60 protein-coding genes and 3 pseudogenes (2 of these 63 only partly in view) are annotated in these 56028 nt (G+C 56.2%); 31 read left to right on the forward strand and 32 right to left on the reverse strand.

Going from position 1 to position 56028, the window contains the following annotated elements; genetic code table 11:
* From ACR3EL_RS10740 to ACR3EL_RS10760, 5 genes and pseudogenes are all read right to left on the reverse strand, one after another.
* On the reverse strand, positions 1-1158 hold the 5' portion of the coding sequence (locus ACR3EL_RS10740; RefSeq protein WP_170339360.1) for an ABC transporter substrate-binding protein. 417 nt of this gene lie to the left of the window's left edge; only the first 1158 of its 1575 coding nucleotides appear in the window; its start codon is at positions 1156-1158; its stop codon lies beyond the left edge, outside the window.
* A gap of 305 nt (positions 1159-1463) precedes the next feature.
* Positions 1464-1673, reverse strand: a pseudogene (locus ACR3EL_RS10745) (integrase core domain-containing protein); the annotation flags it as partial.
* A 394-nt stretch (positions 1674-2067) separates the two neighbouring features.
* Complete coding sequence (locus ACR3EL_RS10750) at positions 2068-2775, reverse strand: IS6 family transposase (RefSeq protein WP_480721554.1); 708 nt, start codon at positions 2773-2775, stop codon at positions 2068-2070.
* 108 nt (positions 2776-2883) lie between these two features.
* Positions 2884-3291, reverse strand: coding sequence for a universal stress protein (locus ACR3EL_RS10755; protein WP_093964967.1), 408 nt, complete (start codon positions 3289-3291; stop codon positions 2884-2886).
* 57 nt (positions 3292-3348) lie between these two features.
* Complete coding sequence (locus tag ACR3EL_RS10760; protein WP_170343047.1) at positions 3349-3798, reverse strand: phasin family protein; 450 nt, start codon at positions 3796-3798, stop codon at positions 3349-3351.
* A gap of 201 nt (positions 3799-3999) precedes the next feature.
* On the opposite strand from ACR3EL_RS10760, the gene ACR3EL_RS10765 reads away from it, so the two are divergent.
* Complete coding sequence (locus ACR3EL_RS10765) at positions 4000-5172, forward strand: cation:proton antiporter (RefSeq protein ID WP_480721557.1); 1173 nt, start codon at positions 4000-4002, stop codon at positions 5170-5172.
* On the opposite strand, the gene ACR3EL_RS10770 is transcribed toward ACR3EL_RS10765, so the two are convergent.
* Positions 5173-5580, reverse strand: a complete 408-nt coding sequence (locus tag ACR3EL_RS10770) for a c-type cytochrome (RefSeq protein WP_141138522.1) — start codon at positions 5578-5580, stop codon at positions 5173-5175.
* A 755-nt stretch (positions 5581-6335) separates the two neighbouring features.
* Between ACR3EL_RS10770 and ACR3EL_RS10775 the strand changes: the two genes are divergently transcribed.
* Both ACR3EL_RS10775 and ACR3EL_RS10780 read left to right on the forward strand, forming a co-directional pair.
* The gene (locus ACR3EL_RS10775; protein ID WP_170343043.1) at positions 6336-7556 is read left to right on the forward strand and encodes an APC family permease; all 1221 of its coding nucleotides are present in this window, start codon (positions 6336-6338) and stop codon (positions 7554-7556) included.
* 42 nt (positions 7557-7598) lie between these two features.
* A complete protein-coding gene (locus tag ACR3EL_RS10780; RefSeq protein WP_480721559.1) occupies positions 7599-9215 on the forward strand; it encodes an MFS transporter in 1617 nt (538 codons plus the stop codon).
* On the opposite strand, the gene ACR3EL_RS10785 is transcribed toward ACR3EL_RS10780, so the two are convergent.
* A complete protein-coding gene (locus ACR3EL_RS10785) occupies positions 9216-10805 on the reverse strand; it encodes a trypsin-like peptidase domain-containing protein (RefSeq protein ID WP_170343041.1) in 1590 nt (529 codons plus the stop codon). It abuts the gene before it with no gap.
* 219 nt (positions 10806-11024) lie between these two features.
* Positions 11025-11609, reverse strand: a complete 585-nt coding sequence (locus ACR3EL_RS10790) for an Hsp20/alpha crystallin family protein (RefSeq protein ID WP_480721562.1) — start codon at positions 11607-11609, stop codon at positions 11025-11027.
* 197 nt (positions 11610-11806) lie between these two features.
* On the opposite strand from ACR3EL_RS10790, the gene ACR3EL_RS10795 reads away from it, so the two are divergent.
* Together ACR3EL_RS10795 and ACR3EL_RS10800 are read left to right on the forward strand one after the other, a co-directional pair.
* Positions 11807-13111, forward strand: coding sequence for a ferredoxin reductase family protein (locus tag ACR3EL_RS10795; protein ID WP_093964960.1), 1305 nt, complete (start codon positions 11807-11809; stop codon positions 13109-13111).
* Positions 13112-13447: 336 nt separating this feature from the next.
* Positions 13448-14014 carry a flavodoxin domain-containing protein gene (locus ACR3EL_RS10800; protein ID WP_170343037.1) on the forward strand — a complete coding sequence of 189 codons (567 nt, stop codon included), beginning with the start codon at positions 13448-13450 and terminating at the stop codon, positions 14012-14014.
* 78 nt (positions 14015-14092) lie between these two features.
* On the opposite strand, the gene ACR3EL_RS10805 is transcribed toward ACR3EL_RS10800, so the two are convergent.
* The 3 genes and pseudogenes from ACR3EL_RS10805 to ACR3EL_RS10815 form a co-directional block, all read right to left on the reverse strand.
* Positions 14093-14938, reverse strand: a complete 846-nt coding sequence (locus ACR3EL_RS10805) for a universal stress protein (protein ID WP_170343035.1) — start codon at positions 14936-14938, stop codon at positions 14093-14095.
* A gap of 88 nt (positions 14939-15026) precedes the next feature.
* Positions 15027-15404, reverse strand: coding sequence for a SnoaL-like domain-containing protein (locus tag ACR3EL_RS10810; protein ID WP_170343033.1), 378 nt, complete (start codon positions 15402-15404; stop codon positions 15027-15029).
* A gap of 133 nt (positions 15405-15537) precedes the next feature.
* Positions 15538-15700, reverse strand: a pseudogene (locus ACR3EL_RS10815) (IS6 family transposase); the annotation flags it as partial.
* Positions 15701-15988: 288 nt separating this feature from the next.
* On the opposite strand from ACR3EL_RS10815, the gene ACR3EL_RS10820 reads away from it, so the two are divergent.
* The 4 genes from ACR3EL_RS10820 (at position 15989) to ACR3EL_RS10835 (ending at position 18230) form a co-directional block, all read left to right on the forward strand.
* The gene (locus tag ACR3EL_RS10820; RefSeq protein ID WP_093964957.1) at positions 15989-16504 is read left to right on the forward strand and encodes a DUF805 domain-containing protein; all 516 of its coding nucleotides are present in this window, start codon (positions 15989-15991) and stop codon (positions 16502-16504) included.
* A 73-nt stretch (positions 16505-16577) separates the two neighbouring features.
* Complete coding sequence (locus tag ACR3EL_RS10825; RefSeq protein ID WP_480721566.1) at positions 16578-17348, forward strand: hypothetical protein; 771 nt, start codon at positions 16578-16580, stop codon at positions 17346-17348.
* A gap of 28 nt (positions 17349-17376) precedes the next feature.
* Entirely contained in the window at positions 17377-17898 is a 522-nt protein-coding gene (locus ACR3EL_RS10830) for a hypothetical protein (RefSeq protein ID WP_480721567.1), read from the forward strand.
* Positions 17899-17903: 5 nt separating this feature from the next.
* Entirely contained in the window at positions 17904-18230 is a 327-nt protein-coding gene (locus ACR3EL_RS10835; RefSeq protein WP_141138521.1) for a hypothetical protein, read from the forward strand.
* Positions 18231-18294: 64 nt separating this feature from the next.
* Here ACR3EL_RS10835 and ACR3EL_RS10840 read toward each other — a convergent pair whose 3' ends face one another.
* From ACR3EL_RS10840 to ACR3EL_RS10865, 6 genes and pseudogenes are all read right to left on the reverse strand, one after another.
* Positions 18295-18756, reverse strand: a complete 462-nt coding sequence (locus ACR3EL_RS10840) for a hypothetical protein (protein WP_170343031.1) — start codon at positions 18754-18756, stop codon at positions 18295-18297.
* Between the two features lie 765 nt (positions 18757-19521).
* Positions 19522-20145: a hypothetical protein gene (locus tag ACR3EL_RS10845; protein ID WP_093964952.1), complete on the reverse strand. Its 624-nt coding sequence runs from the start codon at positions 20143-20145 to the stop codon at positions 19522-19524.
* 18 nt (positions 20146-20163) lie between these two features.
* The gene (locus ACR3EL_RS10850) at positions 20164-20478 is read right to left on the reverse strand and encodes a hypothetical protein (RefSeq protein ID WP_093964951.1); all 315 of its coding nucleotides are present in this window, start codon (positions 20476-20478) and stop codon (positions 20164-20166) included.
* Between the two features lie 1192 nt (positions 20479-21670).
* Positions 21671-22378, reverse strand: a complete 708-nt coding sequence (locus ACR3EL_RS10855) for an IS6 family transposase (RefSeq protein WP_170343030.1) — start codon at positions 22376-22378, stop codon at positions 21671-21673.
* A gap of 57 nt (positions 22379-22435) precedes the next feature.
* Positions 22436-22867, reverse strand: a pseudogene (locus ACR3EL_RS10860) (IS6 family transposase); the annotation flags it as partial.
* A gap of 109 nt (positions 22868-22976) precedes the next feature.
* Positions 22977-23744 carry a helix-turn-helix transcriptional regulator gene (locus ACR3EL_RS10865; protein ID WP_093962973.1) on the reverse strand — a complete coding sequence of 256 codons (768 nt, stop codon included), beginning with the start codon at positions 23742-23744 and terminating at the stop codon, positions 22977-22979.
* Between the two features lie 153 nt (positions 23745-23897).
* Between ACR3EL_RS10865 and ACR3EL_RS10870 the strand changes: the two genes are divergently transcribed.
* The 5 genes from ACR3EL_RS10870 to ACR3EL_RS10890 are packed head-to-tail and all read left to right on the forward strand — an operon-like array spanning position 23898 to position 28692.
* Entirely contained in the window at positions 23898-24998 is a 1101-nt protein-coding gene (locus ACR3EL_RS10870) for an ABC transporter ATP-binding protein (RefSeq protein WP_254432852.1), read from the forward strand.
* A 34-nt stretch (positions 24999-25032) separates the two neighbouring features.
* Positions 25033-26196, forward strand: a complete 1164-nt coding sequence (locus ACR3EL_RS10875) for an ABC transporter substrate-binding protein (protein WP_093962198.1) — start codon at positions 25033-25035, stop codon at positions 26194-26196.
* A gap of 38 nt (positions 26197-26234) precedes the next feature.
* The gene (locus ACR3EL_RS10880) at positions 26235-27086 is read left to right on the forward strand and encodes an ABC transporter permease (protein WP_093962199.1); all 852 of its coding nucleotides are present in this window, start codon (positions 26235-26237) and stop codon (positions 27084-27086) included.
* Positions 27087-27093: 7 nt separating this feature from the next.
* Positions 27094-27915: an ABC transporter permease gene (locus ACR3EL_RS10885; RefSeq protein WP_170343057.1), complete on the forward strand. Its 822-nt coding sequence runs from the start codon at positions 27094-27096 to the stop codon at positions 27913-27915.
* 18 nt (positions 27916-27933) lie between these two features.
* A complete protein-coding gene (locus tag ACR3EL_RS10890) occupies positions 27934-28692 on the forward strand; it encodes an SDR family NAD(P)-dependent oxidoreductase (RefSeq protein WP_170343055.1) in 759 nt (252 codons plus the stop codon).
* A gap of 167 nt (positions 28693-28859) precedes the next feature.
* Here the strand turns inward: ACR3EL_RS10890 and ACR3EL_RS10895 are convergent, their stop codons facing one another.
* Entirely contained in the window at positions 28860-29276 is a 417-nt protein-coding gene (locus ACR3EL_RS10895) for a MerR family transcriptional regulator (protein ID WP_170343053.1), read from the reverse strand.
* 73 nt (positions 29277-29349) lie between these two features.
* On the opposite strand from ACR3EL_RS10895, the gene ACR3EL_RS10900 reads away from it, so the two are divergent.
* Both ACR3EL_RS10900 and ACR3EL_RS10905 read left to right on the forward strand, forming a co-directional pair.
* Positions 29350-29988, forward strand: coding sequence for a cation efflux transmembrane domain-containing protein (locus ACR3EL_RS10900; protein WP_170343051.1), 639 nt, complete (start codon positions 29350-29352; stop codon positions 29986-29988).
* A 65-nt stretch (positions 29989-30053) separates the two neighbouring features.
* Positions 30054-30521, forward strand: coding sequence for a DUF411 domain-containing protein (locus tag ACR3EL_RS10905; RefSeq protein WP_170343049.1), 468 nt, complete (start codon positions 30054-30056; stop codon positions 30519-30521).
* 104 nt (positions 30522-30625) lie between these two features.
* Here ACR3EL_RS10905 and ACR3EL_RS10910 read toward each other — a convergent pair whose 3' ends face one another.
* On the reverse strand, positions 30626-31333 hold the full coding sequence (locus ACR3EL_RS10910) for an IS6 family transposase (RefSeq protein ID WP_480721573.1): 708 nt from the start codon (positions 31331-31333) through the stop codon (positions 30626-30628).
* A 138-nt stretch (positions 31334-31471) separates the two neighbouring features.
* Between ACR3EL_RS10910 and ACR3EL_RS10915 the strand changes: the two genes are divergently transcribed.
* Entirely contained in the window at positions 31472-31981 is a 510-nt protein-coding gene (locus ACR3EL_RS10915) for a MaoC family dehydratase (protein ID WP_217354834.1), read from the forward strand.
* A 163-nt stretch (positions 31982-32144) separates the two neighbouring features.
* Here the strand turns inward: ACR3EL_RS10915 and ACR3EL_RS10920 are convergent, their stop codons facing one another.
* The 3 genes from ACR3EL_RS10920 to ACR3EL_RS10930 form a co-directional block, all read right to left on the reverse strand.
* Positions 32145-33158 carry a LysR family transcriptional regulator gene (locus tag ACR3EL_RS10920; RefSeq protein ID WP_217358614.1) on the reverse strand — a complete coding sequence of 338 codons (1014 nt, stop codon included), beginning with the start codon at positions 33156-33158 and terminating at the stop codon, positions 32145-32147.
* 357 nt (positions 33159-33515) lie between these two features.
* The gene (locus tag ACR3EL_RS10925) at positions 33516-34175 is read right to left on the reverse strand and encodes a methyltransferase domain-containing protein (protein WP_302476845.1); all 660 of its coding nucleotides are present in this window, start codon (positions 34173-34175) and stop codon (positions 33516-33518) included.
* A 517-nt stretch (positions 34176-34692) separates the two neighbouring features.
* Positions 34693-35397 carry an IS6 family transposase gene (locus tag ACR3EL_RS10930; RefSeq protein WP_170340517.1) on the reverse strand — a complete coding sequence of 235 codons (705 nt, stop codon included), beginning with the start codon at positions 35395-35397 and terminating at the stop codon, positions 34693-34695.
* A gap of 159 nt (positions 35398-35556) precedes the next feature.
* Between ACR3EL_RS10930 and gltS the strand changes: the two genes are divergently transcribed.
* Positions 35557-36786 carry a sodium/glutamate symporter gene (gene gltS / locus ACR3EL_RS10935; RefSeq protein WP_170340515.1) on the forward strand — a complete coding sequence of 410 codons (1230 nt, stop codon included), beginning with the start codon at positions 35557-35559 and terminating at the stop codon, positions 36784-36786.
* Between the two features lie 71 nt (positions 36787-36857).
* Here gltS and ACR3EL_RS10940 read toward each other — a convergent pair whose 3' ends face one another.
* From ACR3EL_RS10940 to ACR3EL_RS10980, 9 genes are all read right to left on the reverse strand, one after another.
* Positions 36858-38525, reverse strand: coding sequence for a complex I subunit 5 family protein (locus tag ACR3EL_RS10940; protein ID WP_480721576.1), 1668 nt, complete (start codon positions 38523-38525; stop codon positions 36858-36860).
* Positions 38526-38553: 28 nt separating this feature from the next.
* Positions 38554-40026 (reverse strand): complex I subunit 5 family protein, encoded by a 1473-nt coding sequence (locus ACR3EL_RS10945; protein WP_170340511.1) that lies wholly within the window; start codon positions 40024-40026, stop codon positions 38554-38556.
* 2 nt (positions 40027-40028) lie between these two features.
* On the reverse strand, positions 40029-40349 hold the full coding sequence (locus tag ACR3EL_RS10950; RefSeq protein ID WP_217355050.1) for an NADH-quinone oxidoreductase subunit K: 321 nt from the start codon (positions 40347-40349) through the stop codon (positions 40029-40031).
* Positions 40349-41038: an MnhB domain-containing protein gene (locus ACR3EL_RS10955; RefSeq protein WP_480721579.1), complete on the reverse strand. Its 690-nt coding sequence runs from the start codon at positions 41036-41038 to the stop codon at positions 40349-40351. Before ACR3EL_RS10955 ends, ACR3EL_RS10950 begins: the two co-directional genes overlap by 1 nt.
* The gene (locus ACR3EL_RS10960; protein ID WP_170340506.1) at positions 41031-41306 is read right to left on the reverse strand and encodes a Na(+)/H(+) antiporter subunit B; all 276 of its coding nucleotides are present in this window, start codon (positions 41304-41306) and stop codon (positions 41031-41033) included. Before ACR3EL_RS10960 ends, ACR3EL_RS10955 begins: the two co-directional genes overlap by 8 nt.
* Positions 41294-41593, reverse strand: a complete 300-nt coding sequence (mnhG, locus tag ACR3EL_RS10965) for a monovalent cation/H(+) antiporter subunit G (protein WP_170340504.1) — start codon at positions 41591-41593, stop codon at positions 41294-41296. Before mnhG ends, ACR3EL_RS10960 begins: the two co-directional genes overlap by 13 nt.
* A complete protein-coding gene (locus ACR3EL_RS10970) occupies positions 41583-41855 on the reverse strand; it encodes an MrpF/PhaF family protein (RefSeq protein WP_170340502.1) in 273 nt (90 codons plus the stop codon). The genes mnhG and ACR3EL_RS10970 overlap by 11 nt, the downstream gene beginning before the upstream one ends.
* Positions 41856-41859: 4 nt before the next feature.
* A complete protein-coding gene (locus ACR3EL_RS10975; protein WP_170368208.1) occupies positions 41860-42378 on the reverse strand; it encodes a Na+/H+ antiporter subunit E in 519 nt (172 codons plus the stop codon).
* A gap of 298 nt (positions 42379-42676) precedes the next feature.
* Positions 42677-43099 carry an ion channel gene (locus ACR3EL_RS10980; RefSeq protein WP_480721583.1) on the reverse strand — a complete coding sequence of 141 codons (423 nt, stop codon included), beginning with the start codon at positions 43097-43099 and terminating at the stop codon, positions 42677-42679.
* A gap of 399 nt (positions 43100-43498) precedes the next feature.
* On the opposite strand from ACR3EL_RS10980, the gene ACR3EL_RS10985 reads away from it, so the two are divergent.
* The 13 genes from ACR3EL_RS10985 (at position 43499) to ACR3EL_RS11045 (ending at position 55886) form a co-directional block, all read left to right on the forward strand.
* Positions 43499-44857, forward strand: a complete 1359-nt coding sequence (locus tag ACR3EL_RS10985; protein WP_170340497.1) for a Na(+)-translocating NADH-quinone reductase subunit A — start codon at positions 43499-43501, stop codon at positions 44855-44857.
* 5 nt (positions 44858-44862) lie between these two features.
* On the forward strand, positions 44863-46077 hold the full coding sequence (locus ACR3EL_RS10990) for an RnfABCDGE type electron transport complex subunit D (protein ID WP_170340495.1): 1215 nt from the start codon (positions 44863-44865) through the stop codon (positions 46075-46077).
* Positions 46074-46856, forward strand: a complete 783-nt coding sequence (locus ACR3EL_RS10995) for a Na(+)-translocating NADH-quinone reductase subunit C (RefSeq protein WP_170340493.1) — start codon at positions 46074-46076, stop codon at positions 46854-46856. The genes ACR3EL_RS10990 and ACR3EL_RS10995 overlap by 4 nt, the downstream gene beginning before the upstream one ends.
* A 25-nt stretch (positions 46857-46881) precedes the next feature.
* Positions 46882-47562 (forward strand): NADH:ubiquinone reductase (Na(+)-transporting) subunit D, encoded by a 681-nt coding sequence (locus ACR3EL_RS11000; RefSeq protein WP_170340491.1) that lies wholly within the window; start codon positions 46882-46884, stop codon positions 47560-47562.
* A complete protein-coding gene (nqrE, locus tag ACR3EL_RS11005; protein WP_170340489.1) occupies positions 47559-48167 on the forward strand; it encodes an NADH:ubiquinone reductase (Na(+)-transporting) subunit E in 609 nt (202 codons plus the stop codon). The genes ACR3EL_RS11000 and nqrE overlap by 4 nt, the downstream gene beginning before the upstream one ends.
* A gap of 1 nt (position 48168) precedes the next feature.
* Positions 48169-49395, forward strand: a complete 1227-nt coding sequence (gene nqrF, locus ACR3EL_RS11010; RefSeq protein ID WP_170340487.1) for an NADH:ubiquinone reductase (Na(+)-transporting) subunit F — start codon at positions 48169-48171, stop codon at positions 49393-49395.
* A gap of 4 nt (positions 49396-49399) precedes the next feature.
* On the forward strand, positions 49400-49582 hold the full coding sequence (locus ACR3EL_RS11015; RefSeq protein WP_170340486.1) for a hypothetical protein: 183 nt from the start codon (positions 49400-49402) through the stop codon (positions 49580-49582).
* A gap of 2 nt (positions 49583-49584) precedes the next feature.
* Positions 49585-49980, forward strand: coding sequence for a CBS domain-containing protein (locus tag ACR3EL_RS11020; RefSeq protein WP_170340485.1), 396 nt, complete (start codon positions 49585-49587; stop codon positions 49978-49980).
* A 10-nt stretch (positions 49981-49990) separates the two neighbouring features.
* Positions 49991-50641: a cytochrome c3 family protein gene (locus ACR3EL_RS11025; RefSeq protein ID WP_170340483.1), complete on the forward strand. Its 651-nt coding sequence runs from the start codon at positions 49991-49993 to the stop codon at positions 50639-50641.
* 94 nt (positions 50642-50735) lie between these two features.
* Positions 50736-52535 (forward strand): ammonia-forming cytochrome c nitrite reductase subunit c552, encoded by a 1800-nt coding sequence (locus ACR3EL_RS11030; protein WP_170340481.1) that lies wholly within the window; start codon positions 50736-50738, stop codon positions 52533-52535.
* A gap of 94 nt (positions 52536-52629) precedes the next feature.
* A complete protein-coding gene (locus tag ACR3EL_RS11035) occupies positions 52630-53958 on the forward strand; it encodes an ethylbenzene dehydrogenase-related protein (protein ID WP_170340479.1) in 1329 nt (442 codons plus the stop codon).
* 43 nt (positions 53959-54001) lie between these two features.
* Entirely contained in the window at positions 54002-55033 is a 1032-nt protein-coding gene (locus ACR3EL_RS11040) for an FAD:protein FMN transferase (RefSeq protein WP_217358613.1), read from the forward strand.
* Positions 55034-55439: 406 nt separating this feature from the next.
* Positions 55440-55886, forward strand: coding sequence for a hypothetical protein (locus ACR3EL_RS11045; protein WP_170340475.1), 447 nt, complete (start codon positions 55440-55442; stop codon positions 55884-55886).
* Between the two features lie 103 nt (positions 55887-55989).
* On the opposite strand, the gene ACR3EL_RS11050 is transcribed toward ACR3EL_RS11045, so the two are convergent.
* Positions 55990-56028 carry the 3' portion of an SDR family NAD(P)-dependent oxidoreductase gene (locus tag ACR3EL_RS11050; protein ID WP_170340473.1) on the reverse strand. Its footprint extends 822 nt past the window's final position, so 39 of the gene's 861 nt are visible here — the last part of the coding sequence; the start codon falls outside the window, past its right edge; the stop codon is at positions 55990-55992.

Genomic DNA, 56028 nt, shown 5'->3' on the forward strand with positions numbered 1-56028 from the left:
GACAGCGGCCTGACAGATCCCTTCGTCATTGATGTACCGGTCGTTGGGACAATCCAGCCGGATTGAGAAACCGTCCGGATAACCCGCTTCGGCCAAAAGCGCCTTTGCACCTTCAATGTCCGTGCCGCTTTCACTGTCCATCTCGGCAGTCCAGCCGTTCACGAACGGCGGGGCGATCATCCCGGCGGGTTGCGACTGACCGCGCATGACCACCTGTTGGATGGCATCTCGATTGATCGCTTTGGACATGGCCCGACGAACGCGGACGTCGGCAAGTGGGTTCTTGCCATCGACGTTATCCGCCTCGATGTCGTCCGCGCCCTGGTTCATGCCAAAGAAGATCACCCGGTTTTGCGGCGCTTGTTTGACGACCAAACCGTCGACGGCATTCACCCGGTCCAGGTCCTGCACCGGCATATCCTGAAGGAAGTTCACCTCGCCCGACAGCATCGCCGCAACGCGGGTCGCGTCATTCTGGATCGGGGTATAGATGATTTCGCTGATCGCCATCGGGAACTGATCACGCCCCCAATAATCTTCGTTCCGCTCCATCACCGTTTTGACGTCCGGTTCGCGGCTGACCAGTTTGTAGGGGCCGGTTCCATTCACATTGACGGTCGCAAAGGTGATCTCACCGCCTTCAAAATCCTGAACGTTGACCGCGTTATTCGCCTCGGTCCAGCCTTTGTCCATGATGAACAGGTCGGTGAGGTTCGCAGGCAGAATGGGGTTCGGACCGTCCGTCTCGATCTCGATCGTGTGGTCGTCGACAGCGCGTACCTCGACAATCGAATTGATCAGTTCTTTCATGTCCGAGTTAGGCTGCTTCGCACGGTTGATGCTGAACACCACGTCTTCTGCGGTGAAATCGGCGCCGTCATGGAATTTCACGCCCTGACGCAGGTTGAACACCCAGACATTCGGATCGCTCTCGCTGGGGGCCCAATCAGTCGCAAGCGCAGGCTCAAATGCACCGCTCGTATCGCGAATGATCAGAGGTTCATACATCTGGTGGCGCACGGTATGCGTTGGCCCTTCGTTCTGCGAATGCGGGTCAAGCGTCAGCGCATCCCCCGAGCGCGCCCAACGCAGAGTTTCGGCACTGGCCAAAGACGTCGTCGTCATCAACAGCGTCAGTACGAGTATTGGATTTTTCATTATTTTCTCCCATGTTGCAGTCGTTTAACCGCATTGAATTCACGATACTGTGTCGCAAATTTCTGTTAACGTTATGGTTGCGGATAGCATACCAACTGCGAATGCATGTCAATCGTTCAACTCGGTGCTGATTTGCTAAACGTAAGCGACCCGGGATTTTAGAAGGACAGCCACTCTCCCAAAAAACACCGCATCAAGTGTCTATTACTCAGACGAGAGGAACACAAACCGCAATAATCAAGCAGAGGTGGTTCTACTTTTTTGACCATTTTGCAGCCTAGATTAAGGTGTATCTTGGTTTCGTTTCAGGCTGCCGTTTTCTTGGATTCAGGTTTGGTCACATAAGCCTCGTTCGGGGTCAAGATGCCGTGGGTCGAGTGGGGCCGATCAGCGTTGCAATAGTCGATCCAGCGCCCGTTTCCCTCCCGTGCCTCTGAGCCGGTCTCAAACGCGTTCAGGAAAACGCATTCGTATTTCAGCGACCGCCACAGCCGTTCGATCATCCGGTTGTCGACCCGGCTCCGGCGCAGAGCTTCCCTGTTACCGTGAAAAAGTTTCCCGGTTCCACAGTTTAGGGAGTTTTGGGGCGTAACTTATTGATATCATAACATTACCACAAAGGCGCAATCAGGAATTTCCGCCAAAGATGCCGAAATTCACTGTAAACTCCCAGCAATCAGGGAAAACCCGCGCAAAGCAACCCCGCGAAAATACGGAACCGAGACTGGCGTCAGAACCGTGCCATAGTTGTACTTTTTGGAATCTTCCCTGATCGAGGCAGAGCGGCACAGCCCACGGCAATACACACAGAAACCCGTGCCGAAAAAATCAGTGGAGAAAGGCGGGAGTGAGTGGCGGTGCTGTCAGACGAATTCGAACCAGTCTCAGTTTACCGCGAAAACCGCGAACCTATCCGGAACAAAGTTGACGCCACTCGCTAAGAGCGGCGGTGCGTGTCTGCTTGAAGGAGTCTCGGCTGGCTAGCGATCTTTCCTGGTTGAAGTGGTTGTACACGGAGGAATGGACGGAGGCGAATTTCTGTAGACTTCGCATGCGCCTGAAACGCTGCATCGCGCGTTCACGTCGTCGAAACGGCAGGTGCGAATTCTCGACGCGGTTGTTTAGCCACCTGCCCGTCTGTTGTTTTTTGAGAGCACCCAAATCTCTAAGGGCAGCCTTGTAGGAAGCGAAGCGATCTGTGACGATCTCTTCGGCGCAGCCGTGCCGCTTCATCAATTTCTTGAGAAATTTCAGTGCTGCAGCCTTGTTTCGGTGCTTGGTGACAACTGCTTCCAGCACTTCACCTTCGTGATCTACTGCACGCCACAGATAATGTCGCTTGCCATTCACCTTTACGAAAACCTCGTCCACGTGCCACTTCCATTTCGAGAACGCGCGCAGCTGCTGCACACGCTTCCGTCGGATCTCAGCTGCAAACATTGGACCAAACCTGTTCCACCAATATCGGACGGTTTCGTGGCTCACGTCGATGCCTCGCTCGTGCAACAGATCTTCGACATTTCGAAGCGAGAGCGGGAAACGGATGTACAGCATCACCGCAAGGCGGATGACCTCGGGACTGGTTTTGAAGTACTTGAAAGAGGCAGGTTTGGTCATGGGCAAAAGCTACGCAACCGTCCTGCCTGCCTCAAGACAAGTTCTTCTGACAAGACCCCAAGTTCTTCTGACAAGACCCCACAGAGATCTCGCATCGCTAGCTTTGGATCACCGAATTACGTGAACCGAACACTTGGCATGATGCACGACTCTGTTCGCAGTGGAACCTAGAAATATGTCCTCGAATCCGGGCTTATGCGAAGCTAAGACGATGCAATCGGCGTCGCTCTGGTTTGCGAATTCGACAATTGCCCTACCCGCATGCCCGGAGATGAGCTGTACCTTCGCGTCTGAGATTTCAGAGGCAGTGTTATGCAGATTCTCCAATATCTCATGCCGCGTATGTGCAAGCACTTCACTTGGAATCTGAGAACCCACATATGCCGGAATAGGTTCTTGGACGTGCACAACGGTGAAAACAGCGTCGGCATCAGCCAATTGGCGCGCAGCCTTAAACGACGCTTGAGTGTCGTGTTCTTTGTCCAGAGCAACCGGGATCAGGATGTTTTTGTACATTTGACCTCCTATCTACTGCTCCGATGATTTCAGTTTGGTTTTTCGGCGGCACGAACCCTAAACAGGCTCAGACTTTGAAGATTTCCCCGCGCTGTTTGTAGCGGCTACGACATCATCAACTGTTTTCTCAACAGCTTCAGCTTCGGTTTCAGCGACATAAGATGCACAACGAGACACGGTTTCGAACCATTCCTGCGCGTCAGCAACCAACCGCTCAGCCGAATGGCGCTGCCACTCCGTCATACTCTGAAGGGCTTTCGATGGATCGGACGGGTTCGCAGAAGACACTTTGCGTGCAGCTTGTAGAGCCGTCCGAACCGCCTCATGACGCCGTTCGAACCAATGCTGCGCAAAGGCCTCTGTTTCTTCGAGCATTTTTTCTTGTGCGTCCCAAAATTGTTCGATCTGGGCACCGAAGGCTGGATTGCCAGACATGGGCGGCTGCATTTGCTTGAAAACATCCACAAGTGAGGTCGGGCTATTTGTGCTAGATTTCTTTGTCGGCATCGAAAGTTCCTCCTCATTTCCTTAATGAGCTATTGTGCCACCTGCGGCGCGCTTTCGCCTTAATACAGATCAATATCCCCCATTTTTTAGGATCTTCGGCTTAGGCTGCCACGGGACATTGGCATTCTCTCCGACATCGGTTCCAAGATGGCAGGGGTGGAGTTAAAGTAGTTTAGACAAGAACTTAACGCTTGGATCTCTATGCACATTGCCGGCTTTCTGATTACCCTAGGTGTCCTCTTCCTTGCCGGATTGGCGGCCGACCAACTTGGCCGGGTAACGCATCTTCCTCGTGTTACAACCTTGCTTTTCCTCGGTCTGATCGCCGGGAACGCCCGAATGGGTTTGATCCCACTCGACGTTGCAATGTGGTTCGACGAGATTTCCATTGTGGCTTTAACGATGGTCGCGTTTCTTCTTGGAGGTTCCTTAACCCGCGAGAACCTGGTTCGGCATGGCAGAGCCATTCTGACGATTTCGATTTCAATCGTGGTTGCAACCCTTGTTATCGTGTCTGCTGGATTGACCGCAATCGGCGTACCCTTCGGGTTGGCACTGGTGCTGGCGGCAATTGCTACGGCTACGGCTCCGGCCGCCATGACAGACGTGATCAAGCAATCTGGGGTGTCCAACAGCTTCACAGAGACATTAAAGGGCGTCGTCGCAATTGATGACGCTTGGGGTCTGATCGTTTTCAGCATCGCCTTGGTTCTGGCCGGTCATTCGGATGGTTGGGCCACCGTCACGACCACAGCGATGTGGGATTTCGGAGGGGCTATTTTGTTGGGTTCCGCGCTAGGCGTGCCATCCGCTTACCTCACAGGTCGCTTGAAGCCGGGAGAGCCAATGCAAGCCGAAGCGGTGGGAATCGTGTTTCTGACAGCAGGCTTTTCGTTGTGGCTAGAAGTTTCGTTCCTTGTCGCAAGCATGGTTGCTGGCGCAGTTATTGGGAATCTTGCCCGCCATCACGACCGTGCTTTTCATGAGATTGAGCACATTCAGTGGCCGTTCATGATTTTGTTCTTCCTACTGGCTGGCGCCACGCTGGATATTGAAGCCTTCGGCTTGATGGGCTGGGCTGGTGGTCTTTTCCTATTCTTGCGCGCCGTAGCCCGCCTCGTCGGGGGTTATTGTGGAGCGAGACTTGGCGGCCTGCCTAGCCGTCAGACCCGCTGGTACGGCCCAGCTTTGTTACCACAGGCCGGTGTCGCGGTAGGAATGGCCCTCGTCGCCGGAGAGCAATTTCCACATTGGGCCGCGTCGATCATGGCCTTTACTCTAGCCAGCGCTGTGGCCTTCGAGGTGTTGGGGCCGCCGTTGACTCTCATGTCAATCAGACGAACGGCTGACACAGATGAGCAGATTGGTAAGTAACTATTCAGACTGGATCGATTCAAGAAAGGCGAGCAAATTCGCCAACGGCAGGCCTACCATCATAGGTTGCCCATTAGGCAGAGCCACCGCGATTTGTTGGTCTGTCTCAAACACCGCGCCAAAGATTGGCATTTCGCCCCCATGGGCGAGCAATTGTGAACGACCGTCAATCTGTTCAGCTATAAGATCTATCGGAAACACACCGCCGTTCTCGCCCGCCAATTTGGTAAGGTCAGGTGTTCGAATAGCCAGCATTTCCGCCATTGGCCCGTCTCCGGTTGCTTCGAAACCGTGACATTGCCAGCAATACGTCCGGTACAAATCACTTCCCTCATCAACGCTGACCTCCTGCGCTAGTACGGGCCCCGTGACGAACAGTGCCAGTAAAATCCCTCGAAAAATCTGCATATGCTCCTCCAATTTGCTGCCCCGGAAGAAGATCTAATTATAAGGCATCCTTAAGAAAGCACTTTGACCTTGCTCATTTTGGACGCTCCTGTACGAGGATTGGCGTTTCAGTCGAATAGCGTTTGGTGTACGCGCCTAATTTATTCCTGCCGGCCTACAACTACGCCACCTCATCGTTGACCTCACCACCCTTGCGCGCAGACGGTTCTCCTTCCAATATATTCATATACCTGAGAATTCGTCAGAGGTGATAAGGCACGCGATGCAACCATCTGAGCGCATCCATCCGAGCCCAAGACTGGTAACAGGTTCCAAAGCGTCACGAATTGCTTTCCACCCTAAATCTGAAACCATCGAACATGTTTGCTTTGCCTTTAAGTCCGACGACAAACGACAGTTGGGTTGCGTTCAGCCTCGCAGACCCGTCGCAGCGAGGTGATTGACATAGATCAAAGCACCAACATGAATTACATAGTGAAATTCGAATGTTTCAACATATTCTACGTTCACCGTCCTGTCCCCAAGTAAACACAAAGGTGAATGGAATTTTGAAGGAGTGGAAGTTCCACCCACGGGGGCTCGGCAGGAGTGATGGCGAGCCCCCAGTTAGTTGATTGGCGCCCAATGTGCCCAGGTTGAGACACACGGCATTCGGTGCAGCTTTGACCATAGGATTAAGCCGCTGCGCCAATCGAGACAAAAAGAGAAGGACGCCACTGACGACGTTCGGAGTGGGCAGTTGGCGGAAATCACTTATGAACTCTGTTGATCCAAACGAACAGAAACTCAGGCGGGCCCTTACAACCCCGTTGCTCACGCTTTATGGCCTTGGGGTAACGGTCGGAGCGGGCATTTATGTTTTAGTCGGCGCGACAGCAGACATTGCTGGACCGTTTGCAGCGTTTTCGTTCGTTTTAGCCGCGCTCGTCGTATCACTCACCGCGCTTTCGTATGCAGAACTCGCAACACGATTTCCCGTCAGCGCAGGTGAAGCGGCCTATGTTGAAGCGGGATTTCAGAAAAGATGGATGGCGGTTTTCGTCGGCCTCGCGGTCGCAGCTTCGGGGATTATCTCTGCCTCTGCAGTTGCAATTGGCGCAGCATCATACCTGCATGCTTTAACCGGTTTTGCGATCCCTGTTTTGACCATCAGCGTCGTTTTGATCATGGGTTTAATCGCACTTTGGGGGATCACTGAGTCGGTCTTTGTTGCGGCTGTCATTACGATCATCGAGATCGCAGGCCTTATCTTTGTGATTGGCTGGGGCATGTCGGTTCAGGATCCGCAGGGATACGGAATCAGTTCGATGCTTCCACCGCTTGAATTCGACGCGTGGAGAGGCATTTTCGCGGCATCACTTCTCGCCTTCTTTGCATTTGTTGGCTTCGAGGACATGGCCAACGTGGCAGAAGAGGTTAAAGACCCGGTCCGCACGATTCCAAAAGCGATTTTACTAACCCTCGTTTTGGCGACCGTGTTGTATCTAGGAACCTCAATGACGGTTCTACTTGTTGTTCCGATCGATGTTCTTTCGACATCCGCAGCCCCCCTCGCGCTTGTGTTTTCAAACGCGCCCGAGGTGATCAAACAGGGCTTTTCCGCAGTCGCGATTGTGGCGACAGTCAACGGAGTACTGATCCAGATGATCATGGCCTCGCGGGTGATCTACGGCCTAGCTGACCGTAACCGTTTACCGAAGGTTCTGGCGATTGTCCCAAAAGCAACTCAGACACCAGTTATCGCTACTTTGCTGGTCGTGGCGATCATCGTTTTGCTGACCCAAACTATACCGCTTGGTATTCTGGCAGAGCGCACGTCTCAGATCGTTCTCGGCGTCTTTGTACTGGTCAATATTTCGCTGATCCTGCTGAAGATGAAGCCGGACGAGTCCGCAAAGCACTTCCGCGTTCCTCTTGTGATACCGATCCTTGGGGTGATCACCAGTGCATTGCTTTTCGGATCTGGATTTCTCTAACTGTTACAACGACCCAAAGGCCTCAACGAGCTGCCACGGCATATGACGACTGACCAAACTTCCATAGGATCAAAACTTTCGGCCTGGTGGCATAGAACGTTTGTGGATCTGGTTCAGCAGCTGCAATGGTCCTATCTGCCACCACTGATGGTCTATTTTGCGGCCGGCGTGTCCGGCCTGACCTCGGTCGTTGGTGCTTTTTTCCTAAAAGACTACCTCGATTTATCCGCCTCTTTCGTTGCAGGGCTAGCATTTTGGGCTGGTATCCCGTGGATACTAAAAATGCCGCTTGGTCATGTCGTGGACCTGTTTTGGCGCTGGAAGTCCCTGCTGATCTTGTTCGGCGCGTCCTTGATCACGTTGTCTTTGCTCACCATGTACGGGCTCGTGACCGCACCTGCGCAGATGTCCAGTTTCATGCCGCTGGAAGACTGGTATGTTGTTGCCTTGCTCTTGGCGCCTTCGGGCTATGCCATTCAGGACGTTGTTGCCGACGCCATGACGGTTGAGGCGGTGCCGAAGGTTGACCGGCACGGCCTACCATTTTCGCCTGAAGAAACCCGTGCTCAGCACACGACGATGCAAACCTTGGGCAGAGTTTCCATTATTTCTGGGTTTGCCGCTGTTGCGGCTGTAAACATCTGGATTTTCTCTGGAACAGAGGATCTGCAAAAATCCGATCGCCTTGCGCTTTATGGCCAGGTGTACCTGATAGCTCTGGCCATCCCTGTGTTATCCGTCAGCGGTGTCGTTCTTCACAGCTTGATCCAGCGTCAGCGTATAAGATCGGGCGACCCGCCCTACGCGCCGGATGAAGTCACCGAAGTCAAATGGTCCATATTGCTGGGCGGCTTCGCATTCGTTGTGCTTAGCATCGTGTTGGGAACCGCCGATTTCGAGTTTGCGCAAGAAACAGTCTTTGCGGTTTCTCTAACGGTGATCCTGTACCTTATGTCGCGCCTGTTGAAAGAGCTGGAACCAGCACAAGCCAGAGCCCTGATCGGGACAGCGACAATCATTTTTGTGTTTCGCGCTGTGCCGCTATCAGGACCAGGCCTGACTTGGTTTGAAATCGATGAACTGGGGTTCGATGAGCAATTCTTGGCAATCCTGGCATTGTTGACCTCGCTGCTGGCCTTGCTCGGGTTAATTGTTCTGCGGCCATTCATGGCCAACCGTTCGATTGCGCACGTAGTGGTACTGTTGACTATTGCGGCGGGCGTGCTCGCGCTGCCCAACCTTGCCCTCTATTACGGTGTGCATGAATGGACGGCGGCGCATACCGGTGGTGTTGTCGACGCAAGATTTATTGCCATCCTCGACACTGCTGTTGAATCGCCGCTTGGACAGATTGCCATGGTCCCGATGTTGGCTTGGATTGCACGCAATGCCCCTGTTCAGTTGAAAGCGACCTTTTTTGCGGTGATGGCATCATTCACAAACATGGCTTTGTCGGCGAGCAGCCTCAGCACCAAATACCTCAACCAAATATACGTCGTCACACGCGCCGTCACATATCCAGAGACCGGTGAGGTCACGTCTGCCGCGGACTACAGTCAACTTGGATACTTGCTGATCTCCGTAGCCGTGATCTCGGTGATCGTTCCACTGGCCACAGTGTTTTTCGTTCAAAACTCGCGCTTCCGAACGAGTGAATGATCACTGGCTTTCAACCTCTCTCAGCAGAGCTCTGAGATGTGAAACCGGGACGCCGATGTTTGAGCCACCAAACTCGGGCAGGATCGCAGCATTGATCGCAACGACCTCGCCCCGCCGATTCAATGCTGGCCCCCCGCTCCCACCGGTCGTGGTCTCGGCGTCATAAACGATGGCGCTCTCACTTGTTCGTGCAACGATCCCCCGGCTTGCGAGTGGGTGAATCTTGCTTTGAGTAGAAAGCCGGGACGCGATCGACCAAAAGTTCAGCGTTCCTTCTGCCTCCAGTTCCTCTAGAAAGCCCGGACCGGCCTGCGCGATTAAAGCTTTCAAACCCGTTGGATATCCCAACAGAAAAAGCTCTTCACCGACGCGCGACGTGGCATCCGCCAACGGAATTCCGAGGTCTTGAACGCTTGGCTCAACTGCCAAAATCGCCAAGTCTGCTGCTTCGCTGAACCGAACCAAACGCGCCTCTATTGGTTCCGTTTGATCAGGCAAATAGGCCAACAGCCTCAACATTTCAGGCTCAAGGCCAGCGTCGCTCAACGCCTTCTCTCGGTTCCCCGAAGTCCAGGGCAAAGCGACATGGCGGTTGGTGGCCATCAACGGTACCCCAGCAATCAAAAAGCCGGTTCCGGTGAATTGAAATTCTGCAGGTTCGCCGGTCCCGTCCGGTTCGATCCAAGGTTGGCCGAATGGGGTTTTCAGGTTTTCTCCATTCGGTCCCAATACATGCCGCAATATCTTCCCGCTTTCCACGTGGCGCAGTCCATAAGCCCCCTGAAGGAAAGCGACGGACCGGGTCGAGGCAGCGATCACCCGCGTGGGGGCTCCGGCCCGCTGCTCCAAGGTTCCAAGACGCTGCTCGGTCGACAGAACCTGGTTCTTAAAAGCTTCACGCAAAGAAGCCAAGTCATCAGGCGTAAGTGCATCTTCTCGCGTCTGGGCGAGCATAATCGCGACCGCTTCGATCTTGCGGGACTCCTGTTCAATACTATCCGCCAAGCGCCGGTCGTTTTGGTAAAGCAGGTACCCAAACCCCGCGATCACAAGAAGCGTCGCAAGTACTGTGATCCTGAACAGTATCGTGGTCTGAGACGCAAGCCGCCGCCCGCTGTCGCGCAGGGCACCAGACATCTTTTTAGCGAAGGGTCGACGGCTCGTTCGGGTGTAAGCATAGGCGTCACTGAGGATATCTTCGACTGTGTGGTGCGCGGGAAATGAGTGATCGCACAACCTGTATCGAGACATTGGGCCCTTTTCGCCGAACTCGATCATATCGCCATGCCTCAGAAGCGCCGATGAGGCTTTTTGTCCGTTCACCCATACATTGCGCCCTGTTGACGCGGCTATCGTGTAACCGTCGTCAGCCCACTTTAAGGTGGCAATATCGTTGTCATGCGGAGGCAGGTCGTCTTTAGGTCGAAGGCTTAACACCCTGCCATCGTTAACAGAAACGGTCAGGGCTTTATCGACCAGCCAGTTCACGTAGCCGCGCGATGGTCCGGTCAGGCTCTCCAGAAAGGCCCGCACCTCACCTTCACCAGCATGTCCTGAGGGTGTCATGCCACTCTCTTCTGGTTTTCGCATTGTGGCCCCCTACCCAAACGCGTGAGGGCATTCTACCACGCTTAAACGCCAAACCCATGGCCTGGTACGAATGTACAAAAAACACATTTGTACAGGTGCTTGCGGTGCCTGCGCGGATTCAACCAAAGACACTTATCAGGCCGCAACTCTAAGAAGGTCGATCCACGATCGACCCTCTGCTTTGCTCTTTTCAAGCACGGTATCGAGCCACCAGACCGTCTATTTCGACGGTACCTTGATCTTACGGCTTGGGTCCTGAGGCTCAATCTTCGGCATTTCTATATGCAGAACGCCCTTGTCGAACGTCGCTGAAATCTTGTCGATTTCTACAGTATCTGGCAGCGACATGGCTCTTGAAAAGCTGCCATAGCTTCTTTCGCTGACACGAAGATCGCCCGTTTCATCATGCGCAATCTTCTTCTGACCGCGCAGGATTAGCCTGCGATTCTTGATTTCAATTTCCACATCATCTTCTTCGAGCCCCGGCAATTCAGCCGTCAGGACAATCGCAGAATCCGTTTCTTGGACATCGATTGCCGGTGAAATCGCACCCGTCATATCAAGGGACGGAAAACCCGTGCGTTGCGCAGCCGTTTCCATCGGCAGGAAGGGTGATCCTTCCCCAAGAAAACGCGACATCAGGGTTTCCATTTCACGCCGAAAGTTGTCAGAGAGCGGATGCATTCCAGTGAAAAGTTGCGGGGACTTTTTGTCTTCTAACATTTTGAGCCTCCTCCATTGGCCTGATTTCACGCGCGCAACATTATGACAGGAAAAGCGGTCAAGGACCTTGATCTTGCGCAAGCATGCAACCTCAGGATCAGCCAGACCGAACGCGGCGGCTGAACGAACAGAAACGGGAAACTTCGTTCACTAAACTTGCCTCGTCGTGGTGAAGTTAACACACTTCTCAGTAGTCTTGATCGGAATCCCAGGTCAGCTTAGCGTTTATTTTGAATGAGCCCGAGCTGCCTAGCTTTAGCACAGTGGAGCAAAACTGTATGAAATGGCCTTATCTGGCGCTGATTTACGTTTTGCTGATCTTGGCTCCCTTGGGTTTTTCTTGGTCCTTGGGGTGGCCACCACGATCATTTAATCAAGAGCTCGCGTCCGGGCTTGGGATGCTGGCTTTTTCAATAATCTTAGTCGAGTTCCTGCTGTCTGGGCGGTTCAGGTTCATCTCTTCCGGTCTGGGTATGGATGTAACCATGCGGGTGCATCAGTTGATGGCGCGTACAGCACTCGGCTTTGCGCTGATACACCCGCTTCTCTATCAGGGTACGCCTTCGGGCGGACGCCGCCCGTGGGATGAAACAAACCAACTTACGATTTCCACCGACTTTTCTACGCTGGTATCGGGCATCGGCGCATATCTATTTCTGTTCATTTTGGTCGCCTCGGCAATTGCCCGCAAATCCCTTGATTACAAATACGAAACATGGCGCCTCTTACACGGGCTGGGAGCCTTGGTGATCGCATGCCTGTTGTTGCATCACACGGTCTATGCTGGGCGCTACGGTGGGCATCCGCTACTAACCTATCTCTGGCTTGCCCTAACCAGTATTGCAGTTGGAACTTTGCTGTATGTCTATCTCGTTCGCCCTTTACGTCAGAGGAAGAGACAGTGGCGCGTCACGTCTGTGTCTCGACTAACACCGAAGCAATGGGAGTTGCGCGTCGTTCCAGATGGTCACAACGGACTAAACTTCGAAGCAGGGCAATTTGCTTGGCTAAACGTCGGCCACAGTGTTTTTTCGCTGCATGAGAACCCATTCTCGATTAGTTCGGCACCAGCCGAAGGCCCCGAAGTTTCATTCATGATAAAGGAGCTTGGGGATTTCACATGCGGCCTCAGACAGATCGCTCCGCAAACCACGGCCTATCTGGATGCCCCGCACGGAAATCTATCGATCAGCCACCGAACTGAGAAAGGCATTGTTCTGATCGCAGGTGGTGTCGGGATCGCGCCCATGTTGAGCATTGTGCGTCAGGTACGGTTGAGTGGAACACAGTACGAGCTCAAGCTTATCTATGGCAACCGGGTGGAGGAGCAGATTGCTTTTCGCCAGGAGTTGTCCAAAGAAGAAACAGTATTTGTTCTATCCGAGCCGCCAGAGGATTGGTCCGGAGAGACAGGCTTGATCGACGGTCATCTGTTGGACCGCAATTTGTCTTCTGAACAATTTGAAAGCTGGCTTTTTGTTCTCTGCGGCCCCCCTGCCATGATGGACACGGTCGAAGATCATCTGATTGAGCGGGGCACCGCGTCACACCGGATTTTGTCTGAAAGGTTTGACTATGATTAGACTGCTCAGAAACCTGCCCGCACGCCAACAAGTAAAACTCGCAGTTTGGTTGATCAGTATTTCAATCTTCGTCGCTGTCTTGGCCTTTTGCTTAAGGTAGAAAGCTAGACCGCCAGGGGTTGGCTAGCTTCAAGGCTGCCGGCCGAAAAGGCAGGTATTCTTGGAGATGGATGCCGTCACGAACTTCCTAATAAACATGCTCCGCGTGGACAGCATGAGCATACCGCAACGATCCAGATATGCCCCCATGAAACGCCTTTGATGGAGATCAAGGGCAACGCACGTCACTTATTCATAATAAGCAATCTATTCAGACCGATTTTTGGGAGGATCGGAATGACTTTACTCATCGCCTTCGCCACGGTCGAAGGCCAAACAGCAAAGATTGCGCGCTTCATCACCGATCTCGCGAAGAATGCCGGTTTCGATGCAAAGCTGATCAATACCGATGAAACGCCCGGCCACGTTTCACTTGACGAAGTGGTCAAGGTTATTCTCCTGGCCCCTGTCCACGAGCGTAAGCACCCCAAGTCATTCGAAGCATTTGTCGCTTCAAATAGAGATGCCTTAATGAAGCGAAAGTCTCTCGTGCTTTCCGTCGGTCTAAAAGCTGCTTTCGCGTCAGGTCGAGAAGAAGCACGCGACTATCTTGACGAAATGCTTCTTCGAACAGGTTTTGAACCAAATGCGACGGCTTTGATCGCAGGCGCGGTGAGGCCCGAAAACTACGGGTATTTTGAGAGGGAGATTCTTCAGCGCGTCGTCTTGCTCGGTCGAAAAATCGATCCACGAGAAGGGGCAAGGGAGTTTACTGACTGGGATGAACTCACGTTAATTGTGATAGAGTTCCTTGGCGAAAACGGGCGGGCAAACACGCTTCAACCTCAAGCGAGTACCCAATAACAACTGGCTGTTCCCGTATTAACCGATGAACGTATAGAGCTACCTATACCAGCAAATCACAGTCGCCAGTTCTCTTCATCAGTGCCCGAACAGCACTGGCAACCTTGTCTGCTCCAACATTGCTTGTGTCGTTCCCCCAAATACCGACTGACGCAAATGGGAATGCCCGTAAGCGCCCATAACAACGAGGTCGGCCCCCAATTCTCTTGCGCGTTCCTGAATGCAGTGTTCAATTGAATTCCCGCCGCACCGAAACTGCGACACGGTCACAGTGCAACCGTGATGGCTGAGCCATCCAGCTAGGTCGGTTCCGGGCGCTTGACCTTCTACGTCATCAGGCGACGGCAAATCAAAACACCCAATCACAACTTCGTTGGCCGCCAGAAGAATGGGTAAAGCTAAATGCGCAACCCTAGACGCAGGCAGGCTATCATTCCATGCCAAAAAAATGCAGTCGCGTTGGGCAAACGGATCTCCATTTATCATCAGGCCTACCGGCGAATGGAACAATACTCCGTACGCGATCTTATGAAACAAATCGGGGTCTTTTCGCAACTCAGCGTCTAGAAAGGCGATATCAGAGCGATTGGCTTGGCCAGCCACAAGATGCTTCAACTCTGCTCCAGATCCCATAAAGGCAATTACATTTGCAGATACGCCTTGCCCTACCAGAAGCGCTTCAACTTCTGTGGCGCGGGACTTCAAGGCGGCATTTTTTCCGTTAAGAACATCCAACCAGTTTGAGGGAAGACCCGCCTCAACGAACCTGTTTGATCCATACTTTAGGTACGGCAGGTTGGGTAAGTCCGCGATCAACACGCAATTCAAGTGAATGTTGTGGTTACAAGCAGTTTCAGCGCATTTCAAAATCGAAGCGTCGTCAGCATCAACTCCTACATAATATGCCACTGTTTTGTGTTGCATTCCCGACCTCCGTCCGGAATTTCAATTCGCCCAAAGGCCGTGCTCACGGATTAAACCTACGAAGAGACAGTGTTGTTGGTCGCTCTTCTTATTTCGGCAGCATGAAAAACTCTTCCAGCACAATCTTGCCTTCCGCCACCGAATACACCGCGATCTCGCACAGGGTCATACGCTCACCCGTGGCCTTCTGAACGACCTCGGCTCTGAAGCGCACTCCAAAGCGGTTGGGTGGGTGGACGTAGGGGCCATCCACTTCTAGTTCTTGGATTTCATGCGATGCCAACCAATCCTCTCTTTTTCCCTTGATGGCTTCTCGCCCCTTTGAAACGCGGAATTGTCGAACCGGAGGCACGACTGCCTCTATCGACTGTGCGTTTTCGGCATACATTTCATCAACACTTGCAAGGCCCCTGCGCTCACGCATGGCCTGGGCGAATGATCTTCCGATTTCGATCAACTCTTCCATGAGCCCCCCCCTGAATTACCATTGACAGTACCACGTCTTGCCCGCGCCAATCTTGACAAGGATCAATAAGAATATCGATGGATACTGTGAGGCCGGTTCGAACAAGTCTCAGCTAGGCCAACAGACATGTCGCTTATAGCGCGCCAAGTTCGCGCCACTCGGCAAGAGCGGCGGCGCCGTGACAACTTGAAGGTGTCTCGGTTGGGAAGGGATCGCCCCAGGCTGAAGTGATTGGAGACGGAGGAGTGAACGGCGACGAGCTTCTGCAAACTTCGCATCCGCCTTAACCGCTGCATCGTATGTCGCGAAAGGTTGTTTTGTCCGCAGACTAGCCGTTGGGGCACCGCGTAGCGGAGGTCTGCTAACCGCCCATAGAGACAGCTGCAGCGCCGTTCGCCAATGAGCTATACGGGCTCGATGCGGTCGCTCAGCCAAATTCATTGAACGACTGCATTGCGGACACTAGCTGCCGTTCGCCTCAGCGCAGCAATATTCCGACAGACACATGACCCATTGACCAATGCTTGTGTTACGTTTCCTCTTGGCAGAACATACGTGGCAACGTTTTCAGGGAATGAACAAACATGAGTTTTGTTGAAGCAATAAAGACGTGCCTCACAAAATACTTCGTTTTTTCCGGGCGCGCGGCGCGGTCAGAGTACTGGTGGTTTGTGTTGTTCGTGGTCCTCGTCAGCATTGTTTTGGCAATCATCGACGCCTCTCTATTCGGCGTGAACCCTGAAACTGGAGAGAGTAGCCAAGTCTTAACTCCGATCTTCCAACTTGCAGTTGTCGTGCCCATGCTGGCCGCCGGATGGCGGCGTTTGCATGACACTGGAAGACCAGGCTGGTACTTGCTCTTGCCTGCAGCGCTCAGCATCGCAACCATGTTCATGCTGTTCAGTGGCATCGCTGTATTTTCAGTCCTCGAGCAAGGGGCTGACGACCCTGAAGCATTGAGGGGCCCAGCGGCTCTACTTGGCGTCACAGGTTTGATGGTTGTGGGAGTTCTTCAACTGATACTCTCTGTGCTGATGATCTGGTGGCTAAGCCGACCGTCACAGGAAGGTGAAAATGAATATGGTGCACCCGCAGCTTGAACTTATGACGTGGATCATCAGTGCTTTCGCGGCAGAATGACGAAACATGGCTTAGTTGCCTAGGAGGTTACTTATGAAGAGACATCTAGTCGCCGGCACGGTCCTCACAATCATGATGTCATCACCTGCCATGGCTGAGTGGAACTTCAGTGGGCCGCCGAACGCCAACGCCTTCATTCAGACCGGCGACATGACTCTGGAGTTGCAGTGCGACCGTGTCCGTTTCGCGCCAGCAGGTTATGACGACTCGCAGGATATTGTCTACAGGCAGGGCCTGTCCTTTCGGTTCATGAAGGATGGTTCGACCGAGGTAGGTGCGTTTCAGGCAGGATCAGTGAATGCGGATATCTCGCTCGTCGACAACTATCCTGTTGAGGTCCGTTTCTTCGATCAGGGCGACTATGATTTCGTTTTGGATCAGATTGCGCAGAACGCCGTTCTGAACCTTTCGATGGCTGACCAGGATGTCTCTTATGGTATCTTCACGCTCAAAGGATCTTCCGCGGCGGTAAGATCCCTGCGCGCGGCCTGCGGCTCTAACGCGTCGACATCTCAGAGCATGGAGGCGCCAGAAGGCATTGTGTATTGCGGTGGCGGTGCCGTGCAGAGGGTCATCGAATACGCCATCGTGGGTCAACCCGGCGAGCAGTGGGATGCTATCGTGACCGTCAATGGTGAGACAGTTCGGGCGATGACTTCATATAGCTTCTTCGGAAATTCTGAACCACCAGCAGGCTTCCAGGTGGCGCTCCTGGGTGAAGATCGGTCAGAGTTCCTCGTCTTCAGCGATGGGGGCCGGAACTGGATCGAGTTTGGCGATTACACCTACGATCAGTGCAACTGAGGCACACGGAAGGGCTGGAGACACGAACATGGGTAGCCAACTGGTTGGAAATGGCAATCGCGCCGGCGCTGGGGTTTTGGCGGTTGCTGTTTGTGCTCTTTCCGTGGCCTTCTATACGGCCTCGGCGCACGCGCAGGATTTGTCCGGGCTGCCCACACAGCTTCTTGAAAGAGTAGAGGCCGCGCAGCAGGCATGTTCGGATATGGAGAACGGGCAGTTCGCCCTTGAATTGGGAGCCATCCACCGCGTCGATCTCGATGGAGACATCGAGCGGGACTGGGTTCTGGACGAGGCGGGTTTTGCCTGTTCCACCGCTGTGTCGCTCTATTGCGGGACAGGCGGTTGCATGTCTCACTTCTTGGTCGAGGAACATTTGTTCTCGCTTCTCAATCAGGGATGGGACATGGCGAACATCGGCCCATTTCGCGTGCTTTTGGCGGATGTGCATGGCTCGCAATGTGGTGGGATCAACCCAACGCCCTGCATCGTGGCCAGTGTTTGGGATTCAGATGAAACGGTCTGGCGCAGCACGGGTGCAGAGTGGGAGTAGAATATATGGAAAGGCGCCTCGAAAAGATCATGCGTGCCATATGTGCCTGCGCTTTGGCGCTGTCGGTGACGGGATGCGTCGAAACCGCTCAAGAGTTAGCGATCAGCGAACCCGACCCGGAACTGAACTTCGTTCGCGGTTACCGAAGTGTTGCGGACGAGTGCCAGCTTGTCGGCGAAACGGCGTTTACTGGCGATTTGCTCGACGATTCGGCCGATCTTGTGGCCTGTCCGACGGGAAGTGCAGCAATGGCAAGCCTAATGGCGGAAACGGGAGCGCCCGTAATCACCCAAACCAACAGCTTCTCGTTCTTCAGCATTCCCTACCGCTGAACCACATGCTTGCCCTGGACTTTGAATGGTCCTCTCTGTCGATGAGTTCAGGACAACTGCCGGACTACTCCGGAACATCCATCGAGAAGAAGTACGTCGCGCACAACGCTTGACCGGCAATGCCTGCAGGCGGTTCCATGCCAGTAAACATCGCTACGCCAAGGTAGGTAAACCCGGAGCTGTCCTCACTCCAGGTTGCCATATACGTGACTGGTTGGTCGCCACAAAGCGTGTTTCCCTGCCTTAGTGGGCCTGCATCGCCTGATACACGAAACACCTGAGCAACAGGCACGTCGCCAGACGCACCCCAATTGCCTGAACTCTTGGGGTCATGAACTTCGAGATCAAGAAACCTGCCGGTCTCGAAGACCATCCGCTTGGTAGACATGATTACTGGCCCGGTAATCGCCAATGCCGTTTCGCTGGAAGGATTGAAAGCGTTAGAATCCTCAAAAAGCGGCTGGGATGATGCTGGCCCCCCCAGTATCCCCATAGCCATTGACAGCATCAGGATCGATCGACGCATTTGAATCTCCATTGTGCGAAGTGGTCTGACAACCTTAAAGGTCCTTTTGCTTCGTCGTCGAATGCGGCCGCGAGTTCCTGTTCACTGTCTCGAATGCTGCGCAAGCGATCAAGGTCTGAGAAGGGCTCGGTGCGGTCATTGGCAGGTTTTTTTTAAGAATGTCTACTTTGCCGACTTTGCGGTCTGTCAGAAAAGGGAAAGAACCCGTGCGAGTTTTCCTGCCTTCGAACGTTAAGTGTCAGCGAGGTTCAAACGGCGCAGCGATCAGGCCGATGGCCAGATAAGGTTCAAGATCAAAACGACGATGAAAATGATCGGAAAGAAAATCAACGCTTGTTGAACTTTTGAACGGTTCTCAAACCAACCCATACTTCTTACAGCCCAATATGCGCCACCACACAAAAGACCCGTGACAATCGCGTGCAACCAATCCATTAGCAGTCCTCCGCAGGCAGCATAGTCACATCAGAGTAGCGACCATCCGCCGTTGTTATCCGCGCGCAAGCGCCAGTATCACGGTTAAACCAGAATGACGTGAGACCCTCGGAGCGGATCAACTCGTACCCGAGGTTCTGTATGCCCATCTCCGCTTGGCCGGCACGTGCTCCTTCGAATGCAGTCAAATCGCTTGAACTGCCAATAGCAGGTTGGCCCGGTTCGGTAGAAGTGCTTGGAGTATCACATGCGACAAGGCCAAGTGCTGCAAATCCAGCCACAAAGGGAACAAATGACTTCATTGGATTTCCTGCTTGTTGAACTCGGTGGCTACTCGATGCCGATACCAATATCAAAGGTGACCGGTTGCGCCCCGGCGTTTAGGACCTCGACCACATGATCGCCAGACTGCCAAAGTTGGCCTCGATAAGGGGTATCAGAAGAGATCAGGTCTAGAAGGAGCGAGCCATCCGGGTTGAAAATTTTGTAGTCCAACGCGCCACCGTGGGAACCCACGTCCACGCGCATGAACTGACCATCTGCTGCGCCGAGCACGTAGCTCACTGATGTATTCGGGTTCAAAGTGCCCGACATCGCTGCGCCGCTGGTACCTGCCGCGAATTGGACCCGTTGGGTTCCTGAAACTACGGGTAAACCGCCGGACCCCGCCATTGCGCCTTGGCCGTCATCGGCGGCCTGCGCGACGCTGAGTTCAGCGACTTGACCGTCGTTGGACACAAGACATCTCCAGACTGTCTCGCCTTTGTCTTGCAGCATGACGAGCGAATTTGCTTCGGAAAACTCTGTAGACAGAACAGTGCCGCTTTGTCCGTCCGGCCCACCCACAGAACGCAATTGGTCGATGCAACTGTCAATCGCGTCCTGTCCGACGTCAGCGGCCGAGGCGAACGTCGGCGAGATACAAAGAGACAAAGCCAGAACCTTTGATCGCATAACTAAACTCTCCTGGTATTAATTAGACACCGCCGCGTCGCGCAGTTGCTGCAATACGGCATCACATTCGCTGGCCGCTCCGACGATCGCATCCCCGTTTTCTTCCGCGTCCGGGGTCAGTTCTCTCAGGTTAGTGACAGCACGGTTAAAAACTTGATCGACCTGTTCTTCTGTCAGAAGGCCCTCCTGTTGCGCTGCATTTGCAATCCCACAAACACCGGCTGAAAGCCCGGTAGCGATGCCCATTCCAGCGCCACTGCCGATGCCCAGCATCCCGCCACCAATACCGCCCACAAGCAGCCCTATAACCAGTCCCAAAATCAGTTTACCCATTTGTTTTGTTTCCTAATGCTCTGAGGTTTGTCACCATTACAGAGGCTAATTTGCTCTATTCTTTTTCCTGCATAATCTCACCAAAATCACCAAATTCACCGACGGCGCCAGTATTGCTAACAGTGGCCTGACGGTCTCCGGCGCAAATTCAATTGCAAGAACCCACGGTAGGCCCAAGGGTAGCAGAAATAGCCCAGACAAGGGATCTCTTGGCTGTTCAAACCAGCCGAAGGTTCCTGTCATAAAGATGAAACTCGCGCCTGCCCACAGCAACATGAAAACCCAAATCGCGGCTTTGCACAGCATCAGTCATCGCAACGTTCCAGCAAGCTATTTCGCAAAACTAGAGCGTTCCTTCGTTAGTAAGCGACATTATACCGTCTGTGGAGCCGTCACTGTAAGCGATGCACTGCCATGGCGCGCGGTCCGGTCCGACGCCGACGCGCACAAACGTCCCGGCTTCAGAGAACTCCGAACCGAGCAGTGCCACATCCGGATTGTTGGTTGTCGCAGTGACATCACGCAAGCAAGCTTGCTCCGCCGCGTTTGGTGCCGCCGACGTAGCACTGGTTGTGCTACCTTCATCACAAGCGGTGAGAAGTGCAACCGCTGGAAAAGCCAAAAGAAAGTTTTTCATAATGTACCCTGTTTCACGTTGACCTAGGAAAGCGCCGAGGCGCTTTCTCCGGGATCTTAATTTTGTCCCATATTCAACAATACGGTATTCACTTGGTTGGTCAAATTTTTGCGATTTGAATACGCTACCTAATTCAGTCCAATCAAATTGTGTCCGCTTCGGGGTCAGGGCAAACGTTCGATGCGTAGTAGGGCCATAGGCCGGATAAACGGCAGCTTCGGGCTCGAAACAGTCATTAGCTGCAACTTGCGCCAACGACCGAGAAGCGCACAAAGTGAGCATTCGCTGCGCTAGCACGAATGTCTGCTTTTGAAAAAGCTAGCCGGTCAAAAACGGTCGTTTCTGTCTCGGTAAAAGTTATAGGCAAAACGCAGGGGCCCGACAATGTCGAGCCCCTGAACATATCCGTTTTGCTCCCTCAAGCTACCATGTCGACTACGGCATTTGTCGCAGCAACCATACTGCCATGATCCGCCATCATCTCAGTCAGAGAGCCCACGAGGGTGCTGTCAGACAGATTCTAACCAGTCTCAGTTTCCCAATAACCACGGGAACTTAGGCGGAACAGAGCTTACGCCACTCGGCGAGAGCGGCGTTGCGGATCAGCTTGAAGTTTTCGCGGGTGTAGAGGTGGCGCTCCTGGTTGAAATGGTTGTAAACGGAGGAATGAACGGCGGCGAACTTCTGCAAACTTCGCATGCGCCGGAAGCGCTGCATGGCCCGTTCTCTTCGTCGGAATGGCAGGTGCGAATTCTCAACCCGATTGTTCAACCAACGGCCTGTATGCTGCAGATCGGCCGGCCCAACCTCCCGCAACGCCGCACCGTACGAAGGGAGGCGGTCCGTCACCAGAACTTCCGGCCGACCGTAGCGCCGCATCAATTTTCTGAGGAATTTCAGAGCGGCTCGCTTGTTTCGACGTTTCGTGACCACGGCTTCCAGAACTTCGCCTTCGTGATCAACAGCGCGCCACATGTAGTGACGTTCGCCGTTGATCTTCACGAAAACCTCGTCGACATGCCACTGCCATTGCCGCCCGGATCGCAGTCTTTCCGCCCGCCGACGCCGGATTTCTGACGCGAACATCGGACCAAATCTGTTCCACCAGAAACGGATCGTCTCGTGACTTACATCAATACCGCGCTCGTGCAGCAGATCTTCGACATTCCGCAGCGACAAAGGGAAACGAACGTACATCATGACCGCCAAGCGGATAATTTCCGGGCTGCTATGAAAGTATTTGAATGGATCACACTTGGGCATGGCCAGAGGCTACGAAACCGCCCTGCCCGCCTCAACCAAATTCCTTCTGACAACACCAGCGAAGCGATCTGTGACGACCTCCTTGGCGCAACCGTGCCGTTTCATCAATTTCCTGAGGAATTTTAGTGCTGCAGCCTTGTTTCGGCGCTTGGTGACAACTGCTTCCAGCACTTCACCTTCGTGATCTACTGCACGCCACAGATAATGTCGCTTGCCATTCACCTTTACGAAAACCTCGTCCACGTGCCACTTCCATTTCGAGAACGCGCGCAGCTGCTGCACACGCTTCCGTCGGATCTCAGCTGCAAACATTGGACCAAACCTGTTCCACCAATATCGGACGGTTTCGTGGCTCACGTCGATGCCTCGCTCGTGCAACAGATCTTCGACATTTCGAAGCGAGAGCGGGAAACGGATGTACAGCATCACCGCAAGGCGGATGACCTCGGGACTGGTTTTGAAGTACTTGAAAGAGGCAGGTTTGGTCATGGGCAAAAGCTACGCAACCGTCCTGCCTGCCTCAAGACAAGTTCTTCTGACAAGACCCACAAGGTAGCAAGGTCGGCAAAACGGATAAAGTGGGTGTTCAAGGAACCTTTTAAAGCGCCTTTTCAATGAACTTTGAAAAAAGCTCACCCTGCGAGTTGATCCTAAGTTTCGCGTAAATGTTGCGTCTGTGGATGCGGACTGTGCCTGGAGAGATGCCGAGAATTGTGCCAACAGCTTCTGCCGAATGGCCCTTCAATGTGAACTCAACGACTTCTCGTTCTCGTGGCGTCAGAACGCCATCGCCAAATGCCTGGAATGCTAGATCAACGCGACGACTAACGCCATTCGCTGCGGCGCCGCGGGCCATCGTTGGAAAGTCACTCCAATGTTTGCAACAGGCTGCCCGAACGAGCGGCCATAGAGCGTGCAAATGACGAATTTCCTTGGCGGAAAAAGGCTTCTCTGCTCGCATGAGCGAGACCACAACCATCCCAGCGCCTGGGATATCGATAAAGTAGCCAATCTCCTCTGCTAACCCAGTCCTTTTGTAATAGCTGCGATAGTATTCGCCCTGATAGAACCTGTCCGGTGCGATATCGCGCATGCGGTACAGACCCGGCGTTATTGGTTTTGTCGCGGCCAAAAAAAATGGATCAAGTACGTAGGGCCCGGCTTGGTAATCCTCAACAAAAATACGCCGTTTGCTTTTGGGGAAATCGTCGTGAAGGTCTATTGGTGCTTCGGTTCCAACATGGCCAAACACCACCGTAAAATCAAATGGTGCGACCTGCCGTAAGCCATCTGCCAAAGCACATGGAAATTCTGGGGTTCCGATCTTCTCCACGACCCTGCCGGCCTCTTCCATCCAATCGTACACACGCCGCTCCAGATTTTCGAAAAGCACCTCTGTACCCCAATTGTGGTATATACAGTTATTCCGAGTTATTGTTACTTTTTCCTTGTTTGAGTGGTATGCCAACAAATGCCAAAAAATCAAGCAAAAGGAAAACGGCAGTATATGAGCTTTGACATGAGCGTCACCATGCAGACGATTGCGGAACTCCGAGGAGTGACCAAGACCTTCGGGAATGTGGTCGCCGCCAAAGACCTGAATCTTTCCATTGGGAAAGGAGAGTTCCTGTCGTTCTTAGGCCCATCTGGTTGCGGCAAAACCACTGCGCTTAGAATGTTGGCAGGTTTCGAGAAGCCAACCGAAGGTCAGGTGTTGCTCGATGGAGAAGTCGTCAACGACTTGGATGCGCACCATCGCCCAGTCAACATGGTGTTTCAGCACTATGCTCTTTTTCCTCACCTAAGCGTGTTCGACAACATCGCGTACGGCCTGCGCCAACAACGACCACGCGTAGACAAACAAACAATCGCGACAAAGGTTGAGCAAGCGCTGGAAACTGTCCGTCTTGGTGGGTTTGGCCCACGTCGCATCTGGGAGATGTCTGGTGGTCAGCAGCAACGCGTCGCTTTGGCGCGTGCGATCGTAAACGAGCCCAAGCTTTTGCTGCTTGATGAACCAATGGCTGCTCTGGATCGAAAGCTTCGAAAAGAAATGCAGTTTGAACTGCAGAACCTGCAACGACAACTAGGGATAACTTTTGTCCTCGTCACGCACGACCAAGAAGAAGCGCTTTCAATGTCCGACCGAATTTGTGTGATGGAAGGCGGCAGTATTGTGCAGGTTGGCAGCCCACGCGAACTCTATGACATGCCCCGCAGCCGCTACGTGGCTGGATTTGTAGGCACCTCAAATTTCTTTGATGCAACTGTGACTGACTCAGCAACCGACCAAATCACTGTGCGTTTAGCGAGTGGCCAAAAGGTGCACGGAACTCCGGAGATTCCAATAGATGCAGGGCAGGAAGTGTGCGTTAGTATCCGTCCTGAACAGATCACGCTGACCCGCGCGCTACCCACAGCTGAAATCGCTCTGCCAGTTACCATTCAAAATCGGATCTTCCTTGGGGAGCACACAGAATACCTTGCGCGCAACGAAGCACTGGGTGATTTCCATGTACTTGTGCCAAGGCAAGCGGAATTGAACGAGGGGACGTTCAATGCAGGAGAGCAGGCCTTTGTTTCATGGGGCGAAGGCGCACTGCTGATCCTGGAAAAATAACAAATCCCGCAATCCAACAACAGAGAGGTTCACAATGACCAAGGATAATGGGACTATTTCCAAGCAAAAGTTCATGGAAGAGCTTCGCCGGTACCAAAAGGGTTCGGTTACACGGCGACATTTCTTAGGCGTGACAGGTCTTGGGATGGCAACGGCCGTTCTGGGCACGGCCATTCCTGGGTTGCGTCCACGCCCGGCATTTGCTGCCGGGGACATTGGCGACCGAGTGATCCTCGCCACATGGCCGAACTACCATGACGAGATGAACTTCGAAGCCTTCACGGAAGCCACTGGCGCCCATGTTCAGGTCAATGTTTTTGGCTCGAATGAAGAGATGTTGGCAAAACTACAGGCTGGAGGGTCTGGCTGGGACGTTTTCGTTCCAACCAACTACACGATCACTACGTATGTGGGTGAAGATCTGATCATCCCGCTCGATACGTCCAAACTGCCAAACTACGACGCAGGTTCATTCGAACAGCGCTTTTCCGATGCCGGTTCTGTCGATGGCCAGCTTTACGCGGTCCCAAAAAACTGGGGCACGACTGGCTTTGCAGTGAACACCAGCAAGCTTGACGGCGCTCCGACTCCAACCACATGGAAAGAGTTCTGGGACCTTACTATGGAAGGTTACTCAGGCCGGACAATGGTGCATGATTACCAACTCACCACCATCGGTAATGCCCTGAAATACTTCGGCTACTCCTTCAACTCGGTCGATGAGAAGGAACTGGCGGATGCCGAGAAATTGTTACTGGATGCCAAACCGCATCTGTTTGCAATCTCGTCGGATTATCAGCCACCGATGCGTAACGGTGACGCCTGGATGACGATGTGCTGGACAGGTGACGGCAAGCAGATGAATGTCGACATGCCTGAAATCGCCTACGTTCTGGGAACTGAGGGCGGTGAACTCTGGTCCGACTACTACGCTATTCCTAAGGGCGCACCCCATATGGATGCCGCTTATGCCTTGATCGACTTCCTGCTGAACCCGGAAGTTAATGCGAAAGAAGTCCTCGCCCACGGCTATCCATCGGCTGATGCTCGCACCAATGCGTTGCTGCCGAAGGAACTACTGGAAGATCCGATCCTTTATCCGGCAGCTGACCTTCTGAATGCACTCGAGTTCGGCGCGGCGGCTACACTAACCGATCCAAACCGTGCCGAGTTGCTCGCCCGCTTCAAGTCGGCCTAAGCGGCAAGGCCGCCAATATCGGAAAAGACGAGGACAAAATGACCGAACGAGGCAGAAAAGCACTGTTGCTGGCTCCAGCAGGAATATGGCTTTTGGTAATGCTAGCCCTTCCTCTGCTGGTCGTCTTCGTCTTTTCCTTTGGCGAACGGGGTGCCGCCGGAGGCTACGTTCCAGCGTTCACGTTGGAACAATATGCCAACCTTCCTGCGCGATGGACGGCGTTTAAGAACACTTTGATCCTTGCACCTCTGGGGACTATCGCTGCGTTGGTAATTGCCTACCCGCTCGCCTACTTTCTTGCAGTGCGTTGTTCACCAAAGTGGAGAACTTCGCTGTTGATCCTAGTGATCGTGCCGTTCTGGACATCGATCCTGATCCGGTCATACGCTTGGATTTTCATCCTTGGGGGGCGTGGCTTGCCCGCTTTACTGGAGTCGATCGGCATCGATGATATCCGCCTGATAAATACGCCGTTCGCTGTGCTTGTCGGGATTGTCTATGGGTATCTACCTCTGATGGTTTTCCCGATTTTTGTAAGCTTAGACAAACTGGATAAACGCCTTCTGGAAGCATCGGCTGATCTCGGCTCTACCCCATGGCGTACGTTCCGTCAGGTGACACTTCCTTTGTCGGTACCTGGTATCGCAACTGGCTGCATGCTGGTCTTCATCTTGCTGATGGGCGAGTTTCTGATCCCAGCGATCTTGGGCGGCGGAAAGGTCTTTTTCGTCGGAAATGCGCTGGTGGACCTGTTCCTGCAGTCTCGGAACTGGGCGTACGGATCGGCGGTCGCAATGACTCTGGTTGTCGTAATGCTTGTCACTGTCTCAATTTACATGAAATTCATCTCGCGCCTGGGTGGCCAGCGCGAAGATGTCTCGCTGATGTGAGGGTCCGATGCGCTTATACGCGATTTGCGTCTACCTTTTTCTCTATATTCCAATCGGCATCATCGCGCTTTTCAGCTTTAATGCCGGACGACACGCAAGCCAGTTCATGGGGTTCTCGACCCAATGGTATGGTAGAGCGCTGAACAACCCATTTGTAATGGACGCGCTCGAGACCAGTCTGCTTGCGGCATTAATAACTGCTTGCCTCGCATCCACTCTCGGAACCATGGCGGCCATCGCTTTACAAGGGGTTAAGGGATGGCTCCGAACTTTGTTTGATGCGATGATTTATATTGCGATAATGATACCCGGTATCGTCATCGGCATCGCGACACTCATTGCCCTGGTCACCGTATTCGGCTGGCTAAACCCGCTTCTTGCAAGCCTATGGCCCGATGGAGCAAATCCCCCGCAACTTTCCATGGGGATGCCCACGCTTGTCGCCGCCCACACCATGTTCACAATGGCGCTGGTCATAATCATCGTACGTGCAAGGCTATCGGGTATGGACCGCGCGCTCATGGAAGCTTCGGCTGACCTCTTTGCGACGCCCTGGGGCACCTTTCGACAGGTGACCCTGCCGTTGATAGCACCGGCAATTTTGGCAGGCTTCCTGCTCAGCTTCACTTTCTCATTTGATGATTTCATCATCGCGTTCTTCGTAGCTGGCTCAGAAACAACCCTGCCAATCTACATATTCTCATCCATCCGGCGCGGCGTAACACCCGAGATCAATGCCATCGGCACTATGGTTATGGGCGCGTCGCTCTTGTTGCTCGTAGCAGCGCAGCTGCTTTTGCGCCGAGGCGCCTCAAAATCGAAAAATTAAATAAAGGAGCCAAGTGACATGCGGCTTGCAGGTAAGGTCGCGCTCGTGACGGGCGCGGGATCAGGAATTGGTCGGGCGGGTTCAATGGCAATGGCACAAGAGGGTGCGCATGTTGTGGTAACCGATCGCGATGCAACACTTGCTGAAGCCACTGTGGCCGCGATCGTAGCGCAGGGAAATCAAGCATCTGCCATACAGCTTGATGTGACCGATGACGATGCCCTTACCAGAACCATAGACCAAGCAGTTAAAAACTTCGGTCGGCTTGACGTGTTGCACTCTCACGCTGGGTTGCAGATCGAAGGAACGCTGGAAGAAGTGGAACCAGATGGAATGGATGCTTCTTGGGCATTGAATGTCCGCGCTCACTTCATTGCCGCGCGTGCAGCCGTCGCCCATATGAAATCACAAGGTGGAGGCAGCGTGATCGTCACGGCCTCCAATTCTGGGGTTCAATATGACCGGGGTATGATCGCCTATGCGACTACAAAGCACGCTGCTGTTGCGATGGTTCGGCAGATGGCAGCCGACTACGCTGTCCATGCAATCCGTTTCAATGCCCTATGTCCAGGATTTGTAGACACCCCTTTCAATGCAGGCTTCGAAAAGCAGATGGGAGGCCGTGCCAAACTGGAAAGCTACATCGAGCAGGCGATCCCCATGAGTCGATGGGCGACAGTTGAAGAGATTGGCCATGGGATTGTCTATTTAGCTTCAGATGAATCCGCTTTTATGACGGGGCAAGCCCTGGTTATCGATGGCGGTGAATGCATTTAGTGATGGGTTAGACCGCTCAAGAGAATGTCTATCGCCGCAATTCATTTTGGCGAGCACATTTCAGTCCGCTTTGGGCTCGAGGCAGACGTTCGCTCACCTACGCTCAATGACTGCATTGCGGACGAAGCTGCCGATTATGATCACTTAATTGATGTCCGCTTTTGGGATCAGTGATCTTGATCACACAGGTCGTGGTCTGCAAGCGAAGCCAAGACATAACAGTCTTCTACTACGCCACGACCGTCGCATCCTTGAGCAATACGCTTCAGTTCATTCTCCAGCGCCTTTAGCCTTTTGATCTTCGCTCGCACTTCGGACAACTGACCTTCGGCAATCTTGGTGGCGGCTTCGCATGACCGGTCCGGATGATTTTGCAACTCGATCAGCGAAGAAATCGCTTCTATGGAGAAGCCAAGATCACGCGCATGACGGATGAAGCTCAGGCGTTCCAGACCCTCATTTGTGTAACGCCTCTGGTTGCCAGCTGTACGTTCCGGCTCTGCCAGCAGCCCCATTTCTTCGTAGTAGCGGATGGTCGGAACTTTGACTTTCGTGCGCTTTGAAAGCTCTCCGATGGAAAACATGAAAATACCTCTTGAACCTCTAGTCACTAGAGGCACTACACTATGATCAAGACAGATTCAAAAAGGCTTTCCAATGTCAGGATGTTGTGGGCATGACGCCAAGTTCGATGGCGTGTCAGATGATTACAAAAGGCGGCTATGGATCGTCATTGCGTTGAACGCGACGATGTTCGTAGTCGAGATGACCGCTGGTCACTACGCAAAGTCACAGGCGCTTCAGGCTGATGCTCTCGACTTCCTCGGCGACGCACTGACCTATGGTATCTCGCTCGCTGTGATCGGTGCCTCAGTTCGCGCCCGCACCAATGCAGCTTTGGCCAAAGGGGTGAGCTTGCTTTTGATGGGCCTTTGGGTATTCGGATCGACCGTATACCGCGTCTTCTATGTCGGCGTCCCTGAAGCTGAGATCATGGGCATAATCGGAGCTCTTGCACTGGCTACAAACCTTGCCAGTGTGTTGTTGCTTGTCAGCTACAAAGACGGCGATGCCAATGTCCGCTCTGTCTGGCTCTGTTCGCGGAACGATGCCATCGGCAATGTGGCCGTTATGTTTGCGGCCTTGGGCGTCTGGGGAACGGCAAGCGGTTGGCCAGATCTGATTGTCGCAGCGATCATGGCAACGCTGTTTCTTTCTTCTGCTTTCCAGATCGTGCGCCAAGCGCTCGCCGAGCGCCGGGAAGTTGGAGAACATCAGCATGCTTACCGGGGATGAAGACAACCTATCACGAATGATGCGAAATTTGCTCAATTGAGTCGCAAGTAAAGAGGACTCTCACTATGCACCTGAAACGCCGCCAAATACTGACTTACGCCGCAGGCTTCGCCAGCACAGCACCATTTGCCACGTTTGCGCAAAACACACCTTCCATCCATGTTCTCAAGGATCCGAATTGCGGCTGTTGCAGTGCTTGGATCGATATCCTTCGGCAGGAAGGCTTTCGCGTTACCGAGGAGCGCAGCTTTGGAACACTGCTCGTCCGCCACAAATTGGACAACGGCATTCCCGAAAAAATGATCTCCTGCCATACAGGCGAGATCGATGGCTACATGATCGAGGGGCACGTACCGGTTGCCGACATTCGTCGTCTGTTGGAGGAGCGACCTAGCGCCATTGGACTTGCTGTTCCTGGGATGCCTTTCGGTTCGCCTGGGATGGGGCCGGAAGATCGTCGTGAGGCTTACGATGTGTTTTTGTTCCGTCGGGACGGCGCTACCGAGGTATTCACGAGTTACGAAGCGGCCTGAGGCGACAGTCATCGAGCGGAAACAGTACGAAGGAGGAGAAGATGACACGGAGGTGCTGTCAGACGAATTCGAACCAGTCTCAGTTTGCCGCGGAAACCGCGAACCTATCCGGAACAAAGTTGACGCCACTCGCGTAGAGCGGCGGCGCGGGTCAGCTTGAAGGTGTCTCGACTGGCTAACGGTCTTTCCTGGTTGAAGTGGTTGTAAACGGAGGAATGGACGGAGGCGAATTTCTGTAGACTTCGCATGCGCTTGAAACGCTGCATCGCGCGTTCGCGTCGTCGAAACGGCAGGTGCGAATTCTCAACACGGTTGTTGAGCCACCTGCCCGTCTGTTGTTTTTCGAGCGCGCCTATTTCTCTGAGCGCAGCCTTGTATGAAGCGAAGCGATCTGTGACGACCTCCTTGGCGCAACCGTGCCGCTTCATCAATTTCTTGAGAAATTTCAGTGCAGCAGCTTTGTTACGGCGCTTTGTTACAACTGCTTCCAGCACCTCGCCTTCGTCATCCACAGCGCGCCAAAGATAATGCCGTTTGCCATTCACTTTCACAAAGACCTCGTCCACGTGCCACTTCCATTTTGAAAAGGTTCGGAGTTGCTGCACACGCTTCCGTCGGATCTCAGCGGCGAACATCGGGCCGAACCTATTCCACCAATAGCGGACTGTCTCATGGCTTACATCGATCCCACGTTCATGCAGGAGATCTTCGACATTTCGAAGCGAGAGCGGGAAACGGATGTACAGCATCACCGCAAGGCGGATGACCTCGGGACTGGTTTTGAAGTACTTGAAAGAGGCAGGTTTGGTCATGGGCAAAAGCTACGCAACCGTCCTGCCTGCCTCAAGACAAGTTCTTCTGACAAGACCGTCGCCGCGGCATAGGTCAACGACCACTGACTTAGTTCTCCATTACGATCTTTGCCATGGTCGAAAGACAATGCGGCATTAGTGGCGGCCGAGCCTGGCTCCGCGTTGACGGTTGAGTCTGCATCAAACTATACTTTTGCCATGCCTAGCGGAAAATACATCGACGATTTGTCGGTTGGCGAAACCTTCGAAACCGGAGGCGTTACGCTGACCGAGGGAGCGATTATTGACTTCGCACTGGTTCATGACCCGCAGCCCTTCCACGTTAACAAAGTGGCTGCCGCAGAGTCGATTTTCGGCGGTCTCATCGCCAGTGGATTTCAGACAATAGCCCTTACTTTCAGGTTGTTCCGCGACACTGGTGTACTTACCGGCACCAATCTGGGTGGACATGGTATGGACGAGGTGCGGTGGCTGGCTCCTGTGTATTCCGGTGACACGATCAGCGTGCGCGTCACGGTTGAGGCAATTACACCATCACGTTCGAAGCCCGACCGGGGAACGGTCAAATTCCGATACCAGACATTTAACCAGAACGATGTTGAAGTTCTTAATCTGATCATGCACCACGTGATGGCATATCGGAGTTAAGGCAGTTTGCAGCGACTTGGGCGCGCCGATCAATTTGAACTCCCATTGTCATCTTCAAGAGTATCCTTGGGCCCGCTACATAAGGCTTCTATTCGCAATTGCGGTCGTGGCGTACATGCAAACTAGCTTGTTCGCGTGTTCTCAATCCTTTTTGCCTAAATAACTACTTGTAGATTGCCGCATAGCGAGGTGCGAAGAACTTAACGAAGGCTCTAACCTCTGGCCGACGATAGGCTTCCGGCGAAATGAGCATTAGGTGCGGCACCGCAAGTTCGGGGATTTCGTCGAAACATCGGATAAAAGACATATCTGTTTCCACCAGCTTGACGTTGCTGATTCCAAGGCCTTGCCCTGACCTGATCGCCGCATGCATTAGCTCGAGTTCAGTGAAAGACATAACGATCTGGTCCGGCTCCACGTGATTGGTCAACCATTCGTGGAATACATTTGGTACATCGTCCCGCTGAAAGGTAACAAACTGATGCCCGGCCAGATCATTCGTTGACCCCGGTAAGCCAAATTTGTCCGCGTAATTTCTGCTGCCGAACAAAGACCAGCGGGCCGTGCTGATCTTCCGGCAAATCAGGTCAGGATCGGGATCGGTTCTTGCAAGGCGCAAAGCAATGTCGGCCTCGCCCGCCATCAGGTCCAGCGCCCGAACGCTGGATAAAAACTCGAATGCGACATCCTGATTGTCGGCGGAAAACTCGTTTACGATTTCAATCATGCGTGCGGAGAAGTTTGCCGAATAAGCGGTGATACGGATGGGTTGTGTCGACGTCAATTCCTTCGCGCAATCGGCAAATTCGAGGACTGAAGCCTCGATTGCCTCGGCTAGGGGAGCGAGGCGAAGCGCTTCTCGGGTCGGCTTAAACCCGTGCGTACCGCGCTCAAACAGCGTCAACCCTGTTTCTCTTTCGAGAACATCAATGCGTCGGGCGACCGTTGGTTGGGAGACCGTTAGCTTTCTAGAGGCCGCAAGCGTCGATCCTTCTCTCAAGACAGAGAGGAACACACGAATATCCGACCAATTTCGGAACCCATTCTTCATTTTTGTAGAACAGCACAATTTTGTGCCGGATACCAGAAAAACAGGTGAACAGTTACCTTTGTTGCGACAGCGCAAGTAACTCGGAAAGGACCATGAGATGGCTTCCCATACAATGTCACCCAGCATCTGGACCGTATTTGGTGGACTGATCGGTTGGACCAAGAGAGCCTGCCCCGAAGCCCGGAAGCCGCGGCCTACAGCTGACGATTTTCACGCTGAACGCGACTATATTAATGACGTGATCTGGAGTAATCCCGACGCGTTTTCGAGTGAGCTTGACGTGCAGAACATGGTGAGTCTTTATCCAGGAAGGTTCTGACGACACTTGGTGACAATCGGCCGAATAAGGCGATTAGATCACGCCAAATGCAGCTGCAAGCTGGAAGTGGCAGCCACGCACCTGTGTTGTAGCCATTGAGTAAGTACCAATACGAGACTTTCATGAAGCCCGCGAAAGAACCCAGGCCGATTTACTTAGCTCAATCACCCCTTTTTGCGCACCACGACAACAAATTGGGTCATCGAAAAGAAGAAGCGTCCAGTCCTTGCAAGGCTGAGCTGCTCATCAAACCACGATTGCGCAACTGCGGGATCAACATGGTCATTTGCGACAGTGTATTGCTTCATGAGGTGCATCATCATGATTGCGAGGCCATCAGGCTTCAACTGGTGATCCGTCATTGTGAACGACAAGACATCTTCCACACGGTCGCCGCGAGCCTTTATCAGCGCGGGCAGTCTTTCCGGGACGGAACCACTCACAAAGTGCTGGTTCCAGGATGTCAGCATCTTTTGCATTCTGTCGGGCTCATCGCTGAACCAGATCAAGCTGCCAAAGTGTAGATCGCTGATGACGAGGCGCCCGCCGGGTTTGACGCACCGCAGCGTGTCAGCCAACGCACCGTCTACGTCTTCGATGTACTCAAAGACCTGTACCGAGACGGCCTTGTCAGCACTCTCATCCTCAATGGGCAAGCTATTTGCGGCACCAGCACGAAACTCCACGTTTGCGTAGTCGCTGCACCGTTCTCTAGCAGCTGCCGTCATGTCAGCGCTTGGGTCGATCCCGATGACATAGCCATCCGAGCCAACTGCCCGGGCCAACTCAACTGTTAACATCCCGTTGCCACAACCGATGTCCAAAATAGTTTAACCAGGAGCCGGGCACAGCGCATCAAATGAAGCCTGTCTTCGCCGCGTCAGTTCTGCGCCTTGATAGGCGATTTCAAGTAATTTCGTTGTTTCAGCGTCAAATTTAAGCAACTCTCCACCCTTACAAAGCCCACATGCCCCCAAAACCTTATCAGAAATTGAGTTATCTACGAAAAGCAGGACGGATCGTTGAGGCTTGAACATGGATCCACCAACAATAAATGAATGCGCCGACTTGATCCGACGAATGATTTAACCCCGAGAGCGAAGGACGCATCTGCCGCTCTATCGGACCAGCTTTTCGTGGCGTTTCGAACGTTAGAACAACATCAATTCAAGGGATGTCGAGGCCGTTCTCTCGTCCGAAATCGGTATAGAAGCTGTCACTGCGGCATCGGTTTAAAGTGGCTTCGTCCGCTTCTCTTGGGTCGGTGCCAGGGCTTTGGACACCTGTTGGTGCTGTCAGACCAATTCGAACCAGTCTCTGCCAGGACAGGGTCACTGCCTCTTATCCAGCGCAGAGTCCGCGCCATTCGGCGAGGGCGGCGGCGCGGTTCAACTTGAACTGGGGTCTGCTGGAGAGGCTGCGCTCGTGATTGAAATGGTTTGTGACGGAGGCATGGACGGAGGCGAACTTCTGTAGACTTCGCATGCGCCGGAACCTGAGCATCGCTCGCTCCCGTCGTCGGAAAGGCAGGTGTGAGTTCTCCGCTCGGTTGTTGAGCCAGCGACCTGTCTCCTGCCGGTCGCCTGCTCCGAGTTCCTTCAGAGCGGCGCCATAGGACCGGAGCTTGTCCGTCACGATTGCCTCGGGACGACCGTGCTTGCGCATTGCTTTCTTGAGAAATTTGAGCGCCGCCTTCTTGTCTCGTGTCTTCGTCACGAAGCTTTCCAGCACCTCGCCCTCGTGATCAACAGCCCGCCAGAGGTAGTGACGCTCACCGTTGATCTTCACGAACATTTCGTCGAGGTGCCAGCGCCACCGGCTGGATTTTTTCCCTCCGATCCGGCGTTTTCGGATCTCCGAGGCGAACATCGGACCGAACCTGTGCCACCAATATCGGACCGTTTCGTGGCTCACATCGACACCCCTTTCATGAAGGAGATCTTCGACATTCCTGAGCGAGAGCGGAAAACGGACGTAGAGCATCACCGCCAAGCGGATGATCTCCGGGCTAGTTTTGAAGTACTTGAAGGGACGGGATCTGGTCATGCAGGGACGCTAGCCAGCGGCCTGCCCTGCCTCAAGATAAGTTCCTCTGACACTACCTGAATGTGCCCTTCCAACAATACCGTTGCAATGATCCAACCCGCGGCCCTACGGTGGCGGCAACTAATCCGTTCAGCAATTTCGTGCTCGGGGGCACAGCTCATGGTCGAACCGATCGAGGTACACAGTTTCATTGCCATGACGCTCGGCATAGTCGTCTACTTTCTTGGAGCACAGCTGTCCGACCGGTTTCCGATCCTGCGAAAGTACTCTATCCCCGAACCGGTATCTGGCGGATTGCTTGCTGCGATTCTGACGCTTGTCGTTGTGACTGCGACCGGGCGCGAGGTGATTTACGACCTGGATGCGCGTGACTCCTTGCTGGTCTACTTCTTTACCACCATCGGGCTGAACGCGAAGTTTTCGGATCTGGTCAAGGGCGGCCCGCTGCTCGGCATCATGCTTCTTCTGACGATTGGCTACATGGTCGTTCAAAATGGCATCGGCGTTTTGGGCGCGTCGATCTTTGGCCTGCACTCGCAGGCTGGTGTCATGATGGGAACGACATCACTGATAGGCGGCCATGGCACCGCGATCGCGTGGGGCCCAGTGGTAGAGCAGCAATACGCGGTGGCGGGCGCCGCCGAACTGGGCATCGCCGCCGCGACGGTCGGTTTGATTCTGGCAAGCCTGCTCGGCGGCCCCATCGCCAACTACCTGATCAGCCGCGACAAGCTGGAACCGAGCACCGAGGAGCGCGCCGCCGCAGCTGGAGAAGAAAGCGCGGCTGAAAACGCCAGCACTGCCTCCTTCGGTGGCCCTACGAACCCCGGCCTGATGAGAGCCATCCTTTGGTTGCACATCTCCATTGTGATCGGCTTTGTCGCGGATGAAGCGCTGGACGCGGCGGGTTTGAAGCTGCCGTTGTTTGTGCCCTGCCTTCTTTCCGGCATCGTCATCGCCAATCTCGCTCCAAAACTGTTGCCGCGCATCAAGACACCTACCGGAACCGCGTCGCTGCAGCTGTTGCAGGACTTTTCACTGGCTGTCTTCCTGTCCATGTCGCTGATGAGCATGCAACTCTGGACCCTGGCGGGCTCGGCCGGTGTTCTGGCCTTCACGATGCTTCTGCAGACTGCCGCCGCTGCCCTGTTCATCGTTTTCGTTGTCTACCGAATGATGGGACGGAACTACTTTGCCGGCGTCATCTCGGCCGGGTTTGCCGGCTTCGCCCTCGGCGCAACGCCGACGGCGATCGCGAACATGACGGCGGTCACGCAGAAGTATGGCCCCTCGCCTCTGGCCTTCATCGTGCTGCCGCTGGTGTCGGCCTTTTTTGTGGACGTCGCCAATGCCTTCATCATCCAGGGGTTCCTTTCGGTTCTACCCTGATCCTGCGCATCACCGGAACGGTGCAAGAACTGCGGCGGGCGGACTTGCGCGGCGGTATCTGCAAATGACGTTCAGAAAGCGGCGGGCACGTCCGAACGGAACGCCAAGGACAGAAAAAGCACGGCGATGGTCAGAAGAAACACAACCCCGGCAATGGGCCAGTCCCGCAGTCGCAGTTCGCCTTGATGCAGCACCCGGGCAAGCGCAGCGCCAGAGCACCACAGAAAGGTTTCGAACGCGCGCAGGATGTCGCGCGGCTGTCCTCCTTCCGGGGATGAAACGTGGCGCCACACAAGGTTCCAGAGTATCACCGACAAGAGCACGCCCAGAATGGGCGGCCAGACTGACGGCCATACCTTTCCAGGCGACAGCGTCTCGACTCTGGCTTCACCGGCCAGTGGCAACAGCCAGATCAGGGATCCCGCGGCCAATTGTAGAGCTACCCAAGGCACCCACAGCCCCGGCTTTGGGGTATGGTCTTTCTTCAAAGATACTTGCAGATTGACCAGATAGCGCGCCATCAGAACCGTTGTGCCCACTGCGGCAAGCGACATGAGCGGACCAAGCCAAACGTACCACGAGGACACTACAGCTGCCCCTTTGAGGGCCGTTTTTGCCACGGCACCACTGGTCAGGGGCAACCCCGACAAGGCCGCGGCGGGCAACAGCAAGGTCAGGAAAACCGGGCCACGCCATCTGCCGGCATTATGCGCCATGCCGACGCCCAGAAACAGGGTCCCTTTGGCAAGACCGTGGTGGACGGCATACAAAAGCGCCGCCACGATCGCCATCGGCGCAGCGTCCGGAACGGCCAGCGCGATACCGATAGGAATGGTGATCAGCCCCATCTGCGAAATGCTCGAATAGGCCAGAACGGCCTTGGGGTTGTCCTTGGTCGAACCGACCAGGGCGCCGTAGAACGCCGCGGCCAAACCGGCGATGACAACCGCAATCCCCCAGTGCGGCGCGGCAACCGCTCCGATCGGCAGGAACCGCAACCACCCCAGCAATCCCGCCTTGATCATCGCGCCGCTGAGAACGGCGCTGGCGGGTATCGGCGCCGCGGGATGTGCCAGCGGCAACCAGAAATGTAAGGGCAAGGCACCCGCCTTTATCCCGAAACTGACCAGCACAAGTGCGATCACAAGGTTCGAAGCCGCCGGATCGCGGTAAGGCAGTTCCGTGAAGCCGGCGCCCGTGATCTTGATGACCGCAACGAAAAGAAGGGTCTCGCCCAGAATGGCGAGCGCGATGTAGACCCGCGCGGCGCGCCGGGCCTCGGCGCTGCCATCGTGGACAACAAGCCCGAACGAGCTGACCCCCATCACCGCGAACAGGACAAAGAAGCTGGCTGGGTCCAGGCAGATGTTGAGGCCAAGGCTTCCAGACATCGCTGTCAGGTAGAAAGCTGTGAACCGCCCGCGCCGGGGATCGTCGGCCAGGTAACGTGATCCGAACAGGCCTGCCAACAGCCACAGCAAGCTGGTGAACAAAAGGAAGGTTTGGCTGGTCTGGTCCATGCCAAAACGTGCGCCATCGAGCAGCACGGGAACGCTGACGGTAGTGCCCAATGGCACCAGGAATGCCGAGGCAAGCGCCGGAAGCGCGGCCCAGGCGGCCAGTCTTAGGCAAAGCCCGCGACAGGCCGGCAGCGCAAGCCCGGCGGCAAGCAAAAGCGGCAGCAACGGCACAGCAAGCAGAATTGCAGAATGGACCGATACGGGGGCAAGCTGGGTCATCGGCTGCCCCCTGGTTGCCTGCGCCACCTCATGACCCAGCCCCCCCGAACAGCTGTGCGGACAGGTCTGGTCCTTCGCTCACCAAGGCAAGCGGAGCGTTGGGTGTAAGGCCCAGGAGGCAGGCGATCACCGCAAGGACCAGCGCAGACCACTCCAGCCGGCGCAGTGTCGGCGCAAAGCTGCGGGCGGTCCCTGGTGCAAACGCACATGACACGACGCGATAGACGTAGACGCCCGCAAGCAGACCACCGATCAGGATCGTTGCAGTCAACCACCACAATCCGCTTTGCAGCGTCGCTTCAAGAAGCATCCACTTGGCAATGAACCCGCCACTGGGCGGCAGGCCCATCAAGCTGAGGCCGGACAACCCGAAGGCAAGCATCGATACCGGCATGTGCGGTGCGATTTCACTCAGGTCGTCGATCCGGTCATGACCTGCCGCATGCAACATCGTGCCGGCGCTGAAGAACATCGCGGCCTTGGCGAACCCGTGCGACAGCGCAAAGTAAACCGCGCCGCCGTATCCAATGCCCTCTGTCGCGGTGACAAGCGGAAAGGCGACAAAAAGGTAACCGAGTTGGGCAACCGTCGAATAGGCGACAAGAAGCTTCAGCCTGCGCTGATAGCAGGCCAACAATGACCCCCACAGTATTGCGGCTGCCCCCAATGCACCAATCCAATGCAAGGCAGTGCCTGTCACCGCCGGCGCGAAGAGCTCGAACCACAATCGCAGCAGCAGGTAGAACGAAGCCTTGACCACCAAGGCTGACAGAATGGCACTGACCGGTGCGGGTGCATTGGCGTGCGCGGGTGGAAGCCAGAAGTGCAACGGGAAGACCGCCGCCTTCATGAGCAGTCCCGCCGTCATCAATGCTATGGCCAACCAGGTGATCGCGCCCGGTTCCATCACGCTGCCAAGCGCGACCAGGTCCAGCAGCTGGTGTTCGGCATAGAGAAGCGACACCCCAAGCAGGTAGAACAGCGAGCCCAGCAGGCTGACCAGCAGATAGCGCATCGCCGCGTTCAGCGCGGCCGCCGTGCCCGGCAATGACGCCAGCGCGACGGCGGCAAGGCCGACGATCTCTAGGGTGACGTACAAGTTGAACACGTCGGCAGACAGGAAAAGTGCGTTCAGCCCTCCCAGAAGCAGCAGCCAAAGGGGCCAGAAAAACCGTTGCTGCCTGCTTTCGGCGGGGAAATAGCCGGACGCATACACACTGACAGCCATCCCGACAGTTGCCGTCAGGATGAGCATCAGGCAAGCAAGCCCATCTGCCCTCAGTTCGATACCTAGTGGCGTTCCCCAACCGGCCACGTGATGCGTGACGGTCCCTCCGCCCCGGACCTGAACGACAAGCGTCACCGAGACGATGGCATTGATGAAGGCCGCGGAGAGACCGATTTTCGCCCCTAGGCGCCATGTCAAAAACGAGGCGGTTGCCGCTGCAAAGGGAAGCAGCATCACCCAAGCGATCCATGCAGGTTCGGTTGGTCCCGGCATTGCTATGTCCCGGCCTCGTCGTCCGTGCCGACCGACAGGCGCGTTTCACCCGTCACCTGATGCAGGCGGGTCGCCAAGGCAAGCGCCAGCGCCGTTGCACTGACCGCGACGACAACACCTGTAAGCACCATCGCGCGGGGAACCGGATCAGCGACGGAGGCGCTGCTTTCGCCGGATGATGCGATCAGCAGCAGGAACACGCCGGCATTGATGATGTTTAGGGCGATGATTTGCCGAAGCAGTTTGCGATCTGTGAAAAGACCGAAGAGGCCCAGACCCACAAGCATAGCGCCGGCGACGATGTAAGGTGCCAGGGTCGGCATCATTGCCCCTTGTCTCGCAATTTGTAGATTGGCGAGCCACCCAACGAGATCGCGGCCAACGAAAGCCCGATCGAGATGGTTGCAGCCAGTTCGATCGCAAGGATCACACCCTTCGCCAGTTCCGGGTTCAGAAACAGAAGGGTGCCCGAAGACAACAGGCTGATGGTCGCCAAGCAAAGGAACGCGCCGACCCCCATCGTCAACCCTACCTCGAGCCAGGGCCGCATCCGGGCACCGGGCTGCCACCCCATCAGCAGGGCCAGAACGCCACCTGCCGCAAGGATCGCCCCGGCTTGGAATGCCCCGCCGGGCGCTGTCGCGCCGACCCAGAGCAGGTAGCCCGCCGTCAACAGGCACATGGGCTGCAGGATCTTACCGGCCTCGCCCAGGACCGGGCCCGTGGAAACCAGCGTCGCGGGATCTGCACGCGCCGGACCAAGTGACCACATGCTGACAACGGCCAGAAACAAGACACAGGTTTCGAGGAAGGTATCGTAGCTCCGGAAGTTCAGCAGCACCGCCGTTACCGGATGGCTGGCACCGCTGTCGGGCAATCCTTCCATCACACGGTCCGCAAGCTCGCTGTTCCCCACGGGGAGACGCATCAGCGAAATCGCCAGTCCCCAAGAGATCGCGGCCGCCAACGCGCCGATCAACAGGCGCGCCACGGGGGATGTGTCGTCATTCATTGTTCTGCCCCCCATCCTGCTGCGGCGGACTGCGCAGGCGCCGCCAGGCTGCAAGCAGAAGAACGCCCGTCAAACCGGCACTGATGGATGCCTCTGCCAAGGCAACGTCCGGTGCGTCGAGCCGCACCCATGCAAGTGCAACAAGCAGACCGAAGGCGATGAACAGCACGATAGCGGTGAACATCTCGTGGCTGGCAAGTGTTCTCCATGCCAACCAGATCAACGCCATCGCCAGAACGAGGTCGAAACTCAAGTTCAACGCTTCCATGGTTTCGCCCCCTTGCGAACCGCTGACTGGGCAATCAGATGGGCGGTCGTTGCTGCGCTCACCAGCACCAGGCCCCATATCAGCACCAGTTTCAGAGCAATCAGAAACTGCCCGGACATCACCGCCAGCCCCGCGACGATGAACCCCAATCCGACGTTGTCCGCTTTGGTCAGCGCGTGCAGCCGCGTGAAGATGTCCGGCAATCGAAGCATCCCCACCGTTCCGGCGAAAAAGAAACAGACCCCGATCAGAAGCAGGGGCAGCGCCAGCATCGAACTAGTTGTCATCGGTCGCTCCGCCGCTTGTCTCGCCGCGCACGAAGGCGATGGTGGTGATCGCAGCAAGCAGAGCCATGACCAGCGCGGCGTCTATCAAGGCGGGCAACCCGGTCGCGAAACTGGTCACCAGCAATACCGCAACCGCTGTCGTGCCGAACAGCTGCGCCGCCATCATCCGGTCTGCATCGCTCGGACCGCGAAACACCCGATACATTCCAGCAAGCAGGAACAGCAAAAGCAACAGGGCAATCAGCAGCAACAACGAACCCATTTCCTCACCCCGTCTCCTGCAGAAAAATGGCGGCTATCCGCCTTTCCAGTTCTCGAAGCTCCGAAGTGACCGGCATGCTGCCGTCCAGCACATGGATATGCAAAAGACGTCCGTTCAGATCCGCCGTCAGTGTCCCCGGAAGCAACCCTATCGTCCCGACGAACAATGCCGTCGCCCTCCCGGGGGGCAAGGTGGTCTGATACTCGACCATCGCGGGTTGGACTTCCCGTCCTCGAAACAGCACCAGCGTAGCGGTTGCAAGACCGCCGCGAAAAGACCCGATCAGAAAATAGGGAAGGAACCGAAGGACCCCGGATAAGCGCGCGCAACGGCCATTCAGCCGTCCAAGCCGATGGTTCGCGACCACAACGAACAGGACAAGCGGGGCACCTATCAGACATGAAGCCAGATCCCCACCTGCTAGCACCGACCAGATCGCCGCAAAGACCATGATCTGAGCCATGAACCCGCGCCACGCCGAAAAGCTCGCCTGTTGCATGCAGATCCCTTCATTCTTCGACATTGGCGCCATCTTGCCCGGACACTGTCGGTTTCGTTCTTCTGGCACCGATCAGCGCGGCAGTTCCGGGCCCTCGGAGGCCGATCGAATTGCGCCCACCCGCTTACTGCGAACTCGTGCGAACCATCCGCCAAGTCGCAAGAAGCCGGTAGCTTTGGCATGCCGATTTCCTTGTCTGCGGTCGGGCTGGCGATGATCCAGTGCGTGAAACGTATTTTTCAGCGAGAACACCGGTCAACTCGGAGGCGAGCCAAAATGGCTCATTGGCGGTTCCCGGACCGGCAATGCGGCGAAACGGCCGTCAGAGTTCGAGGTCCCTAACGTATCGCAAGGAGTCGGTCAAAGCCGCGGTCATCAGCCCGAACATCAGGAAGCCGTTTGCACCCGTCATACCGCCTAACAGTCGGTATTCAGTCGGGACAAGCACATCGCCCAGTCCAAGCGTCGTGTATGCAATCAACGAATAGTGAAAGGCCTCTTCAAGCGTTCCAAACACGTCCGCCCAAGTGAATACGAAGGTCCAGAGCCATACGCCCAACGTGACCATCGTCATGGCCGAAAGAATGATCAACATGATGGCAAGCAATGGCTTGGCAGGAAAGGTCGGGCGCCTCAGCCATGGCTCCATCGCCGCTATCAGCCTGTCCATCGCCCACCAAACCAGGACACCACAGATCAGCGATGCAAGGGTGATGAAGGAACCAAGTATCAACTGGTAGATCATGTACTGCATCCTCCGGGACCGATGCCTGCCCCCTGCGACGAGATCCGCTCGGCGACCTGTGGGCACTCTCGCACCATCTAGGAAACGGGCGGCCTGGACTTGTCATGTTGAGTGAGCAAGAGCCCGATTCAGGGACGGCGGCCATAGCCGGCCAACCTGCTAGTCGTCGTTTTCGGACCCCATCCTTAACGTTCTTTCCTGCTGGACAAACACCCGAGCCAAATCGGCTCGCCCGCACATTGACCGGTATCGTCACCAAAAATACGCTTTTCAGGAACTCCGGCAGAAGACCGGAGCCAGTTAATTGAACTGAAGAACAGCCTTGATGTATCGCGGCGTGACTACCCGCTGCATTGTCAGTTTTGCAGCCCGGCTTGAGTATCGGGCGCGGGGAGAAGAATGCTGCCACATCACGTGAAAAGCACGAAGGGCCTGGATTTGCCGATCGGCGGGGCGCCTCTGCAGTTGATCGAAGATGGGCCAGAAGTTCACTCGGTTGCCATTCTCGGGGCGGATTACAACGGTTTGGAGCCGAAAAAGCTGGTCTCGGAAGGAGATCGGGTCGTGTTGGGCCAACCGCTTTTCCAGCAGAAGAGAGACCCGTCGATCCAGTTCACCGCACCGGCGAGCGGTGTCGTTACCAACATCCACCGTGGTGAAAGGCGCGCCCTCAAATCCTTCGTCATCGCGGTCGACGGGGCCGGCGACCCGGGCGCCGACACCCGCAATGAAACCGGAAGCGATGCATCGCCCGACACGCTGCGGGCGCGGTTGCTGAAGACAGGTCTTTGGGTTGCGTTCCGCACCCGCCCGTTCAGCCGCATTCCCGCGTCCGACGCGGTGCCCCGGTCGATCTTCGTGACCGCCTGCGATACGCGCCCGCTGTCCGCAGACCCACAGGTCGTGGTTGCCGAACACGCTGGTGCTTTCGCGTTGGGGCTCGACCAGCTTGCCAAACTCGCCTCGGGAAACGTCTATCTTTGCACCGGTCCCGGATGGTCCGGTCCGACCGGGACCGCGGCGTCAGTTCGGCATGTCGTGTTCGACGGGCCGCACCCTTCCGGACTGCCGGGAACCCACATTCACAGTCTGGACCCGGTCGGCCCCGAACCCGAGGTCTGGCACATCGGATACCAGGATGTCATCGCGATCGGAAAGCTGATTGGCGAGGGCGTGATCTGGACCGAACGCGTGGTCGCGCTTGGCGGAACCGGCTTCAGCAGGCCCCGTTTGGTGCGCACCCGGCTTGGCGCGGACGTCATCGAGCTGACGGCAGCAGAGTTGGCCCCCGAAGACCCGGGCAACGATGCGGCCCGGCTCGTTTCCGGTTGCGTTCTGAGCGGCCGCCACGCACGCGGCGCCGAAGCCTACCTTGGAAGATACCACCTGCAGGTTTCGGCTGTTCCGCAGATGCGCCCCAGTCGCTGGCGGCCGTGGGCGGAACCGAGCAAGAACCGGTTCTCGTTCGGGAATTTCCTGTCCGGGTTCCTTTCCACCCCTCGGTTCACCACCGACCAGAATGGCCGCGCAACAGCCATGGTGCCCATCGACGCGTTTGAAAGAGTGATCCCCATGGATGTGCTGGTCGCGCCGCTTCTGAAGGCCCTGCTCATCCGGGATACTGACCAGGCGCAGTCTTTGGGCGCCTTGGAGATGGACGAAGAAGACCTGGCTCTGTGCTCCTTCATCTGCCCGGGCAAGAACGACTATGCCGCGGTGCTGCGCCACAACCTCGAAGCGATCGAAAGGGACGGTTGATCGGGATGGCGGAACCGAAATCAAACACAGGCGGCAACGCACGGGCCGGGTCAAGTCGGGAAACGGTCGACCTGATCGACGAGCTGCGCCTTCGGTTGGTGTGGCGTTGGACGATCCCTACGGTTTCGGCACCGCATGTGCGGGATGCCAACAGTATCGACCGACTGCTAAACCGCTTCATAATAGCCACGCTGCCCTGCTGGCTGATCGGAATGTGGAATCTCGGTGAACAAATCGCCGTGGGAATGCACATAGCCGGCATCGACAACTTGCCGGGGTGGCGGGCAGCACTGATCGAAGGGATCGGCCTGTCGATCGACCCCGAGAGCCTGGTGTCGAACTGGCTTCACGGGTTCCTCTATTTCCTTCCTGTATTCCTGACCGCCCTGATCGTCGGCGCGTTCTGGGAGATCGTGTTCGCAGCCCGCCGCGGGCGCCCGCTGGACGAAGGCGTCCTCTGCATCGCCTGGATATTTGCCCTGATTTTGCCTCCAACGGTCACATTCTTTCAGGTCGTCTACGGGATGACCGCCGCAATGATCGTCGGGAAGGCGGTTTTCGGCGGAACCGGGCGGTATCTTGTCAGCCCGGTGATCCTTGGGGTTTGCATCCTGTTTTTTTCCTACTCCAGCGTCCTGCACGGGCCAGATGTCTGGATTCCGCTTCCGGGCTACCAGGAACCGACGACCCTCGAACTGGCCATCCTCGAAGGCGGCGTGCCTGCCCTGACCGCGGTCGACTACAGCTGGTGGCTGTTGTTCGTGGGCAACCAGCCCGGACCGTTCGGCGTTACCTCCGTTCTGGGGTGCCTGCTTGGTGCCGTGTACCTCCTTGCAACCGGCTCGGCCTCGTGGCGGATCATGGCCGGATCGCTGGCCGGGCTGATCATTTCGGTTGTCCTTATCGCCTTGATCGCGCCCGCAGATCAGGCCGCATTGCAGACGCCGTGGTATTGGCACGTGGTTCTGGGCGGTTGGGCTTTTGGTACGGTGTTCCTTGCCACGGACCCGACCGCCGCGGCCACGACACGTCCGGGGCGGTGGGCCTTTGGTTTCCTGATGGGCGTCGTGACCATCATTGTCCGCCTGACCAACCCCGCCTACTTCGAGGGGGTCATTTTCGCCATCCTGCTTGCGAGCACTTTCGCCCCTCTGTGTGATCACTTTGTTGTCGAGCGCAACATCAAGCGGCGCCAGGCCCGGCTGGAGCGGGAACCATGAACCGCGATGCGTTGCGATCCCTTTTGGTCCTGGTCGGCGTCGCGCTGGTCTGTTCGATCCTCGTCAGCGTTTCGACGATCACGTTGCGCCCCATTCAGGAACGCAACGAGGCCGTGCAGAGGTACAGGAACGTTGTGTCGCTGACCGGGCTCGTGGCGCCCGGCGCAGATGACGACACGATCCTCGAGGTGGTTGCACAACTTGACGCGCGGGTGGTGGACTTGGATACGGGCGAGTTCGCTTCGGATTTGGAGCCCGGTGACATCGATGCGCGGTCCGCCGTGAACGATCCCGACCGCAGCACTGCCATTCCGGCCGAAGCAGACACCGCACGGTTGGGACGCCGCCCCAACCACGAGGTGGTCTATCTCGTCTGGCAGGATCAAACCCTGAGCCGGATCATCTTCCCGATCAGCGGTCAGGGGATGTGGTCCACCATTTATGGCTTCATCGCCTTGGAAGATGACCTGAACACCATTGCAGCAGTCAGCTTCTACGAACAGGCGGAGACCGCCGGGCTGGGTGACCAGATCGAGGACCCGGACTGGCAGGACCAATGGCAGGGCCGGAAGATGTACGGCCCGAACGGCGAGGTAAGGTTCCGTGTGGCCGGTGGCGTCGTCAGCCCGTCTTCTGCGGCAGCAGCCTACGAAGTCGACGGCTTGACCGGTGCCACGATAACCGGGACCGGCGTGACGAATTTGGCCGATTACTGGTTTGGCCCGCACGGGTACGGGCCATTTCTGAAACAAATCGGCGTGGGCGCGCCAAAACGATGAAGCGTTCGATGTGGGAGATCAGAGAATGACGGTTCGGTCGACACTCTTGGACCCGGTCTTTGAAAACAATCCGGTTCTGCTTCAGGTTCTCGGTGTCTGCTCGGCCCTTGCGATCACCAACTCGCTCTACACGTCTCTGATCATGGGGGTGTCGCTGACGGCGGTTTGCACCTTCTCGAACGGTGTGATCTCGGCGCTGCGCCACTTCATCCCAAGCAACCTGAGGATCATCATTCAGATGACCGTCATCGCCACCGGGGTCGTCGTGGTGGATCAGGTATTGAAGGCCTACGCGCCGGATGCGGCCCGAACGCTTTCGGTCTTCATCGGCCTCATCGTCACCAACTGCATTGTCCTTGGCCGCGCCGAAGCCTTTGCCGCCAAGAACTCTGTCGGCATGAGCGTGCTTGACGGCATCGGCAACGGATTGGGCTACACCGCCGTGCTGGTCGTCGTGGGCACCATCCGCGAGCTGTTCGGTGCCGGCACACTGCTTGGGGTCACGATCTGGCCGGTGGCTGCAGATGGCGGCCTGTTCGTCCCCAACCAGCTCATGCTGTTGCCGCCAAGCGCCTTCTTCATCATCGGCTTCCTGATCTGGGGATTGCGGACGTGGAAACGCGAGCAAAGGGAAGCCCCGGAGTTCGACGAAACCAAGGTCCGGCCCGAGCAGCTTCCCGAACACGCGAGGAGGCACGTATCATGACCAACCTCTTCGACATCTTTCTTCGTGCGGTTCTGATCGAGAACCTTGCGCTTTCGTTCTTCTTAGGCATGTGCACTTTTCTGGCGGTATCCAAGGAAGTGCGCACGACCATCGGTCTCGGGATCGCCGTTGTCGTGGTCGAGACGATCAGCGTCCCCCTCAACAACCTCATCTACAGCCTGTTCCTGAAACCCGGTGCGCTGTCTTGGGCAGGGCTGCCCGAGCTGGACATGAGCTATCTGGGACTGATCAGCTACATAAGCGTCATCGCGGCCATGGTCCAGATCCTCGAGATGGTCCTGAAGAAGTTCGCGCCGCCCCTTTATGCGTCACTGGGGATTTTCCTGCCACTGCTGACGGTCAACTGCGCGATCCTGGGGGCATCGCTGTTCATGGTGCAGCGCGACTACACGTTCGTCGAAAGCACGGTCTACGGGTTCGGCGTCGGAACAGGCTGGGCGATCGCGATCGTCGCGCTTGCCGGGCTGCGCGAGAAGATGCGCTATAGCGAAGCGCCCGAAGGTCTTGAAGGATTGGGGCTGACCTTCATCACCGTTGGAATCATGTCGCTGGCGTTCCTGGGCATTTCAGGGATTGAGTTGTAAGATGGCCGGCACCGAAATCATCGTCTCCGTCCTGCTGTTCATGGTCATCGTGTCGAGCCTCGGGGTCCTTGTGCTCCTTGCCCGGTCGCGCCTTGTTCCCCAGGGCCAGATTACGGTGAACATCAACGACAGCCGTGACATCAAGATGGATCCGGGGGGCAAGCTGTTGGTCGCCCTGGGCGACAGCAACCTGTTTCTCGCGTCTGCATGCGGCGGCGGCGGCACGTGTGGCCAATGCAAGGTGCGGGTGCTCGAGGGCGGCGGCGAATTGCTGGCAACCGAAAAGTCCTTCATCAACAAGAAGGAGGCTGCAACCGGTTTGCGCCTCGCCTGTCAGGTCAGCGTCGACAACGACATGAAGATCGAGGTGCCCGACGACGTCTTTGGGGTGAACCGCTGGACCTGCACGGTTCGCTCGAACGAGAACCTGGCGACCTTCATCAAGGAGTTCGTCCTTGAACTGCCCAAAGGTGAGAAGATCGACTTCCGGGCCGGCGGTTACGTCCAGATCGAAACATCTCCCTACTCCCTTGATTTCAGGCAGATCGATATTCCGGGCGAATACAGGGAAGACTGGGAAAAATACAAGCTTCTCGACCTGAAATCGAATGTGACCGAGTCGACGCTGCGCGCCTATTCGATGGCGAACTACCCTGCCGAAGACGACATCATCATCCTGAACGTCCGCATCGCGACACCGCCGCCACAGGCGCCGGACGCGCCACCGGGAATCGTCTCGTCCTACATCTTCGGCTGCAAGCCCGGGGACAAGGTTGTCGTATCCGGCCCCTATGGCGAGTTCTTTGCAAAAGAGACGGACGCCGAGATGGTCTTCATCGGTGGTGGGGCGGGCATGGCGCCGATGCGGTCCCACATTCTGCACCAGTTGCGCACGCTGAAGACAAAGCGGAAGATCAGTTTCTGGTACGGCGCGCGCAGCCTGCGCGAGGCGTTCTACGTCGAAATGTTCGACAAGTTGGCCCGCGAACATGACAACTTCTCGTGGCATCTTGTGCTGTCCGAACCGCTGCCCGAGGACAACTGGACCGGGCTGACGGGGTTCGTCCACGAAGTGCTCTATCAGGAGTATCTGTCTAAGCATCCCGAGCCCGAGGACTGCGAGTACTACATGTGCGGCCCGCCGGTCATGAACGAAGCGGTGATCGACATGCTCGACTCGCAAGGCGTGGACGCCGAGAACATCATGCTGGACGATTTCGGAGGGTAATCGAATGGAAGTCCTGCTGGCCACATTCATCCTGTTCTTCATCAGCATGCTGATCTTGGTTGGCATCCAGGTGCTTCGAAACGGTGAGCTGCCAACCGGCTGCACCCCCGGCGGGTGCCAGCGTTGCCGCAAGGATTGTCCGAACAAGTCGGCGTCGGCTTCAGGAACCGACGAGGAAAGGGGCTGATCATGCGTGTGCGCGACTACATGACCCGGACCGTCATCTCGGTCAAACCGGACACAGAGATTTTGCGAGCTCTGCACCTAATGCACGCGCACGACATATCCAATGCGCCAGTAGTCGACGACAGGGGCGCGCTTACCGGCATCCTCAGCGACCGGGACTGCATAAGGGGCGTTCTGCAGGCCACCTACCATTCAGAACTTGCGGGGCTCGTCGGCGATTTTATGGCAAGCGATGTCAAGACCGTGGGCCCGGACGAAGGCCTGATCAGCGCCACCCGCAGCCTGCTTCACCTTCCGCACCGGCTTTATCCGGTCGTTGCCGGTGGCGATCTGGTCGGCGTGATCAGCCGGCGGGACATCATCGCCGCATTGACGGATCGCTGGCAGTGGTCGAGTTGATGGGTGACGCATGAAATTCTGGCGCAAAATCTCGAAATTCAACTCGGTCCGAAGCCCGATGGCGGCCGTGATGTTTGCGGTGGTCAGCATCCTTTCGGTGGGTGTCTGGCTGGACGGAACACAGGCTCAAAGCCTTCGGAACCTGCCGGAGGCAAAACACACCGACGGCGGGCCGGAGGCATGCCTGACCTGTCACGGCGGCCCGGAGATGACGCTTATGGCCGAGACACCGCACGGGGACGCGGACAATCCCCATGCGCCCTATGGTCAACAGGGGTGCGAGTCCTGCCACGGCCCGGGCAGCTTTCATGTTTCAAGTGCCCGGGGGGGTGTCGGGTTCCCGCCTCTCAACGATTTCAGCTATGCCGGGCGGCCCAAGGAGGGCCAGTTCGACACCTGCCTGGGTTGCCACGCCAACACGTCCGGGGGGCGCCTGGGCATAGGTTGGTTGGGCAGCTCTCATGATGTCAGCGGCATGACCTGCTCGACCTGTCACGAGGTTCACGCGACCGAGAACCCGTTGGCAGAGCTGGCAGGGCAAAGAGCCCTTTGTGCAAGTTGTCACGGGCTGACAAATTCGAAGCACGAAGACTTCGAAAACAACGGGATACAGATCGAAACGCTGCAATGCGCAACATGCCACGACCCGCATGATCTGTGATCAAGCGTCGGATATCCGCGCAAATGCCGGGTGTACGGAAGCCGTGGAAGAAAGCCACTGAATGCAGTTTTGCAGTTCAAAGGGAGGAGATTTGATGGATTGGAAGACGCCGAGACCAGATTTGATCGCCGCAGCCGGCATTGCCTCGGCGCTTTCCGCGGCGATTGTTTTTGCCTCACCCGATGGGGACGATCCCCGGATTGAAGCCTGGGCCGAGGAATGGCCGGACTACGTTGAAATGTACATGACCACCAAAGAGATGGACAATCCAACCCCCTTTGGCGGCAACTACCCGTACAGCAAGCTGATCCGCTATCCGGGCAAGCAGGCTCTTTGGGCAGGCTATGCCTTTGCCGTCGATTTCAACGAAGATCGCGGTCACTACTATACGCAGATCGACCAGATGGAGACCAAGCGCAACGACAAGGAATATCTCAATGCTCATGGTCTTCCCGCCTTCAACGGCCAGCCCGGCGCATGCATGAACTGCCACAGCGGCTGGTCCCCCATACTCACCGAAGAGATGGGTTGGGCCGAGTTCAACCGCACACCCTATTGGGATACGATCGAAAAACTTCGCGGTGAATACGGGCATGGTGTCGAGGGCGCTCAACTGGGCAGTTCCTGCAACGATTGCCACAACCCGTCTGACATGAGTCTGCGCGTGAACAGGCAGGCATTCATCGACGCCATGGTGATGCGCGGCTACGAAGAAGACCCGGCGAGCGGGCTCAAAGGTTCGCCGCGGGAGATGCGCGACTATGTGTGCGCGCAATGCCACGTCGAATACTACTTTCAGGGTCAGGACGCGATCCTGACCTATCCCTGGACCGAGTGGCCAAAGGATCAGCCCCTGCGCTTCGAGATGGTCGAGGAATACTATGACACCGCGCGCGAATCCGGCGTGTTTGCGCAGGACTGGACCCACGCGGTAACCAAGGCCCCGATGCTCAAGATGCAGCACCCGGAATTCGAAGTGGTGTCGAGCGGGGTTCATTCCAGCATGATCGGATGCGTCGACTGCCACATGCCGAAAACCGAGTGGAACGGGCGACAGGTGACCGATCACACGATGGGTTCACCGCTGAAGAAGATCGAAAACTGCCTGAGCTGCCACAACAGCATGACCGCCGACGAGATGTATCAGCGGGTCTATGACATTCAGGTGGACGTGATCGCGGCCTATCTGACGGCTGAAAAGGCGGTGCTTGCCCTGATCGAAGACGTCGCGACGGTTCGCGAAACCCTCGCCGGACTGGAACCCTTCTCGCAGATTGCGGACGCAGCCGAGCGCGAAGGCGCAATCAGCGAAGAACTGTCACTGGTGCTCGACTATCACCGGCGCGCCAGCATGCGTTGGGACTGGATCGGTGCGTCCAATTCGACAGGTGCACACAGCCCCGGAGAAGCCCTGCGCGTCCTCGATCAAGCTGTCGACATGGCCCAGGATGGTCAGGCGCTGTTGGTCGAAGTCGCGGCCCGGCACGGTATCGAGCTGGTCCCGACGATCAACCCGACCCTGCCGGACGCCCCTGCCCCGATCCGTGGCGACGACATTGTCGGCTCGCTGCCGCCGGCAATCGCCCATGCCGCCGACCGCAGGGTTCAGGACCGGCTGACCCGCGTGGCCGCGGCGGAAACCACGAGCAATGACGCCATGCCATCGGTTGACGGAAAGCAGGCCTTTATCGACGCAAACTGCAGCCAGTGTCATTCCGTCAGCAGCGAGGACATCACAGCGACGATGATGGGGCTAGAGATCGATGGCATCGGCGGCCGCCGCGATGCGGCCAACATCGAGGCCTATCTGCGCGCAGGGCCGCCTCATCCGCTTGCCTGGACTGGAAGCGACGCGGATCTGTCGGCGGTCGCGGAATGGCTGGCGTCAAAGTGATCTGCGCTGATGGCGGCGAACCGTTTGCGGCCATCACCCAACAAGCGACCCGCCCGATCGGGTGCGTCGGCAGAACGTGTCAGGGAGATGTTTCATGAGTAGAGTTACAGGAATTATCGGATCAGCCGTCTTGGCGGCAGGGAGCCTTGCCGTGCCGGCGTCGATATCTGCCGCCCCGCCGGACGATTGGTCGAACATACCCACCACGACGATTAAGCTGTTCTATCCCGGGGTTTCAAGCTCGCAATGGCTTCGCAGCGAAGAACACGGCGTCGGCGCCCTCATGGTGGCGCAGGGGCAGCCCTGCTCGGCTTGCCACACAGACGCCGAGGCGACACTTGGCGACGGCATCGTTGGCGGCGGACGGCTCGAGCCGAACCCCATCGACGGCAAGAACGGGGTGATCGACCTTGCCGTTCAGGCCGCCTATGACGCCGAAAACCTGTATTGGCGTTTTCAGTGGAAAACCAACGCGGATCGCCCCGGGCAGATGCATGACTACATGCGCTTCAACGGCGAGGCGTGGGAATTCTATGGCGGACCGCGTTCCAGCGACCGGGTGCGCAACGGCGACACCCCACCGCTCTACGAAGACCGGATCGCGATGATCATCGATGACGGAACGGTGCCGCTCTACCAGGAGCAGGGTTGCTGGCTGACCTGTCATCTTGGCCAGCGCGACATGCCGGAACGCCCAACAGCGGAACAGGTGCGCGGTCATGACCTGCTTGGCGCGGTTCTGAATGTCGGGGACGTAAGGAAGTACCTGCCCTCCAGCCGCACCGATGACGGTTCGAGCTGGGACCAGACCAAGTCGGCGGATGAAATCGCCCAAATCAAGAATGACGGCGGTTTTCTGGATCTGATGCAGTGGCGTGGTGCGCGAAGCAATGCGGTCGGCATGTCAGACGACGGGTATGTTCTGGAATACCGGTTGTTTGATGAAGGAAAAGGCCCGTTCAGCTGGAATGTCGACCGGTCGACAATGACCCCCATCTACATGTTCGATGAGGGGGTGACGGGTCTTCTGTCGCTGACGACGGACAGCGTGGGCGACCTGTCGAAACCCTTTGCGATCATTCGGGAAGAAAACGCCAAACCCTATGACGCAAGCCATGGTTGGATGACAGACGATGTCTTGCCGGGCCGGCTGCTCAGCCGCGAAGACGCCACCGGTTCAGCCGCCGACAACGCCCGCTCGGAAGGCGTTTGGAAAGACGGAGAATGGACCGTGACCTGGACGCGCCCGTTGGATACCGGCCACCCGCAGGACGACAAGATCCTGCGCGACGGAAACGCCTATACGATCAGTTTCGCAGTGCATGACGACAACGTGACGACGCGCTTTCACCATGTCTCGTTCCCGTTCAGCCTAGGCCTCGGCGTGGCAGCCGACATTCAGCCGGTGAAGCTTGAGCATTAGAATTGGCCCAGTTCGACCACACCAAAGCGGAGCACATAACATGATGAGCAGACGGACGTTTCTAGCAGGAACCGCCGGGGTTCTTTACGGCGTGACTCTCGGCTCCGCCTACCCGGCTTGGGCCAAGGAAGCCGGGTTGGACAGCTTGTCCGGCAGAGTGATGGGCACGTACTACCGGATCGTGTTTCCCCAAGGCCTCGGCTTCGACGACGGTCTTCAACTGAACGTGCTTGGAACCTTGGCCGAAGTCGACCGGCTTATGTCCACCTACAAAGCGAACTCCGAGGTTTCATTGTTCAACGACGCGGCGCCCAACTCGCCGTTGGCATTCTCGGACCTCACCTGCAAGGTCGTCGAAGAAGCACGACGTATCCGTGACCTTACCGAAGGCGCCTTCGATCCGACGATCGGCCCCTTGGTGAACCTTTGGGGTTTTGGCCCCCTTGGTGGATCACACAAGGTACCCAGTGCACGCCAGGTCTCGAAAACGGTGGGTGTCGTCGGCATGGATGGGCTGCACTTGAAGGACGGCAGCTGCTGGAAGACTACCGCCGATCTTGCCATCGACCTCAACGGTATTGCCAAGGGGTTTGCGGTGGACCGGCTTGCGACCATGCTGGATGCGCTGGAAGTTCCCGGCTATCTCATCGACATAGGTGGCGAGCTGCGGGCCAAGGGGCAGAAGCCTGACAAGTCCGGGTGGCGTGTCGGGATCGAACGCCCCGAGCCGGCGGAAAGAAAGGTTCACCGCGTGCTTCAGTTGCAGGATCAGGCGGTAGCGACATCTGGGGACTATCGCGACTTCTTCACGGTGGCGGAACGAAACTACAGCCACGTCATTGATCCCCGCACCGCGCGGCCAGTCGCGCATACTCTGGCCTCTGTCACCGTTGTCGATCGCCAAGCAATGACCGCGGATGCGCTTTCGACGGCCTTGATGGTAATGGGGCCGGACGAAGGGTTCGAGTTTGCACAACGAAATGGCATCGCGGCCAGTTTCATTCTCCGGACCGAGGGAGGATTGGCCGACAGGCACACGGACACCATCCTGCCGTGGCTGGAAAAGCAGTCCTGACCGTGTAGGCCATTCGGCACGACCGAACAAGGACAGGGGTTCGGAAAATATCCATGGAATGCTGTCCCTGCATGCCTTTTGCAGTGATGTTCAACCAGCCATCGGCTGCGCGTCGGCAAGACTGACATCCGTCGGCCGCAGCAGATACCAGTATCGGGCCGGCATTGGGTCAACAACTGAACTGCTCTTGATCCTTACTCGCCACCTGCTGTCAAAGATGACAGCATGCAGCTGTCCAAGACTGGCCTGAGAGTGCCATGCGGGGGGCTTTCGTATTCGCATCTCACCAAAATTTCTCCTGCCGGCGCGCCGGCTTGATCCCCGAACTCGCTATGCCAGTTTGACATTTGATGTTTCGGCAATCACTTATTTGCGTATCGCTCTGCTTCAGCTTGGAATGCTCCGGATGGAACTTGACTACACCGACGACGAACGTGACCAGCTGCGCCTCTGGCGAAGGTGGAAAATCACGTTCGACTGGTTCAACTACCCCGAACCCCTGCAACGCGTTCACCAGGCCTTGTTGGTGCATCGTCAGCCATGGAGCACCCGGGCGCTGGCCACCTACACCAACATGCCCCAGACATCTGTCCGCCGTCAGCTGGACCTTCTGGACGCGGGAAACGCGATTGAGCGGACCGAGCACGGTGTGCAGATCAACCAGATGCAGGTTGCGTTCAACTCCAGCTTTCATCGGGCGATCGCCGATTACGTTCACGGCGGGGTCCACCTGAACAAGGAACTGCTCAAGGTGTTCAAACAAAGGTTCGGCCCCGAAGCGGCTAACTTCGAGATGTTGGAGAACCACGTGTGGTGGCCCGTCATCAAGAAAGCAGAGAACGGCATCTTTTGACGCCGCCGGTGTTTTCCGGGGCATGAGCAACCAAGACTGCCGCCCGCCCGCAGGTCCCGAAGCCGCAAGCTTGCTACGGGAGCGGAATCATCAATGCCGGTAGTCAGTCGGTGGTGCCTTCAGGGTCGCCCAACAAGAAGGC

This window comes from Ruegeria sp. BJ3 (assembly GCF_056535665.1).

Coding starts and splice junctions, on each gene's coding strand:
- ACR3EL_RS10760 (WP_170343047.1), bottom strand. CDS start 3,798: ATGCCGACAAAGAAATCTAGCACAAATAGCCCGACCTCACTTGTGGAT.
- ACR3EL_RS10785 (WP_170343041.1), bottom strand. CDS start 10,805: ATGCGAAAACCAGAAGAGAGTGGCATGACACCCTCAGGACATGCTGGT.
- mnhG (WP_170340504.1), bottom strand. CDS start 41,593: ATGACAACTAGTTCGATGCTGGCGCTGCCCCTGCTTCTGATCGGGGTC.
- ACR3EL_RS10960 (WP_170340506.1), bottom strand. CDS start 41,306: ATGGAAGCGTTGAACTTGAGTTTCGACCTCGTTCTGGCGATGGCGTTG.
- nqrF (WP_170340487.1), top strand. CDS start 48,169: ATGGCCGGCACCGAAATCATCGTCTCCGTCCTGCTGTTCATGGTCATC.
- ACR3EL_RS10920 (WP_217358614.1), bottom strand. CDS start 33,158: ATGCTGGGTGACATTGTATGGGAAGCCATCTCATGGTCCTTTCCGAGT.
- ACR3EL_RS10990 (WP_170340495.1), top strand. CDS start 44,863: ATGGCGGAACCGAAATCAAACACAGGCGGCAACGCACGGGCCGGGTCA.
- ACR3EL_RS11015 (WP_170340486.1), top strand. CDS start 49,400: ATGGAAGTCCTGCTGGCCACATTCATCCTGTTCTTCATCAGCATGCTG.
- ACR3EL_RS10950 (WP_217355050.1), bottom strand. CDS start 40,349: ATGCCGACCCTGGCACCTTACATCGTCGCCGGCGCTATGCTTGTGGGT.
- ACR3EL_RS10970 (WP_170340502.1), bottom strand. CDS start 41,855: ATGGGTTCGTTGTTGCTGCTGATTGCCCTGTTGCTTTTGCTGTTCCTG.
- ACR3EL_RS10975 (WP_170368208.1), bottom strand. CDS start 42,378: ATGTCGAAGAATGAAGGGATCTGCATGCAACAGGCGAGCTTTTCGGCG.
- ACR3EL_RS10800 (WP_170343037.1), top strand. CDS start 13,448: ATGACTTTACTCATCGCCTTCGCCACGGTCGAAGGCCAAACAGCAAAG.
- ACR3EL_RS10775 (WP_170343043.1), top strand. CDS start 6,336: ATGAACTCTGTTGATCCAAACGAACAGAAACTCAGGCGGGCCCTTACA.
- ACR3EL_RS10875 (WP_093962198.1), top strand. CDS start 25,033: ATGACCAAGGATAATGGGACTATTTCCAAGCAAAAGTTCATGGAAGAG.
- ACR3EL_RS10780 (WP_480721559.1), top strand. CDS start 7,599: ATGACGACTGACCAAACTTCCATAGGATCAAAACTTTCGGCCTGGTGG.
- ACR3EL_RS10835 (WP_141138521.1), top strand. CDS start 17,904: ATGGAAAGGCGCCTCGAAAAGATCATGCGTGCCATATGTGCCTGCGCT.
- ACR3EL_RS11000 (WP_170340491.1), top strand. CDS start 46,882: ATGACGGTTCGGTCGACACTCTTGGACCCGGTCTTTGAAAACAATCCG.
- ACR3EL_RS10870 (WP_254432852.1), top strand. CDS start 23,898: ATGAGCGTCACCATGCAGACGATTGCGGAACTCCGAGGAGTGACCAAG.
- ACR3EL_RS10750 (WP_480721554.1), bottom strand. CDS start 2,775: ATGACCAAACCTGCCTCTTTCAAGTACTTCAAAACCAGTCCCGAGGTC.
- ACR3EL_RS11040 (WP_217358613.1), top strand. CDS start 54,002: ATGAGCAGACGGACGTTTCTAGCAGGAACCGCCGGGGTTCTTTACGGC.
- ACR3EL_RS11045 (WP_170340475.1), top strand. CDS start 55,440: ATGGAACTTGACTACACCGACGACGAACGTGACCAGCTGCGCCTCTGG.
- ACR3EL_RS10810 (WP_170343033.1), bottom strand. CDS start 15,404: ATGGAAGAGTTGATCGAAATCGGAAGATCATTCGCCCAGGCCATGCGT.
- ACR3EL_RS10825 (WP_480721566.1), top strand. CDS start 16,578: ATGAAGAGACATCTAGTCGCCGGCACGGTCCTCACAATCATGATGTCA.
- ACR3EL_RS10910 (WP_480721573.1), bottom strand. CDS start 31,333: ATGACCAAACCTGCCTCTTTCAAGTACTTCAAAACCAGTCCCGAGGTC.
- ACR3EL_RS10845 (WP_093964952.1), bottom strand. CDS start 20,145: ATGCGATCAAAGGTTCTGGCTTTGTCTCTTTGTATCTCGCCGACGTTC.
- ACR3EL_RS10930 (WP_170340517.1), bottom strand. CDS start 35,397: ATGACCAGATCCCGTCCCTTCAAGTACTTCAAAACTAGCCCGGAGATC.
- ACR3EL_RS11020 (WP_170340485.1), top strand. CDS start 49,585: ATGCGTGTGCGCGACTACATGACCCGGACCGTCATCTCGGTCAAACCG.
- ACR3EL_RS10755 (WP_093964967.1), bottom strand. CDS start 3,291: ATGTACAAAAACATCCTGATCCCGGTTGCTCTGGACAAAGAACACGAC.
- ACR3EL_RS10980 (WP_480721583.1), bottom strand. CDS start 43,099: ATGATCTACCAGTTGATACTTGGTTCCTTCATCACCCTTGCATCGCTG.
- ACR3EL_RS10820 (WP_093964957.1), top strand. CDS start 15,989: ATGAGTTTTGTTGAAGCAATAAAGACGTGCCTCACAAAATACTTCGTT.
- ACR3EL_RS10955 (WP_480721579.1), bottom strand. CDS start 41,038: ATGAATGACGACACATCCCCCGTGGCGCGCCTGTTGATCGGCGCGTTG.
- ACR3EL_RS10830 (WP_480721567.1), top strand. CDS start 17,377: ATGGGTAGCCAACTGGTTGGAAATGGCAATCGCGCCGGCGCTGGGGTT.
- gltS (WP_170340515.1), top strand. CDS start 35,557: ATGGTCGAACCGATCGAGGTACACAGTTTCATTGCCATGACGCTCGGC.
- ACR3EL_RS11035 (WP_170340479.1), top strand. CDS start 52,630: ATGAGTAGAGTTACAGGAATTATCGGATCAGCCGTCTTGGCGGCAGGG.
- ACR3EL_RS10940 (WP_480721576.1), bottom strand. CDS start 38,525: ATGACCCAGCTTGCCCCCGTATCGGTCCATTCTGCAATTCTGCTTGCT.
- ACR3EL_RS10850 (WP_093964951.1), bottom strand. CDS start 20,478: ATGGGTAAACTGATTTTGGGACTGGTTATAGGGCTGCTTGTGGGCGGT.
- ACR3EL_RS10795 (WP_093964960.1), top strand. CDS start 11,807: ATGAAATGGCCTTATCTGGCGCTGATTTACGTTTTGCTGATCTTGGCT.
- ACR3EL_RS10880 (WP_093962199.1), top strand. CDS start 26,235: ATGACCGAACGAGGCAGAAAAGCACTGTTGCTGGCTCCAGCAGGAATA.
- ACR3EL_RS10985 (WP_170340497.1), top strand. CDS start 43,499: ATGCTGCCACATCACGTGAAAAGCACGAAGGGCCTGGATTTGCCGATC.
- ACR3EL_RS10770 (WP_141138522.1), bottom strand. CDS start 5,580: ATGCAGATTTTTCGAGGGATTTTACTGGCACTGTTCGTCACGGGGCCC.
- ACR3EL_RS10840 (WP_170343031.1), bottom strand. CDS start 18,756: ATGCGTCGATCGATCCTGATGCTGTCAATGGCTATGGGGATACTGGGG.
- ACR3EL_RS10855 (WP_170343030.1), bottom strand. CDS start 22,378: ATGCCCAAGTGTGATCCATTCAAATACTTTCATAGCAGCCCGGAAATT.
- nqrE (WP_170340489.1), top strand. CDS start 47,559: ATGACCAACCTCTTCGACATCTTTCTTCGTGCGGTTCTGATCGAGAAC.
- ACR3EL_RS10895 (WP_170343053.1), bottom strand. CDS start 29,276: ATGTTTTCCATCGGAGAGCTTTCAAAGCGCACGAAAGTCAAAGTTCCG.
- ACR3EL_RS10995 (WP_170340493.1), top strand. CDS start 46,074: ATGAACCGCGATGCGTTGCGATCCCTTTTGGTCCTGGTCGGCGTCGCG.
- ACR3EL_RS11025 (WP_170340483.1), top strand. CDS start 49,991: ATGAAATTCTGGCGCAAAATCTCGAAATTCAACTCGGTCCGAAGCCCG.
- ACR3EL_RS10805 (WP_170343035.1), bottom strand. CDS start 14,938: ATGCAACACAAAACAGTGGCATATTATGTAGGAGTTGATGCTGACGAC.
- ACR3EL_RS10900 (WP_170343051.1), top strand. CDS start 29,350: ATGTCAGGATGTTGTGGGCATGACGCCAAGTTCGATGGCGTGTCAGAT.
- ACR3EL_RS10885 (WP_170343057.1), top strand. CDS start 27,094: ATGCGCTTATACGCGATTTGCGTCTACCTTTTTCTCTATATTCCAATC.
- ACR3EL_RS11030 (WP_170340481.1), top strand. CDS start 50,736: ATGGATTGGAAGACGCCGAGACCAGATTTGATCGCCGCAGCCGGCATT.
- ACR3EL_RS10945 (WP_170340511.1), bottom strand. CDS start 40,026: ATGCCGGGACCAACCGAACCTGCATGGATCGCTTGGGTGATGCTGCTT.
- ACR3EL_RS10765 (WP_480721557.1), top strand. CDS start 4,000: ATGCACATTGCCGGCTTTCTGATTACCCTAGGTGTCCTCTTCCTTGCC.
- ACR3EL_RS10890 (WP_170343055.1), top strand. CDS start 27,934: ATGCGGCTTGCAGGTAAGGTCGCGCTCGTGACGGGCGCGGGATCAGGA.
- ACR3EL_RS10905 (WP_170343049.1), top strand. CDS start 30,054: ATGCACCTGAAACGCCGCCAAATACTGACTTACGCCGCAGGCTTCGCC.